Raw genomic sequence first — 57,671 nt, forward strand, 5'->3', positions numbered from 1 at the left:
CGGAGCACTCCGGGCGGGCAGTCGGCAACGAAGCAGAAACCCCTACAGCGCGAGCCGTAGGAATCCCCCTCCTTCAGGAGGGGGAGGAAGTCAAGTCTTGCTCCCCTCACTCCAGCGTCATCCGCCGGCGCCTGGCCGTGCACGGGCCGACCGGCCCCTTGCGCGGACCGGTCGGCCCTGGCAGCACCCGGGGATCTGCTCGTGCTCGTCCTGGTGCAGCTTGGGCAGCCTCCACGCACGGGACGGGCCGGCCGCTCGGGGGCGTGGAACGACAGCTGAGTACGAGCGCCTCACCTCAGGCGAACAGTTCAACGCCGTAAAGGCTGCGGCCTGCGACCAGCTCGCGCCCGGTGATCAGTTCCGCCTCGATGCGGATGAGCACGTCGTCCGGTGACGGTGCCCAGGAACGAGGCCCGGTCCGCTCCAGCCGCGCACGTTCCTCAGGGTCGGTCACCAGCCGGGCCCGGCCGGTGACGACGACGCTCCAACCCGAGTGGACGGCGGCGTCCACCTCGTCCGTCTCGAAGGCGACCACCGCGCCGTCGACGGCCAAGGCGAGCTCGGATGCCGCCGAGGTACGGATCAGCACCGCCGCTCCCCGGGACTCCGTGGCCAAGGTGAAGTTCACCGGCAGGACCGCGGGCAGGGCCTGGCGCGTGTGGACGATCCGGCCGAGGGGGGCCGTGGCAAGCAGCCGCAGGCACTCCTGCCGGTCGAGTTCGCGAAAACCGTCGTTGGCGTACATGGAGCCGCTCCAGTTCTCGTCGCGTGCCAGGGTCTGGGCCTACGGTCCAGGCTCCGTGCCGCAGCGACCTCCCGGGAGGGCCTACCGGCCTGCACGGCGCAGAATGCGGCCCTCTCGTCGAGGACATCCGTCCCGCCCACCGGCCGTGTCCCGGTCCGCTGTGCATCACCGCGGGGGCGCCGTCGCCGGGTCGTCTTCCGCGCTCGTATCGTCCGCTGCGCTGGTCTGCCTCGACGCGTCGTCGGACGAGCCACCCTCGTGCGACGGCAGCGGCGTCGAACGTCGGGCCGGCGAAAGCGAGCGATGCACCCGAGCCGATGATCCCGCCCGCGTAACGGCCTGGGCAGCCGTCAGCGGCCGGGTAGGAGATCGCCGTGGATGCCGGTCCGGACCCACGGCACTTGATCCGCCACCGCCACAATGCCTGCCTGATGTGACTCTTCGTGCTGCATGCGCGCCGCAGGGCATCGGTCCGCACCTCCTCGTCGTGCCGCCGGCAAGGTGACACCCTGAGCGGGGGCCGGCAGAGGGCGCTCAGACGGCATCGTGAGGCCGAACAAACCCATTCACGTACGGCAGTGGGCCGTTCAGCCCTGCCCGCGAGAGCCGGTGACGACGTGTGGCCCGACCAGACCCCGGGGCAAGGACTGTCGGCCCCTCACGACTTTCCCGTCGGCCTCTGACACTCGGAGGACAGCAACAGACGCCGGTCTCGTGAGGAGGGCGCCATGCCCATCAGGCAGCTCGATGCCGCGACTGTGGAGAATTGCCTCGCCGCCGCCGTCGCCGCACCCTCGATCTTCAACACCCAGCCATGGCGCTACCGCCTGGACCCCGAAACGGTCGCACTGGAAGTGCGCGCCGCTCCGGAACGGGGCCTACGGCACACGGACCCGACGGGTCGAGCCCTGCACCTGTCCGTCGGGGCCGCGGTCTTCAACCTGCGTGTCGCCATGGCCCACTTCGGCTGGCTGCCGGTCACACGCCTGCTGCCCAATCCCGACAACCCCGGCCTGCTCGCCACGGTTCGCCCGACGAGTCCCACGACTCCTGGCCGCACGGGCCGTCGCGCCGACCTCTACGCGGCGATCTGGCGGCGGCACAGCAGCCGGTTCCCCTTCTCCGGCAAGCCGTTGCCCCCGCACGTACGCGCCGAACTCACCGAGGCCGTGCGTGTGGAGGGCGCCGCGCTCACCCTCCCCGGACCCGCCGGGACGGCACGGCTGCTGTGCCTGACCACGGAGGCCGAGCAGCGCAACAGGAACGATCCCGACCGCGGAGCGGAGAGCCGCCGCTGGGTCCACCGGGATCCGGACGAGCCCACCGACCTCGGCCTCCCGCAGACGGCACTCGGTCCTCAGGACGCTCACGAACAACTCCCCATGCGCGATTTCACCGCTCAGCGGCACCCCGAGCGGCTCCGCTCCCAGCTGTTCGAGACCACCCCTGTCGTCGCTCTGCTGACGACGGATCACGATCGGCGTGCGGACTGGCTGCGCGCCGGCCAGGCGCTGGAACACGCTCTGCTCGTGGCCACGGTCCACGGGGTGCGGGCCTCCCTCCTGCACCAGCCGATGGAATGGCCCGACCTGCGCCGTTCTCTGGATTCCGTTCTCGAACACGCTGGTCACGCCCAGATGCTGATCCGCCTCGGTTACGGCCCGGAGGGCCCTGCCACTCCGCGCCGTCCGCCGCACGATCTGCTGGACGGCGGGGTCAGCGGGCCGTAGCCGACATGGCTGATGCCCGGGCGGCGTAGGGTCGCGGCACGTCTTCCTTGACCGCCGGAGTCTGCCTTCCGCTCGTCGCGGTCGCCGGCACCGCCATGTGGATCGCGGAGTGGCCGCCGGCCAAGGACCTCTCCGACGGCTCGGCGAGCATGACCACCAACCCGTTCGCCGACTACCACCTCATGTACGCCGTCGCCCTCTGCGCCGCCGGCGTCGGCGCGACCTGGGATCTGGGCACGGCGTGGGCTCGGCTGCCGTTGGTCAGCCGCCACCGCTGGCTGCTCCGACCGGCTCCCGTGCCCCGGATCGTCGGTTCTGCCAGGGGCCTGGGATGTGCCGGTCGGCCATTCGTAGTGGCCACTCGGCCCAAAGCCAGCGGAGCGTGGCCCAGGTGAGCATGGAAGTGAGAGTCAACGGATCGTGAATGAGGGAGGCGTGATGGGTGGTCTGGTGGTCGTGGGCGTGGACGGCTCGGCGTCGAGCCTTGCCGCGGTGGAGGTCGCCGCTCGCGAGGCGCGGTTGCGCGGGGCGGGGCTGCGGGTGGTGCATGCGTTTGTCTGGCCCGCCATGCATGTGCCCTTGGGGCCGTCGTCGCTGGGGCCTTTGGAAGGCGGGCTGCAGAACATGGTCGATCGCCTGGTGGCCGAAGCGGTCGAGCGGGCGGGGAAGGCGGCGCCAGAGGTCGATGTCAGTCATGTCGTATTGACCGGCGAGCCGTTGACGGTTCTGGAGGCGCAATCGCGTGCCGCGGAGCTGGTGGTCGTCGGATCCCGGGGCATGGGTGGGTTCGTGGGGCTGCTGGTGGGATCCACCGCGGTGCATCTGGCGGCACACGGCCGGTGTCCCGTTCTGGTGGTGCACGAACGGCGGCACGCAGACGGTCCGGTCGTGCTGGGGGTCGACGGCTCGGCCGCGGGGGAGAAGGCCGTGGATTTCGCCTTCGCCGAAGCTGCCCTGCGGGACGCCCCGTTGGTGGCGCTGCACGCCTGGACCACCTGGAACGCGCCGATGCCCGCCCCGCAGGACCCGTCACAGCCGTTCGTGAACCCGCCCGGAGCGCTGGCCGAGGAGGAGGAGCGGCTGTTGTCCGAGGCGCTCGCCGGACGCAAGGAGCGCTACCCCGGCGTGGTGGTCGAACACAGGGTGGTGCATGGCAGCACCCGTGAGGCGTTGATCCAGGCGAGCCGCTCCGCTCAGCTGCTGGTGGTCGGTGCGCGGGGTCGCGGTGGTTTCACCGGGCTGCTCCTGGGGTCGGTCAGCCAGGCTCTTCTGCACCACGCGCACTGCCCGGTCGCGGTGGTGCGGGGAGCGGACCAGCGTCACTAGGGGAGCTGCCGGTCGCCGGGCCCGGTGACCGAGGCAGGCCGTGGGGCGGCAGGGCGGGTGGGGACGAAGCGGGTGAGGAGTGGCCCGCAGACAGCGAGGAGCATCACGTAGGTGGTGACCAGGGCGCCGAGGCGGTCCTGGGCTGGGCCGGCCAGGCCGATGATCACGACGGAGAACTCGCCGCGGGCGATGAGCACGGTCCCGGCCCGCAGCCGTCCGCGGGGGCCCGCGCCGTCGCGGCCGGCGGCGTACCAGCCGGCGGCCAGCTTCGTGGCCACGCCGACCACGGCCAGCGCCGCCGCGGCGGGCAGCATCGGCACCAGGTCCCCGGGGTCGACGGACAGGCCGAGAGCCAGGAAGAAGACCGCGGCGAACAGATCGCGCAGCGGGCTGAGCACGGCCCGGGCCCGGTCGGCGGCGGTGCCGGTCAGCGCGAGCCCGATCAGGAAGGCCCCGACCGCGGCGGAGACGTGGATGGCCTCCGCCAGCGCGGCGACGATGAGGGTGATACCCAGGACCCGGAGCAGCACCTGCTCCTTGTCGGGATGAGACAGAATCCGGCCGACGTGATGCGCCCAGCGGCCGGACGCGGCGATCGCCATGACGACCGCGCCCGTGGCGACCAGGACGGCGAGCAGCGCCTGCCACCAGGTGCCGCCGGAGGTGACGACGGCGAGCAGGGGCAGGTAGGCGGCCATGGCGAAGTCCTCCACCACCAGTACGGACAGCACCGCCGGGGTCTCTCGGTTGCCCAGTCGGCGCAGGTCCGCCAGTAGGCGGGCGACGATGCCGGAAGAGGAGACGTAGGTCGCGCCGGCGAGGGCGAGAATCCCTGAGGCGTTCAGGCCGAGCAGCCATCCCGCCACGGCGCCGGGGGCGGCGTTGAGACCGAGGTCGACGGCGGCTGACGACCGGTGGCGGTGGAGGCTGGCGGTGAACTCCCGGACGGTGAAGTCCAGGCCGAGGACCAGCAACAGCAGGATCACACCGATCGAGGCGCCGGTGTTGACGAACTCCCGGGCCGCCGGAACCGGGGCGAGGCCGCCGTCGCCCAGTGCCAGTCCGGCCACCAGGTACAGCGGCACGGGTGAGAGACCGAAGCGCCGTGCGGCGGCGCCGAGCACGCTCAGCGCGGTCAGGATGACCCCGAGCTCCAGCAGCAGGGCGACGGGGGTGTGCATGGCTGTCAGCCCTGGACGATGCGCTGGACTCCGGCGATGCCCTCGCGGGTGCCGATGACCACCAGTACGTCTCCCGCCCGCAGGTCCTGGTCCGGCCCCGGTGAGGCGATCACGTCCTCGCCGCGGACGACGGCCACGATCGAGGCGCCGGTGCGCGTGCGGGCCCGGGTGTCTCCCAGCGCACGGCCGGCGTACGGGCTGCCCCGGCGCACCTCGATCTGCTCGGCGCCAAGTCCCGGGACCTCGCGGGTCAGGTCGGCGAACCGCTCGGCGATGCGCGGCGCGCCGAGGATCTCGGCGAGGGTGTCGGCCTCCTCGCTGGTGAGCCGGAGCACCGGGCGGGCTTCGTCGGGGTCGTCACCGGGATACAGCACCAGCTCGAAGTCGCCCGACCGCTGGGCGACGACCCCGACCCTGTCGCCTTCGTGGTTGACGAACTCGTACCGCATCCCCACCCCGGGCAGCAGCACCTCTTCGACGTCCATTGGGATCACTCCGTCAGCCATGAATCCGATACCGGTACGGCCCGCACACGCGGCGCCGTTGTGCAGAGATATTCGGCAGGCGCCGCCAGGCACTGGAGCAACGGCGCGCCGCCGCTGCCCGTCCTGCTCCATACGGCCTCACGGCCAGTGTCCCGATCTCCGGGGCGCCACCGGCAGGGCCGAGCGGCCCCTCGGGCGGCGCGAGCGCCGTCCGGCGGTGACCTCGCGGCAGGGCCCAAGTGGCCCTGGTGAAGGAGCCGCTCGGCCTCTTCGTCCGTCCCCCATCCGGGTCAGGTAGAAGGCGACCGGCTGTTCGCCGCACACGAGGGGTTTGGGCTTCCTGGACGACGAGTCCCACCCGGAACCGGTCGCCCCCCGACCATGACCCCGATGACAACGGTCGTGCGGGACGACCGGCACACGCCTGTCCGCGACGTCGCGTGGGCACTCCTCATTCCCTGCCGCGGTCGTATCCCTTGCACGGCCATCCCGGAGCACGTGCGGAGCGAGGGCCGGGCGGCGCGCTGTCGTGGACCGTCCGGCCCTGTGTGGAGGGCCTCGGGGTCGGGACAGTGGGGGCTGAAGCAGGGAGTCGGGGGCCGACAGTCATGGCACCGTCGCCCGCTGAAGTGCGGCTGCCTGCGGAACCGCGTCGGGTGGCACCACGAACGGCCCACCGAATCGGGTCACGGGGAGTGAGCATGGACGCACAGGCGACAGCTGACACCGCACCGGCAGGTCCCGCTTCCGAGCCCTCCGCTGGCGTACCGGAGGCCTTTCGACTGCATGCCACACAGGTGACGGCCCGACTCGGGGTCGCGCCAGGTGTCGGCCTGAGCACCGAGGAGGCCGTGGCGCGGGCGTCCGCCTGGGGGCCGAACCAGCTCGCCGAACCGGCCCGGCGCCCGGAATGGCTGAAGTTCCTGGATCAGTTCCGCAACTGGCTCATCGGCATCCTGCTCGTCGCGGCCGTGGTGGCCGGCGCCATCGGTGACATGAAGGACGCGGTGGTGATCACGGTCGTTCTGCAGATCAATGCCGTCCTGGGCTACCTGCAGGAGCGACGCGCCGAGCGCAGCCTGGAGGCGCTGCGCCGACTGCTGGTGCCCACTGCCAGGGTCCGACGCGGCGGGCAGGAACAGATGGTGGAGGCGCACACCCTGGTTCCCGGGGACGTGGTCTTGCTGGAGGCGGGAGACCGCGTACCGGCAGACGGGCGCCTGACCGTCGCGGAATCGCTCGAGGTGGCCGAGGCGGCTCTGACCGGCGAGTCCCAGCCCGTCGCCAAGGACGTGGCACCGGTTGACCCCGCTGGAACGGCCGAGATGCCGCTCGCCGAGCGCAGCAGCATGCTGTTCATGAACACCGCCGTGACCAGGGGGCGTGCCGAGATGGTCGTCACGGCCACCGGGATGCGCACCGAACTCGGGGCGATCGCCGAGGCGTTGCGCACCGGCACGGAGCCGCCCAGTCCTCTCCAGGTGCAGTTGGACAGTCTCGGCCGCCGGCTCGCGCTGCTGAGCGGTGTCGCGGTCGCCGCCTACGCCCTGACTGCGCTGCTTCGCGGCGAGGGGCTGACGGACATAGCGTTGCGGGCCGTGGCCCTGGCCGTCGCCGCGATCCCCGAAGGACTGCCCGCCGTGCTGGCACTGACCCTGGCGCTCGGGGTGTATCGGATGGCTCGGCGCGGCGCCATCGTCAAACGTCTCGCCTCGGTGGAGTCACTCGGCTCGGCGACGGTCGTGTGCAGCGACAAGACCGGCACCCTGACACTCAATGAGATGACCGCGCGAGCACTGTGGACCCGCGGGAGGTTCTACGACGTCACGGGCGAGGGGTACGGGACGGCGGGCGCCGTGTGCCGGGCCGGGACAACGGAGGCCGCCGACGGCCTGCTGGAGGCGGTGCTGCCGTTCGCCCTGTGCAACGACGCGCGCCTGACCGACGAGGGCTTCGTCGGTGATCCGACGGAGGCCGCTCTGGTGGTCCTCGCAGCGAAGGTCGGCATGGACGCCGACGGGCTGCGCGCTGAGCTCCCGCGCGTGGGCGAGCTGCCCTTCGACGCGGCCACCAAGTACATGGCCACCTTCCACACCGAACCCGGCGGCCACACCCGCATCCACGTCAAGGGCGCTGTCGACGTCCTGCTGGACCTGTGCGCCGATGTCCGCGCCGAGGACGGGGTACAGACCTTCGACGACGAGCTTCGCGCTGACATCCTCGCCGTGACCTCGAAACTGGCCGGCGCCGGACTGCGGGTCCTGGGCGCGGCCACCGCGGTCGTGGACGGAGCGCCAGCCGGACAGGCTCGGCCCGTCCTGCCCGGCCTGACGCTGGTATCGATCGCGGGGATCGCCGATCCACCCCGACCGCAGGCACGGGATGCTGTGGCGCTGTGCCGTACGGCGGGAGTCGCCGTCAAGATGATCACAGGTGACCACGCCGACACCGCGGCGGCCATCGCGCGGGAGCTGGACATCTCCGGGGACGTCGTGACCGGCGCCGAGCTGGACCGGATGACCGAGGACGAACTCGGCGCGCGCGTCGACGAGGTCGGCGTGTTCGCCCGTGTCGCCCCCGAGCACAAGGTCGCGATCGTACGGGCCCTGTCGAGCCGGGGTCACATCGTCGCCATGACCGGTGACGGCGTCAACGACGCCGCAGCGCTGCGGGCCGCTCACATCGGCGTAGCCATGGGCAACACAGGTACGGATGTGGCCAAGGAAGCCGCCGACATGGTCCTGACCGACGACGACTTCTCCACGATCGTGCGAGCCGTGCGCGAAGGGCGGGCCATCTACGACAATCTCGTCAAGTTCGTCCGGTTCCAGGTGGCAACCAACATCGGCGCCATCCTGACCTTGCTGGGCGCATCCCTGGCCGGACTGCCCTCCCCGCTCACGGCGGCCCAACTCCTGTGGATCAACATCATCATGGATGGGCCGCCCGCGATGGCCCTGGCCGTCGACCCCGCCCGCGACGACGTGATGCGCCATCCGCCGCGCGACCCGGGGGAGCGGATCCTGGACGCGCGCCGCATGGTCGGGATCGGCAGGGCCGGCGCGGTCATGGCCCTGGGCACCGTGATCCTCTTCGCCCTCGCCCGCTCGTATGTCGACCCGGACACCGCCCTGACGATGGCGTTCACCACGTTCGTCCTGTTCCAGCTGTTCAACGCCCTGAGCGCACGCGCGGACGATGGCCCTTTGCTGGGCCGCCACCAGTTCCGCAACCGCACCTTGTGGCTGTGCCTGGGCGGTGTCCTCGTCGTGCAGGCTCTTGCTGTTCAACTGCCGTGGGCGCGCACGGTCTTCGGCACCGTGCCGCTGACCGCGGCGCAGTGGGCCGCGTGCCTGGGTACCGCATCCACGGTCCTCCTCACCGAACTGGCACTGCGTGCCGGCCGCTCGGCTCTCCGCAAGGTGGACGCGCGGGGCTGACCGCCTGAGCATGGCGCGGAGAAGCCAGAGATATGCGGACCGGTGTGGACTTGAAAGCGCAGAGAGGGTCCGCCTGGACGGGGCTGGATCAGCGGGTCGTTTGCCCCCACTGCGGGCTCACCAGGTCCCATCCCTGCCCCACTGTTCGATCCGCCCCGTCGGTGCACTCGCAGCCACCATCGTGCGCTGCGGCCGACGGCGAAGACGGCGCTGCCGGGGCGAGGGCGAGGGCGGCTGCGGCTCCGAGGACGCCGGCCTCGACGGCTGCCTCGGTGGGACTGGATGGTTTCGTGCTGGGGTGCCCGTGGTCGGTCCAGACCGTGCTCTTCGTGCCCGCCTGCTGCCGGCGTCCACGAGTGTTCTGTCGGTGCGGGTGGCGCAGGTGCGCTGTCCAGCGCGCCTGCGCCAGAGCCTTGCCGCTGCCTCCGCCCGAGTCCGTGGAAGCGGTGCGCGGGACATCGCGACGAGTACAGCCCGGACGACGGCCAGCTCGGCCCGCTGATGGACGAAGTCCTCCTCGGCGGCACGGGCGCTCATCCCCCCGGCGAGCGTTCCACCCACCAGGATCAGCGCCCACACTGGCGGCAGGAGCCACGACGTCGCAGGGCCCACCGATGGCCGGAACCAAGAATTCGGGTGGTTCGTTCGGTCCTGGCTCAGTGGTCGCGGCACCACTTCCCGTACGCGGCCACGGCGGTGGGCAGCGTGGGAAAGATCAGGTCGCGGCCGACCGACTCCACAAGACCGTAGGCCTCCAACTCGTCCCTCAGATCCTGCTTCACGCGGGCGAGGGCGAAGACGATGTCCCGTCGGTTCAGTTCGCGACGGAGTTCGTCGACGGCGTCCAGGGCCGTGATGTCGACCTCCACGTTGGCCTCGGTGTTGAGGACGAACCACCGCACCGGGTCGGCCTGTTCGTCGACGGCGGCCAGGGCCCTGCGCCGGAAGTCCTCGGCATTGGCGAAGAACAGCGGGGAGTCGTAGCGGTAGACCAGCAGACCGGGGATCGTACGGGCGTGAGGGTAGTCGTCGACGTCGTGCATGCCCGCCACCCCGGGGACCAAGCCCTCGACGGCATCGTGCGGGCGGGCCACCCGGGTCAGCAACTCCGCCACGGACAGACCGACGGCCACCAGCACGCCGTACAGGATGTCAAGGGCCAGTACCCCGGCCAGGCAGGCGAAGGCCAGGAACAGCTCCCTGCGGCGGAACGACGCCAGTCGGCGGAAGCCCGCCAGGTCGATCATGCGGACCGCGGCGTACACGACGAGCGCGCCCAGCACCGCGGACGGGGTGCTGCTCAGCAGCGAGCTGAGAAAGAGCAGAACGGCAAGGACCCCGGCACCCGCGACCAGGGTGTACGCGGGACTGCGGGCGCCGGCCGAGGAGGCAAGCGCGGTGCGGCTCGCGCTGCTGCTGACAGGGAAGCCGTGCAGTACGCCCGAACCCAGGTTGGCGGCGCCCAGGGCCAGGAACTCCTGGTTCGCATCGAGCCCGGGTCCGGCGGCGGCGCGGTCGTCGAAGGCCCGCGCCGTGAGGATGAAGTCGGTGTAACCGACGAGGAGGACGCCCACGGCGGGCAGCAGCAGGTGCGAAACCTCGGTCAGGTCCGGCACGGCGAGGTCCGGCAGCCCGGCCGGTACGTCGCCGATCGTCCGGATGCCGTGCCGGTTGTCGAGGTCGAACACGGCCACGGCTGCCGTACCGAGGGCGACGGCGAGCAGCGGGCCCGGGAAGGTGCGGGAGATCCGGGGCATCGCGAAGAGGAACGCGATCGTGGCGGCGGAGAACATGATGGTGGCCAGGTGACCGTCTTCCAGGTTCCGTACGAACGACCACAGCTGGGCGAAGAACGACGAACCGGTGGTGTCCACCCCGGTGAGTTTCGGCAGCTGATCCACCATCATGATCAGCGCCACCCCCGCCAGATAACCGATCAGTACCGGACGGGACAACAGGTCTGCGACGAAGCCCAGCCGGACCGCCCACGCCACTACGCACAGCAACCCGACCGTGATCGCGAGCGCGGCTGCCAGCGTGGCGTAGCGCGCCGGGTTTCCGGCTGCGAGAGGGGCGACCACTGTCGCCGTCATCAGTGCGGTTGTCGACTCCGGGCCGACCGAGAGCAGGCGCGATGAGCCGAGCAGGGGGTAGAGGACGAGCGCGGGCAGGATCGCCCACAGCCCGGCGACCGGTGGCAACCCGGCCACGCCCGCATACGCCATGACCTGCGGAACCAGGTATGCCGTCACCGTCACCCCGGCCAGCAGGTCGCCCTTCAGCCACGCGCGCCGGTAACCGAGGAGCACAGCCAGCCCGGGCGTCAGGCGGCGCCACGCTGGAGCAGCCCCGCCCGAGTTCTGGATCACGGGTCTCCTTCCTGTCCGGAACGATGATCCATCACGGCACGGATGCCCGCGATGGGCCAAACGGGCCACGGAGTCCACCCACTGCCCCAGCCGCCGCGCCTTGACGTGCCCTCGATGTGGCCCGGCGTCTCGTCCGAGCGCGGGAGCAGGCCTGCTCGTGCCTGATCGACCACAGGAGGGCACGGTATCGCCCGGCCGGGCTCGCCCCACTGGGGCGCACGCCTGTCGGGCAAGGCAGATCCTGGCTTCCGAGTCGCCCCGAACTCTCAGCGAATTCAGTGCGATGCGTGGAGACGCGACGTTGATCGCGCACGGGGACGGCGACCGGTTCGCTGCACTGGGAGTCGTGCAACTACCTATTACGGCCTGGGGCTGAGGTCCCTCAGCCGTGCGGGGCCGCAGGCCGGTGTGACTGCGGCCCCGCACGTGCGTTGGGGTCAGGACGGGTCGCCGTACTGGAGGCCGCGTCCGTTGGTGCCGACGTAGACGCGTCCGTAGGTGTCGGGGTCGCCGGTGATGACGCCGACGCCGCCGATGGCTCCCCACTGGTGGGCCTTGTCGTTGACGCGGGTCCAGGTGGCGCCCTTGTCGGTGGAGCGGAAGACTCCGGTGACGTCCTTGACCGTGCCGATCAGGTACAGGGCCTGGTAGGAGGCGCCCGGCTTGGCCTTGCCGTAGCCGAGGGCGGAGGCGGACTGCACCGTCTTGAGCGTGGTGCAGGTGCGGCCGCCGTCGGTGGAGTGCAGCAGCCCCTTGCCGCTTCCGGCGATCCACACGTCCCCGGCGATGCCGGGGACGGCTGTGAGCCTGCCGTCGGGCAGGTTGCGGGCGCGGGCGGTGAAGGTCGCGCCGCCGTCGGTGCTGGCGTACAGCGTGCCGCCGGACAGTGAGTAGAAGGTGGTGGCCGAGGAGCGGTCGGCGACGACCACCGCGTCGGCGCCGAGTCCGGCGACCTTCGACCAGCTCGCCCCCTTGTCGGTCGAGCGGTACGGGGCCTGGCCGGCCTGGGTCCAGACGATGGCGGAGCCGTCCGCCGCGAGCGCGACACGGCCGTCCCGGGCGTCGGCCACCGGCTCCGTCTTGAAGCCGGTCCAACTGCTGCCGCCGTCGGTGGAGTAGGCGCCGTCCTGTTCGCCGCCACGGCCGACCCGGACCATCATCGAGGGCTTGGCCTGGGCGAAGTCGATGTCAGTGCTGTTGGTCATCATGGGGTTCCTCAGTCGCCCCGAGGGCACCTTGGTCAGGGAGCCGTGGCGGAAGCCGCCCTGGTCGCCCATGGCGGTGATGACGGTGGCGCCCCCGGGCGGGGCGATCGCGTCCATCAGCGCGGTCTCCTCAAGACCTCGGGCCCCCGCCGCGCTCCAGTGGCTGGTGCCGCCGCTGTCGGTGGCAGCCGCGTCCTTGCTGCGCCAGATGCCGTTGCCGGTGCCGTACAGCACGTGTGCGGAATTGAAGGGGTCGATGGCCAGGGCGGTCATCCAGTGCCCGGTGTGGGTGCCGACGTAAGGTGCGGCGGAGGCGCTGCGCACCGTCTTGTCAGCCAGGGCCTTCCACGTCGACCCACCGTCGGTGCTCCGGTAGATCTCATCCTCGGGCCACCAGCGGCCGAGGGTGGTGACCATCACTGTGGAGGGCCTGCGGGGGTCGACGGCCAGGCCCGAGAACCCGTAGTTGCCCTGGGACGGGGAGACGTCCTTCCACGCCCCACTGGCCGGCGTGTACTTCCACACCGAACCTCCCGTCACGCCGTTGGGCCCGAGGGCGTTGGTGTACGACAGGTACAGCGAGCCGTCACCGGAGAGCACGCCGTGCTGCGGCAACTGGCCGGTGGGCTGGCCGGAGACGGCCTGCCAGGAGTCACCCCCGTCGGTGGAGCGGTACAGCGGAGTGGACTTGTCAGCGACTCCGACGTAGATCGTCTTGCTACCGGCCGGGCCGTACGTCACGAAGGAGATGCCCGCACCGCTGCCCGCGCCGTCCTTGACCGGGAACGAGGAGACCTGACGCCATGTCACTGCGTGGTCGGTGCTGCGCCACAGGCCGTTCTTGCGGGTGCCCAGGAGCAGGGTGGTGTTGTCCGCGGGATTGATCGCCAGTCGTTCGCCCGCCCCGCGGCCGTCCTCGTTGGCGCCCAGCTTGAAGGGCAGTTCGGTGCGCTTGAAGGTGCGGCCCCGGTCGGTGGAGCGCAGCAGCGCGCCGTTGCCGGCCCACTCGTTGGTGTAGGTGCCCGCCGCGAGGTACAGCCGCTCGGGGTCGACGGGGTCGGTGGCCACCGCGTCGATGCCCAGCAGGTTCCAGTCCTTCTCGCCGAGCCAGTCGGTCAGCGGGATCCACCGCTCGGCGGCGGTGTCCCACCGGTAGGCGCCACCCATGTCGGTGCGCGCGTACAGCAGACCCTTCTCCCGCGGGTTGAACACCAGGCCGGTGACGTAACCGCCGCCCACCACCTGGGCGTTCTTCCACACATACGACCCGGCCGCCGCTGCTTTCACCAGCTTCCACTGCTGGTTGGTGCCGGCCCGGCCCGGTTGCTGGACGACCGCCGCGCCCTTTGCGGCGGAGTTCGCGGAGACGGTCAGGGACTGGCCGCTCCTGCGGGAGGTGAAGGTGACGGCGTCGGAGCCGCTCACCTCGTCGATCCGCCATTCCTGGGAGGTGGCGGAACTGTTGGTCTGCTGCTCGGCGGCGGCCCCCTGAGCGGTCGAGTTGCCCGCGATGCCCAGCACTTTGCCGCTGTTGCGGCTCACCAGTTCGTAGTAGCCGTCTTCGGTGGGTCGCAGCCTCCACTGCTGGTTGGCCGTGTTCTGGTCGGTCCACTGCTGGATCCGGGTGCCGTCGGCGGTGGAATGGCCGTTGACGTCCAGCACCTTGCCGCTGCGCACGGACACCAGCCGGTAGTAGGTGTCGCCGTCGACCGTCGCGGCCTGCGAGTCCTCCTGCGCGTACAGGAGATACGGCACGAGGACGGCGGGTACGCCGAGCAGCAGACCGGTAGCGGTCCAGCGGCGGCGGTGACGCCCGCGGCGCCCGCCGTTCGTGGGGTTGTTCATGGGGGTTGTTCTCCTTGCGCTGCTTCCTCAGACGAACGCGGATCCGGCCACCGGGACTGGCCGGATCCGCTTCCTTGTCGTCACAGGCGCCTCACAAGGTTGCCGCGAGACGGGCGAGATTTTTCGGACCCTGGATCAGTAGCCGTAGATCATCTTGTAGGCGACCTCAGGGAGGAACTGCCCGGCAGAGGAGCCGGTTCCCACGCCGCAGTTGCCGTCGGACTCGCCCGGGACCTTGATCCACAAGAGCATCTCTGCGCCACCGCCCAACTGGGTGGGGGTGCCGATACGGCGGCCCGAAGGGTTGCACCACTGGCCGTTGGAGCCGTTGCCGTTGCGGCTGGTGTCCACGACGAATGGCTTGGTGTAGCCGTAGCGGGCCCTGAGTTCGTTGTTGACGGCATTGCCGTAGGCGGTGTTCTCCGCGGTGGTGACGTAGTTGGAGACGTTGAGCGAGAAGCCGTGAGCCTGTCGGAGGCCGGCCTCATGGAGACGCCGGGCCATGGTCGCGGCGTCGGCCCAGCGCGGGTTGCCGGCGTCCATGTACACCCAGGTGTTCGGGGCCTGGCGGGTGAACTCGGTGAGCGCGCCGGTGAGCATGGCCTCACGTTCGTCGATCTGCGCCTGGGTCATGCAGCCGTAGTCCCCGAGGGAATCCGGTTCGAGGACGACGACGGCCGGGCGGTTTGCGATCCCGCCCGCGAACTGGGCGATCCAGTCCCGGTAGGCGGACGGCGAGGAGGCTCCGCCGGCGGAGTGCCCGCCGCAGTAGTCGCGCTTGTAGATGTTGTACGCGACGAGGATGGGCAGCTTGTCCCGGGCGTCCGCGGCGCCCACGTACGCGCCGGTGGCGGTGCCGATGGTGCCGCTCCAGGACCCGAACCAGCGGGCCGTCGGGGTGTTGGCGATGGCGCCGTTGATCGCGGGCGCCCGGCCGTCACCGGGGTTGGCGGCGACCCACCGCTTCGCGCTGGAGTCGGGGTCCACGTAGAACCCGCTGGTCATGGTCGTCGGGTCGGCCGCGTGGGCGGACGGCGCGGCGGCAAGGGCCAGCGGGAGCGAGCAGAGCGCTGCTGTCAGGGCGAGCAGTCGGCGGCGCATGGCGGGTACCTCGGCTTTCTGGCAGGGGTGCGTCCGAAGGTCGGCGGTGGGGCTGCCTTACTTCGCTCAAGGGGTGGACAGCTCGAACCGCGCGACACGGACCGCTCCGCCGAGCGCCTGCGTGGCGTGGTTGAAGAGGGCGAATCGGTAACCCATGAAGAACCGCCAGTCGTTGCCCATGGAGAAGGCGGGCCCGAGGCGGGTGAAGGTGGTGCCGTCCGTGCTGTAGGAGAAGGTTCCCGGGCGGGCCGAGCCGGGGCGGATGTCCGCGTTCGCGCGCAGCCAGACGCGGCCGCCGGAGACGCGCGCGCTCGCGACCTCGGTGCCAATGCCGGTGGTGTTCCAGTTGGTGTCCATGGCCAGCCCGTTGACCATCACCACCCGGGTCACTCCGCTGTCGCGCTTGACGCCGATCCAGGCCGAGGAGTCACGCAGCAGTGCGAGTCCGGCCCGGTCGCCGTCCCGCATCCCCGAGTAGTCGAGTTGGGCGGTGGCGGTGGAGGTGGGGCCCTGGATGCGGTGGGTGAGGGTGTTGCGGGCCCAGTAGAGGTCGTTGGTGACGGTCGCGGTCCGCAGGGTCAGGCCGTTGTTGACCGACCATCTGGTGTTGTCCGGGTTGTGGTTCCACTCCCACCGCGGTTTGAGGGTCGTGCCGTCGAAGGTGTCGACGCCGGTCAGGGGAGTGACCTGGCGGGGTGGAGTGGGCACGGCCGGGCTGGGATACGAGGTGCCCCACGCGCCGTCGACGAGTTGCACGACGGGCCAGCCGTCCGGGGTCCAGGTGACCGGTGCCAGGGCGGGCATCCGGCCGCCGGGGTAGGCGTCGACGAAGGCCAGGTAGTACCAGGCTCCGCCCTGCGTCCGCACGAGCCCGCCCTGGTGCGGGACGCCGCCGCCGGGGATGGGGCCGCGCAGGTCGAGGAGGACCTGTCGCATGGTGTACGGGCCGAAGGGGCTCGAGGACTTCAGGATGTACTGGCCGTTGGCGGGGCGGGTCAGGAAGATGTAGTAGTGCCCGCTGATCTTGTAGAAGCGGGCGCCCTCCAGGGTGCCCACACTCGACGGTGTCCGGAACACCTCCTGGGTGCGGACCTGGCTGCGGCCGTCGGGGGAGAGCTGGGCCACGCTGATCGTGGTGTTGCCGTACGCCACGTACAGGGTGTCGTCGGTGTCGACGAGCAGTCCCGCGTCGTAGTACGGCGTGCTGATCGTCGTCAGCCTGTTCCACGGCCCCTCGGCGGCGGGGGCGGTGTAGACGTACGTCCGGGCGAAGTCGATCTGTCCCACCCAGTAGAACGTCCGGTTGCTCGGACGGTACGCCAGTGACGACGCCCAGATCCCTCTGACATAGCCACGCGAGCCGTTCAGGTCGTACTTGGCGCCGAAGTCGAGGACGGGCACCGAGTGACCGGCGATCTCCCAGTTGACCAGGTCGTACGAGCGCAGGACCGGGGCGCCCGGCGAGTAGTGCATCGTCGAGGCCGAGGCGTAGTACGTGTCGCCGACGCGGATGACGTCGATGTCCGCGAAGTCCTGCCAGATCACCGGGTTCGTGTACTGCGCGGCGGCCGCTCGGGAGGCGCCGGCCGACGGCAGGATCGCGGCGGCGGCCAGGCCGGTGGCGGCGGCCAGGGCGCGACGACGGGTGAGATCGTGATGAGGGCATGACAGATCCATGGGCGGCGTGCTCCTTCGGCGATGCGGCTCAATGCGTTCGGGTTGTCGAACATGGATCGATGTACCGGGCAGACTGGATGATTGGAGAGGCGAAGAGGCTCGTCAATAGCCGACGCAGGATTCGTTGTTGGCGTCGAAAGTTTCGGGACTCGCCCCTGTATAGCCGCAGGTGAAAGGCTGGTCGAGTTGACGGGGTTGACATGTTCAATTGCACCTCTACTATCCCTGGCACCTTGAGTTTCCGAATGCCATTCGAAATGTCGAACCTGACTTTCGTGTGGCGCCCCCCGAAAAGGAGCCCTTGGTGCCCCGACGATCAGGCGGACTGCTCCGCCTTCTCGCAGCCGCCGTACTGACCGTCACCGCGTCCGTGACGGCCAACTCCTCCACCGCCTCGGCCGCGCCGGGCAGTCCCGCGCTCACCCCACCGCTCGGGTGGAACAGCTGGAACAGCTTCGGGTGCGGGATCACCGAGGCACAGGTGCGCCAGGCCGCCGACGCGATGGTGTCCTCGGGCATGCGGGACGCCGGCTACCGCTACGTAGTGGTCGACGACTGCTGGTTCGACCCGCAGCGCGACGCGGCGGGCAACCTGCGGGCCAACCCGACCAAGTTCCCGAGCGGGATGAAGGCGCTCGGGGACTACATCCACAGCAAGGGCCTGAAGTTCGGCATCTACCAGGCGCCCAACGAGCGCACATGCGCGCAGGGAGTGGGCACCTACCCCGGCTCCACCGGCAGCAAGGGCCACGAGGCCCAGGACGCCGCCACGTTCGCCTCGTGGGGCGTCGACTACCTGAAGTACGACTGGTGTTCGTCCAGCGGCACACGCGACGAGCAGATCGCGCGGTTCACGCTCATGCGCGACGCCCTGCGCGCCACCGGTCGGCCGATCGTCTACAGCATCAACCCCAACAGCTTCCACGCCCCCACCGGCGACAAGTACAACTGGGGCGAGGTCGCCGACCTGTGGCGGACGACCGAGGACCTGCTCGACATCTGGCAGAACGGCAACACCAACAGCTACCCCATGGGTGTCGGCAACGTCCTGGACATCACCGCGCCGCTGGCGGCGCAGGCGGGCCCGGGCCACTGGAACGACCCCGACATGCTGGTCGTCGGCCGGCCCGGTCTGTCGCTGACCGAGTCCCGCTCCCACTTCGCGCTGTGGGCGCTGATGAGCGCGCCGCTCATGGCCGGCAACGACATCCGCACCATGTCCGCCGACGTGAGCGCCATCCTGCGCAACCCGCGTCTGCTGGCCGTGAACCAGGACGCGCTGGGCGCGGGCGGGCGCAGGGTGCGCGACGACGGCGCCACCGAGGTGTTCGCCAAGCCGCTGGCGGACGGTTCGGTCGCGGTGGGCCTGTTCAACCGCGGCGGCAGCACCGCGACGGTCGCCACGACGGCCGCGCAAGTCGGCCTGTCCGGCGGCCAGTTCACCCTCACCGACCTGTGGACCGGTGCTACGTCCAGCACGTCCGGGCAGATCTCGGCGAGCGTGCCCGCGCACGGCGTCGCCGTGTTCCGGGTGAGCGGGGGCAGCCCGGTGGCCGCCACCACCTCGCGTCTGCGGGGCAACGCGTCCGGCCGCTGCGTGGACGTGGACAACGCCTCCACCGCCGCCGGGGCCACGGTGCTGCTCTGGGACTGCCACACGGCCGCCAACCAGCTCTGGACCACATGGGCGGGCGGCGAGATCCGCGTCTTCGGCGACAAGTGCCTGGACGCCACCAACCAGGGCACCACCAACGGCACCCGGGTCATCACCTGGCCCTGCAACGGACAGAACAACCAGAGGTGGACCATCGGTTCCGACGGCTCCATCCGCAACGTTCACGCCGGGCTGTGCCTCGACGCCAACGGCTCCGGCACCGCCAACGGAACCGCGCTGATCCTGTGGACCTGCAACGGCCAGGCCAACCAGAAATGGACTCGCGTGTGAGGGACCGCGCTTCCCCGCGGCTGAGCGCGGTGCCCGCCCGGGAGGTTCCCGGGCGGGCACCGCCTTCCTGGCGCAGGCGAGGAGTACGAGTCGCAGCCGAGGAAGCCCATCGTCACAGCATCAGGCGGCTGATCTCCTGCGGGTCGAGGCCGGTGAGCCGGGCGATGCGCGGCGCCGGGATGCCCGCGTCCAGCGCCCGGTGGACGAGGCCCTCCCAGTCCTGCGTGGTCTCGGCGAACTGAAGGAGTTCGTTCTCCATCTCGGTGACCGATCGCGGCGCGCACTCCTGCGCCACCCGCACCGCCTCGTCCTCGCTCAGGGGAATCGGCAGCCGTTCGGAGTCCTCGGGGATGAACGCCTCGGCGTCGAAGGGGAGGATCCGTACCTCCTCCGAGGACGCCGAGACACCGTGGGCCTGCAGCCAGCCGTGGACCGCGGGGGTCTCGGAGCACTGCAGGTCGCCGACCGCGGCCAGCGCCGTGCCGATCCGAGGGTGCCGTTCGGGCAGGAGGAACAGGTACGCGTCATCGGCCATCGCGTGATATCGCCTTCTCACTAGTGCGTTCGCGGGCCCTGATGCGGGTGCCCGCTCTCCTCGCAGGGTGTACCCCTACCCCGTCAGGCGCCGAGGAAGCTCGGCGCTCGCCCGCACAGCCGCTCGCTCCGAGCGGCCGCTCGGGCGCACTCGCTGAGCGCTTCCCCGCCGCGCGGTCAGCGATGACCATCAGCCGTCGCACCGGGACGAACATCCCTCCAAGCGGGCATACCGGATATCCTTCGCGAAGTCCCTCTGGCCGACCACACCCGACAGTCGATGGGCGGGCAGCGTACGGCCGCTCGGTCGACTGCGAGGTGGTGTCCTCATGGCTGTCGTGACCCTGCGGGCTTCCGGTCCGGCCCTCGCCGGGGACGTCTGGTCCCGGTATGTCGTTCCCGCCTGCTGGCCGACGTGGTCGCCGCAGATCAGAGCGGTGCGTGTCGAGGGTGAGCGGCTCAGGAGCGGCACACGGGGCGAGGTCGTCTCGCTCTTCGGCGTCACGGCTGATTTCGTCGTGGAGTCCCTCGACGAGCGACGTCGGCAGTGGGTGTGGCGGGTCGCGCTCGGCCCCGTACGTCTGCGGCTGCACCACAAGGTCGTCGCCCGGGCGACCGGGTCGGTCGCGATCCTGCGCGTCGAGGGACCGGCCATCGCGGTCGCGGCGTACGCCGGTCCGGCACGATGGGCTCTGGGACGCCTGGTCCGGGGCCGGGGAGCCGTCCCGGCGTGACGCGGCCGGGCTCCCGTACCGAAGGAGACGGCGGGAGGCGGCCGGTCCCTGCCGCGTCGCTTCATTCCTCATGTGGCCGGCCTCCCCGGCGGCGGACCAGGAAGACCTCGTCGGCGAAGCACCACGCCCAGTCCTCGTCCGGAGCCAGCGAGAGGACCACCGGGTGCCCGCTCCGCGTGTAGTGCTCGTGCGCGTGCATCCCCCGGGAACTGTCGCAGCATCCGACCTTCCCGCACGTCACACACCAGCGCAGTCGCACCCAGGGCCAGCCGCGGGACAAGCAGTCCGCGCAGGCACCATCCGGCGTCACCTCAGGCGTGCGCAGGAGTCCGACGTGTGCGCAGGTGGCGCCGTCCGGCCGTCCGCCGTCCGGCGCGACCTCCCAACCCCGGTCATCCGTCACCGCACACCCCTCACCCGCGTCAGGCGCCTCTGCCTCCGACGCGGAGGCCGCCGCTCTCGACCTTTTCGGTTCTGGGCGCGCCGACGGATGCGCCCCACACACCACGCACGCCTTCGTGACAGCCGCGTGCGGACCGTCATTCGACGCGCGATCCACGCCCCTGGCCTCACCGGCCGCTCGGGAGGACGGTGATGGACGGCGATTTCGTAGCGGCAGATCGTGCCGCCCTCTCGCCCGAAGGAGCAGCCGTGACCCAGTCGCTCGTCCCCCTCCGGTATGCCTCCATGATCGTGGCGTAGAGGGCTTGGTCTACGCGGCGCCGTCGCTCCAGCGGGCTGGGGAAGAAGCTGCCGGTGCGGACCTCGGGAATCTCCCGGTCCGGATCGCCGGGCGGCGTGGTCAACCGCGCCAACGGCCCGGTCGTGGTCGACCGGTGGAAGTACGACAGGGCCGGCAGTAAGCAGACCACAGCGCCCGCACGCCACCTGGGCGCGACGGGTGCCCTGCCGGTGGACACTGTCACACGCGCCGTCAGGCCCGTACCGGTTCCGACCGTCCCGCCCCAGCGGCCGCCTCGTCCCGACGGGGCTGCTCCGCGAGGCCCTGGCGCAGCTCCGGTCCGAGCCGAATCTGCACGCCGCGCTCACCGTCATGGCCGTATGGCAACCCGTCAGGCGACCGCATGAACACGCGGGTTTGCGAGCGCCCATATGCCGTAACGCACATGGCGGTCCGCCCGAGTCCGGGCATTCAGGTGATCTTTGTCCGGTACGCCCGCTTACGTCGCCTAGTATCCCGTGACGTGATCAAGGGGCAGAAGTGGGGGGCGGCCGATGTGGTCGTTCTCGGTGCCGGACCGGCCGGGCTCGTGCTCGGCAATCTCCTACAGGACAGCGGGGTTGACTGCGTCATTCTCGAACGGGCCGGGCAGGCACAGGTGCAGACCCGGGCGCGTGCCGGGTTCCTCGCTGCCCACACCGTGCGGATCCTTCAACGGCACGGCCTGGACGAGGGGTTGCGGCTCCGGGGGCGAGAGCACGGCGCGTGCGAGTTCCGCACCCAGGAGGGCCCGTTCCGGCTGGACTACGGCGGGCTCGGGCAGGGTGAGCTGCACACGGTGTACCCCCAGCAAAACCTGGTCACCGATCTGTTGACGCGCTTCCTCGACCGCGGGGGACAGGTGCGGTTCGGTACTGAGGCGGAGTCCGTGCTGGACGCCGACACAGCGCGTCCCTCGGTGTCGGTGCGCGAGGCGGACGGGCGGCCCGGACTGTTCCGGGCGCGGTACGTGGCCGGGTGCGACGGGCGGCACGGCGCGGCGCGGCGCTCGCTGCCGGCCGGCTCGGTGCGGCGGCACGCCTACGACCACGGCGTGACCTGGCTGGGCCTGCTCGCCGAGGCACCGCCCAGCCTGGACGCCGTCGGATACGCGGTCCACGAGCGCGGGTTCGCCGGCCACATGGCCCGCAGCAGCGACATCACCCGCTACTACCTCCAGTGCGAACGCGGCACCCCGGCCGAGGCATGGTCCGAGGAGCGGATCTGGGACGAGCTGGACCTGCGGATGGGGGCGAAGGAGCACAGCGCACTGACCCGGGGCCGGTTCGTGCAGCGCGGGATCGTCGACCTGACCTCCGACGTGCTCGAACCGCTGCGCCACGGATCGCTGTTCCTGGTGGGTGACGCCGCCGCTCTCATCAGCCCCTCCGCGGCGAAGGGCGCCAACCTCGCCGTACTGGAGGCGGAGTTGCTCGCCCGCGCGCTGATCGACCGCCTCCTGCACGGCGAACCCGAAGGGCTCGACGCCTACTCCGCGCGCTGTCTGACCCGCATCTGGCGGGCTCAGGAGTTCTCGCACTGGATGATCGGGCTCCTGCACGGCCCGTCCGGCCCGGACGGCGCCTCGTCGTTCCATCACGCCCTGTGGCGTTCCCGCCTCCACTCGCTGCGCACCTCGCGCAGTCGGCAGGACTGGTTCGCCGAGCACTACGTCGGCGTGTGAGGAATCGGTTCGTTCCCCGGTTCCCTTCTTCGTTCCTCCCTCGGTCCCACCATCCCCGAACACCAAAATGAGGATCTCCGCAATGATCACGACGTTGTCGGGCGAGACGTCCCGCCTGCGTACGACGGTCGAATTCGTCCGGGAGCAGGACACCGCGACGCTGCTGCCGCTCCTGTTGCCCGGGCTCGACGGGCCGGAGCTGCAGGCGCTCGTGGAGCGGTGCCGTTTCTCCCACGCCGCCCTGCTCGTCTTCCCTTCCGAAGAGTCGGAGCTGGCCGCCATGCTCGGCGACTGCGGGCTCGTCGCCACCGCGCCGCCGCAGCCGAGTGTCGTCGTACGCGACCGGCTGGCGCTGCGGCACCATCGGCGGGTCGCGGACCTGGACGTCGGCATCCTGCGCCCCGCGGTGACCGGCGCGGACGGCGCGCGGCGGACGGTCGAGGTGTTCGCGCTGACCGTTCCACCGCGGTCGGACCTGGAGGACATCGCCGCGTACGAGCGGGAGGAGCAGCACGAGGCGCATGTCGCCTTCGACGTCACCGCGCCCGACCCGCTCGTGCTCCGCGGACTGTGCGCGACCCTCGCGCGCTACGGGGCCACGCCCGACGGCGGCGGCTACAACCCGCATGAGAACGGCACGGTCTTCTACTTCGGCCTGCCCGTGGAGGCCAAGGTCGGCTACCGGCGGGTGGAGCTGTACGTCCCGGGCGACCACCGCGACGTGCTGGCCGCCCATCTCGACGCGCACCGCACCGGACAGCCGGCGGAAACGCTCCTGCGCCTGATGACCGGGGCGTGGACGACGCAGGCGCTCGCCGTGTTCGCCGAACTCGGGGTGCCCGACGCGATGGACACCGGACGGGGGGTTCCCGTCGGGCACCTGGCGCGGGAGGTCGGCGCGCGGCCGGAGAACCTGGCGAAGCTGCTGCGCTACCTCGCCATGCTGGGCGCGGTGGCGGAGGGGCGCGACGGGTTCCGGCTCACCGAGCGCGGAGCCCTGCTGCGCGCGGACGTCCCCGGGTCGATGCGGGCCCTGGCGCTGATGTACGGCGGCCCGTTCTACCGGTCGTTCGGCGCGCTCGGCCACACCGTGCGCACGGGGGAGGTCGCCTTCGAGCACCTCTTCGGGGAGAACCACTTCGACCACTTCGCCCGCGACCCCCACCTCGCGGAACTCTTCGACCGGTCCATGGCCGCCGGTGCCGCCATGTTCGACCCGGTCCCCACGCACCCGGCCCTCACCGCGGCGGCCGAGGCGCCCGGCGGAGCCACCGTGGTCGACATCGCGGGCGGCAACGGTGAACTGCTCGGCCGCGTCCTCGCCGCGCACCCACGCCTGAGGGGGGTGCTGCTGGAGCGCCCGCACGCAGTGGAGGCCGCCCGGCACCGGCTCGCCGAGGCCGGTCTCGGCGTCCGCTGCGACTTCCTGGCCGGGGACTTCGCCGATATGCCCGCGGGCGGCGACGTCTATGTGCTCTCCCGGGTCCTGCACGACTGGGACGACGAGCGCTGCCGGGAGATCCTGCGCCACTGCGCCCGCGCGATGCCCGACCATGCCGTGCTGCTCATCGTCGAACGGCTGCTGCCCGCCGACGGCTCGGCGTCGCTGGCCACCGCCTGGGATCTGCACATGATGTGCAACGTCGGCGGTCGGGAGCGGACCGCCACCCACTACGAGCGGCTGTTCGCCGACGCCGGTCTCGCCCTGGTGGACCGGTCCCCGCTCCCCCTGGACGCCCATGTGCTGCAGGTCGGGAGGATGGGGACGCCCGCGGTGTGAGGGACCCCAGGGGGGTGCCTGTCGTGTCGGCACGGAGCGCGGTGCCGGTGTGGCCACCGGCCCGTCTCTCTGTGCCGCTCGCCGAAGTCGGCGTGGCGCGACTTGATGCAGAACCCCAAGAAGCCGAACCCGTCCGACATTTGTCCCACCTGCGTCTTCGCCTGGCATGGTCCAGCGGAACGGCGGCGTGCAGGTCGCTGGGAGTGGGTTGTGGTGCTCCCTTCAGGTCGCCGATGGGGGAGTTCTGCGTGGCAGGTGGGCCGGGCCGGCCGCGGGCGTTGGCCGGCATGTCTGTGGTGTCGGTGGGAGCCCGTAGGGTGCGTCACACATTTCGAGGGAGGCAATGCCGTGGGGTTCTCGGGTCACCTGGTTTTCGCTCGCAGTAGCGGGCCGTTGTTGGAAGCTCCTGTGTTTGACGGTCTCGATGAAGAGGGGAAGGCCGCCGTAGGTGTTGGGGAGTCACGGCCGGGCGGCTGGCAGACACTTCAGTTCGACTTCGGGACGTGGGATGACGGGGACCTGCTCGCTCTTGTGGAGTGGAGCGGGGCGCCGGCCTGTGTCGCTGAGGTCTCCGACAGTGACCTCGCTCTGGTGACCGGGCTGGACGCCGCCGGCCGGCGGTGGCAGGCATGGCTCAATGTGGATGCCGCCGCCAGGCTTCTGGCCGAGGAGCCTGACGATCTCGAGGATCAGCTTCTGTGGCTGGACACACCAGAATTCCATGAGGCAGTCAGAGACAAGCACGCGGAGCTCGACGCGGAGATTCCCGCCGACGCCGAGGGCGCCGTCTCATGGGCCGCAGCCGCCGGCCTTCCCGTAACGTCAGATACTGTCAGGATCGAAGAGCTGCTTCGCTCACATGAGACCTTCGTGGAGGACTTGTTCAGCACACTGCTCGACGAGCTGGGCTTCCCTCAGGTAGGTGAGCCCTCACCTGCACGGTAGGAAACGACGTTTCGTCGCAGTGTGTAGTGCCGGGGCCTGCCGGACCGTATCGGCCGTGACGGCTCACTCCGTTCCGCCGTCGAACTGCTCGGCCGCGAGGTGCCGGAGCAACGTCCCGGCGCGGAGGCCGCGCTGCCCGCCTAAGGGTCGCCTAAGGGCTCCTAACGGAATGCGGTTGGGCCGCGATCTCCTGCTGGGTGGCTCGGTCGGTTGGGTGTGAGGAAGCGTGACCCCCACCCGTGGGCTGTTGACGACGAGTTGTGGGCGAGGATCGCGCCGCAGCTGCCTGTCCGGCAGCGTCGGCATCGGCATCCGGGCCGCAAGGCACTGGAGACCGCGAAGTTCTTTGCCCCAGCGCGGCGAGAGCGGCGCTCTCCTCAGTGATGGCCTGCGCGAGCGCATCCGGCCTGCTGTAGTCGGGTCCGCACGCCTGGCTGATCACGCCGTCGCACTGCGCGGCGCCGGACCGAGGACGTCGAGGTCCGCCAGGTACGCGACAGGGCCGTTTGACCGGCCAGGTGACGGAGCTGTTCGGCAGCCGCGTCACCGTTTCGCGGGCGCGGGATCACCGGCGGCTGCAGTGTTCCTGTGCCAGGTATCCCCGCATGAGCAGTTGGTTGGCCATCACGCCGCCCACAGTGTGCTCGGTGAACGCCCAGTGGCGGATGTCGAACGCGCTCTCCGCCCAGGGCCACTGCTCCCATGCCGGGTGGATGCGGGGAGCCAGCGCCGCCTTGGCGTGTTGCGCGCCCCAGGTCGACTGGTGCAGCGGTCCTGCGGCAGAGAGTCCGCTCGGGATGCGCTGTCCGGTGAAGTAGGCCTGGAGATGGAACGACACCACCTGGCGTGATCCCAGACCGCCGGTGAAGCTGGCGTTGTGCGGATTGCGGCCGAGGCCGAACTGCGCCATCTGCGCCAAGGCGCGAACGTACTTGTCATCTCCCGTCACCCGGTGGGCCAGCACCAGGGGATACGGCTCGCCCAGGCGATCCTCCCAGTCCCTGGGCGTGGGGATGAGCATGAACGGCGAGCTGTCGAGGGTTGCCGCCGCTTGGTCACCGTGAGCCGCGATCGTCTCGATCGCCCGGGCCTGGAGGTCCTCGTCGACCATGGAGGCCGGCAGGGTCGCGTAGACGCCTAGGCCCCATGGTCCGGAGTACGAGAAGCGGTCCAGCCGCAGGTCGCCGTCCGGATGGATGCGCGCCAGGGACTCCTTGAACAGATCATGCCAACGCGAATCGCCGGTCAGGCGATACATCCACGCGGCGGCCAGGTTCTGCGTCTCGCCCTGCGGGAAGTGGCTGGTGTGGAAGATGTTGGGGACCTGCGCGTTGGCGAGGGCCCACTCCATTGCCCGTGTCGCGCTGGCCTGGTATTCCTCGCTCAGCCGCGGATCGTACCGGCGCAGAACCAGGGAGAGCTGTGCGGCGGCAGCCGCGTAGGCGTACGAGACCTGCGGCGTCGAAGGTGTCACCGCGGTCGGCATTCCGTGGGCGAAGCCCGGCTCGTCCGGGTGCTCGATCGACTCGACACTGCTCGGAATGGCGCCGTCGGCGTACTGGATGCGACGGAACAACTCCATGCACCACAAGGCTTCGTTGACGAGGTCCGGGAGGTGGTTGCCGGACTCGGGAATGTTGAGCCGCAGGCGCTCGAAGTAGCGGGGGTTGCTCTCGTACAGGTCCAGCATCGCGTGCACACCCCGGGTGTGGTTCTGCCCTCCGATGTTGCGGTCGTAGTCGCCCGCGTCGTGCCAGCCGCCCCAGGCGTCGGGGTTGTGGGTGTCCAGCAGGATGGACGCCTGGATCCGCTTGAACGGATTGCCCTCGCCCGACTTGGCCGGGAACCGGACCGGGTCGAAGAAGATCGCCGGGTCGGTGGAGTGCACCTTGAAGCCGTCGTCCGGGTGCAGCGCGCGGGCGATGCTGAACTCGGTGTGAGGGGGGCCCAGCTCGATGCCCGAGCGTTGGTTCAGGTAGCCGTGCGCCGAGACCTTGGCCGCTTCTTCCCAGACTCGGCGGTCGATGCGGAAGGGGAAGGAACAGCCGAGGCCGGGCACCCAGACGCGGTACGTACCACGCCTGTTGAACGAGGAGAAGTCCAGCGCGTACGTGGTCATCGGCATCGCGGCGCCGTCGGGGTCCTTGGCGGGATAGATCGGTGTGATCTTGCCCGGCACCGCCTCCTGCCGCAGCCGCACCCTGCCGGTGAACACCTTGGCGCCGCTGCGCGCCTCCACCAGATGGAACCGCGACAGCGACGACAGCGCGGCGTCACCGCCGGTGCCCAGCCACATGGCCATCGTAGCGATCTTGTCCTTCTCCTCCGGGTGGTATCCCACCTGGTTCGCATGGAGGGCCTCGGTGCGCAGGCGCCGGTCGTCGAAGATGAACCGAAGCTCGGGCCCGAGGGGCGAGCCCTCCGCCAGCCGAACGCGGTACCGGGCGCCCGGCTTCAGAACCTGCGGCAGCTTCAGGTAGATCTCGTGACGCGCCGTGCTCACGTTCTCGACGACCCCGTTGTCCGTCATGGCCCATTCGGCCATCTGCGGCCTGCTCTTGCGGAACACCTCCAAGGGCTCGGTGGGGCTGCCGTAGCCCGCGTCGTCCATGGACTCCAGCGCGTAGCTCGCCTTGGCATCGGCCCACGCGAGGTCCAACTCCTCGCCCATCAGGCGGCGGTGGGGCCACAGGTACAGGTCGTTGTCCGGGCCCGCCAGGTTGCCCAGGCTTTCGCCGTCGCGGAACAGCTCCCGCCCCCGCGCCCAGCTGTGCTCGCTGTTCGGGCCGTACGGCACCAGCCGGCTGCGCTCCACCCTGTCGCCGGGCTGAGCCACGTACTTCTCGACGGGGAACGCCGCGATGAACTGGGCGTCCACCACGATGGCCAGCGTGTCGGGCGTCGCCGCGTAGATGTGCCGGAGCTTCGGCTCGGCCGTCGCCGGCCCGCCGTCGGCCTGGCTTACCAGGCCACGCTGAATGCCCTGGTAGGGCTCGAAATTGAGCGGCAGATCGGTCCGCGGCCGGTGCCCGGGTGCGGCCGCGGCTGCCTGGGACGCAGTCCCCGCGGCCCCGTTCGCCCGAGGGGAGGACACACCCACCGCGGCGGTGGCGACCCCCAGTGCCGTCAGAAACGTACGGCGCGATGCGCTGCCGCGTGCAGGCGTCGGCTTGTTCATGGTCAGTCTCCTGTCTTCGCTGACATCAGAGTCGACGTGTGGTCCCGCCATGTCCCGTGGCCAGGACACCGAGTCGGCGGCCGACCCCGCCGGATCGCTGTGGATCACTCCCGGGCGACCGCGCTCGGCCCGCCGGACGGACATCCGGAGCGGCTGCCGCCCAGTCAGGCGCGAGGCGACCGCAACCATCAGCTCCTGACCTGCCTGTCGCGTCACCTCAGAACGCCCGCTCGGCGCAGGGGTGTTGGGCCTGGCTGCCGGACTCGAGGCCCCATAGTCACGGCGATTGAACGCAAAATCAAGGGTCTCGACACACATCGGTTCCGGCTCCGGAGCCGGAACTTCCGTAAGGTCTGCCTCTCGGGCCGCGCTCCTGGGCGCGCTGCCCCGCGGCCGGTAGCAGGGGGTTTTCGTCGGGGCGCCGACCCTCCAGCGGTGTGGGCGTCCTGGGCGGGCTGAAGGGGTTGCGCCAGGTCACAGCGGGGACACGGGGGCTGGACGGAGAATGCGGTGCGGTAGATTCTGTACCCATGGTTACTCTCCGCACGGTGGCCGAGCATGCGGGCGTCTCGGCGGCTGTGGTGTCAGCCGCGATCTCGGGCAGCAGCACCGTTCGCATGAGCGAAGCCACTCGGCAGCGGGTTCTCGAGGCGATCCGTGAGCTCGGCTACGTGCCCAATCACGCCGCCAGGTCGCTGAAGACCTCCCGCACCGGCATCGTGGCCACGATCACGCCGAAGATCTCGAACCCGGTCTTCGACGAGGCGCTGCGCGGGGTGCAGGACGCTGCGGATGCCCATGAAGGCGTCGTGCTCATATCGGACTCCGATCGCATTTCCCCCGGAAGCAATCTGATGAGCCGCCTCGTCGGCACGGGTATGGCGGACGGTTTCCTCGTCCGGTTCATGGCGGTCGACAACGAGAACATCGCGGCGTTCACCACGCGAGGAGTGCCTTGCGTGATTCTGAACGGCCCGACCGACGGCACCCACGTCTGTGTATGGGTCGACGACCGTCAAGGGATCTTTCTCGCGACGGATCACCTCCTGGAACTGGGGCACCGGAGCATCGGGCTCATCGGCGGCCCACCGGTGCCCTTCACGACGGACGCCCGAGGGAACGGCTTTCGCGCGGCCTTCCGGAGCCGGGGGCTGACGCCTCCCGGCCGGGAGTGGATCCTGCCCGGGTACGAGCCTCACGACGTGAAGACCCGCCTGTCTTCCCTGATGCGCCGGGAAGACCCTCCCACGGCCGTCGTGATCGACAACATCGTGCTCGCGCGTGGGCTCATCGCAGCCGTCGCCGACCTCGGCCTGCGGGTGCCCGAAGACCTCTCCGTGATCGCCTATCACGACATCCCTCAGGCGGATTTCTACCGGCCGGCGCTGTCGACGGTGAAGATGCCGCTCTACGAAGCGGGCGTCCGCGGCTACGAGACGCTAAAACGGATGATCGACGGCGGACAGGGCCGCAGCGCCACCGTCCGCAAGCCCGCTCCCGAGATCATCGACCGGGGCTCCACCGCTCCCCTCCGTTAACGGGACGCCGGCCGGCGCCTGGCAGCGGCGCACCGCCGCGCATCATCGGCCGCGAGCCGGAATGTCCGGAGCGTCCTGTCCCCGGCTGCGGCGGTACGCGGTCGGCGTCGAGCCTGTTCCCGAGCGGAACGCGCGATAGAAGCTGGAGCGGGTCTGGAAGCCGCTGGCATGCGCGATCCGGTCGATCCCCCAGGACGTGCCGGCCAGAAGGCTCCGGGCATGGGCGATGCGCAGTTGAGTGACGTAGTGCCAGACGGACATGCCGAAGGTGTCCTTGAAGACCTGCGCCGCGTACGTCGGGTGGGTGTCCGCCCGTTCGGCGATCTCCGCCACGCAGAGCCGCTCTGTGTAGCACCGGGCGATGACCGTCAGCATCCGCTCCGCGGCGGGGGAGTGGACCGTTCGCGGGCGCACATCCAAGCCTCCGGTGGCGGCGAGGCGGGCGAGGCGGGCGACCATTTCGAGTAGGCAGACCTGGTGACGAGAACGCGCGCCGTCACTCAGCTCACCGACCCAGCGGGACATCAGCAGTCCGTCGTGCGCGGCTTCTCGCGATGACCCGTGGAGTACGCCCCCGGCCAGGAGCGAACTCACCGCGGACTGTGTCACCGGCTGACCGGTCAGCGCGCCCAGCGGCGCGGTGGCCCAGATAAGTTCCACCGGCCCCTCGGTGTGCATCAGGTGGGGATAGCCGCCCCAGAAGGCGGTGAGCCGACCGGTGCGCAGTTCGATCGTGCGCGCGCCGACCTCGTACCAGGCGGTGCCGGCCAGGAGGAGGTTGAACTCGACCTCAAGGTGCAGATGGCCCCGGGACATGGCAACAGTCGTCAGACGGGACGCGTCCAGCCCGATGGTGTGGACATCGGTCACATCTCCAGCCATCGGCTGCGTCCTCTGACATCGGCTGCGTCCTTCGCCACTGGCTACGTCCTTCGCCATCGGACCCTCCCCGGCAGCACCTTGAGGTTATGCGACAGCCTGGCCGGTTGAGGAAGATGCTCCGCGTCCACCCGTCCCGGCACAGTGGGGCCGCACCCAACTACCGACCCCATCTCTTCCGGGAGACAACATGGCCGTGCGCGAGCCCAGTTCCCTCGATGACTTCCTGTTCGACCTCAACGGATACCTGGTCCTTGAAAACGCCGTGGACGAGGTGCTGCTGAGCAGGCTCAACGCCGAATTCGACGCGTTTCCGCAGCACATCGACCGAGGTGAGTGGTACCGCGGCGGGCAGCGTCGCGACTACACCCCGGAGACCGGTTTCGAACTGCACCAGGCCGTCACCGCGGGTCGGCCGTTCGAGGAACTGATCGACCACCCCAGCTGGTTCGGGCTCGTCAGCCACTATGCCGGTGAGGAGGACAGCTACGTGGCAGGGGTCTGCATCGACGAGTCGATCGCCTCCATTCGTAGCACCGGAGGACACCACCCCGTCCACTCCGGCGGCCACCGGGGCGCGATCCGTGGCCAGTACCACCACGCCCATGGCGTCTTCCGCTGCGGACAGGTCAACATCATCCTCGCGCTGACTGATATCGGGCCGGGCGACGGGGCGACCATGGTCGTGCCCGGTTCGCACAAGTCGAACCTGCCGCACCCGCTGGCCGGCGGCCACGACGGCGACCGGATCGACATGCTGCCCGGCGCGGTGGAGGTCCATCTGCGACGCGGCGACGCGCTGTTGTTCGTCGACGGGCTCATGCACGGTGGCTCCTCCCGCGTCAATCCGGGTGAGCGCCGGGTGCTCATCTACCGGTACGGGCCGATCTGGGTCGCCAGCCGCTTCGGATACGCCTACGACCAGGCATGGCTGGACACGCTGACGCCGCTGCGGAGAAGTGTGCTGCAGCCGGTGCCGCCGGTCCGTACGGGTGACCCGATCAGGAGCGAGACGAGCGCTCCCCAGCGGGAGCTCCTGGGGAGCGGGGCGGAACAGGCCTCGTGAGTCCACCGACGCGGACCTGCCCGCCCCGCCACCAGGCGTCCTCGTCCCTACAGCGCGCCGAGGGTTTTCATGCCGAGGCGGCCGGCCTTCGCCGGAGTACGGGTGCAGGGAGAGCCCGACCCGACCTGATAGTCGTCCGGGTTCTGGCTGTCGGCGTCCCTGAAGCGGGGGTCGCCGACGGTGGCCCGGGCGTCGACCTGCTGGGGCGGACGGTTCGACCAGCAGTTGGTGTCGAAGCGGAGGCCGGAGCCGCTCCCGATCTGCAGCAGGCCGTACGACGGGGCCGCGAACACATTGTTGACGAGGCTGAGGTTGTCGACCGTGCGCTCGTCGGGCGTTCCGCCGACGACGACGAGCGCCTCGGAGACCTTCGCGAGGCGTGGCGGCCGGGCGAAGGTGTTGTGCGCGACCGTGACATCGCGCATGCCGCACGCCTCGACGGCGTTCCTGCGGGTGTCGCACTCATAGGGGTAGTAGCTCAGGGCGGCGGCGGAGCCGCTCACCACGTTGCGTGTGATCGACAGATTCCGCAGGGGTATGAAGCCCCGATAGTTCTCCTGGGCGAGCTGGATACCCGCGGCGGGCCGGGTGTTGCGCTCGAAGGTCTTCTTGCCGGTGCTGGTGATGAAGTTGCGGTCGATGCTGACCTGCGACGCATTGTCGACGTAGACGTTCACGCTCCAGTTGTCGCGGACGGTGTTGCGCGAGACGGTGCAGTCGGTCGACAGCAGGCAGTCGATGCCCTCGCCGAAGTTCTCGTAGACCTCGTTGCCGGTGATGGTCACGCCATCGGTGTTGTGGGCCACGACCGCGGGACTCCAGTCGGCGCCCTGGGGCCGGTGCGCGGGGCTGTGCCGGGTGCTGGTTCCGGTGACCTCGTTGCCGTCGAGCAGGATCTGCTGGTTGCGTCGCTTCGCGGTGCCCAGCGAGTTGATTCCCGCGTTCTTGACGTTGGAGACCTTGGTGTTGCTGATCCGCACATGGGTGGACGCGTAGACGGTGATGCCCGCACCACTGGGGTTGTTCCGGCACGTGAGGTTGCGGACCACGACGTACTCGGCGTGGTTGACCGCGAGGCAGTTCGGGCCCTGGAAGCTCTTGAGCGGCACGGTGGGCGCCTTGCTCATGTCGATGCCGGAAGCGGGTCCAGCGCCTTCGATGATCAGCGGGCGTCCCGGCGTTCCCGACAGGTTGACCGCGGATTCCTTCGTGGGCGTGTGCATACCGTGCAGCCGGATGAGACGACCGGCGGGCCCGCGCTTGCGGGCGGCCTCCAGCGCCGCGTCGAGGGTGGCGAATTCGTTGTCGCCCTGGGCGCCGGCCCGTACGACCAGTACCTCGACCGGCGCGGCGTTGCCTTCCCACGCGGGGGCCGGTACGCGCGCGGAGGCCGCCCCGATCTCGTCGGCGGCCTTCTGTTGAGGAACTCCTTTTGTGGCTGAGGAGTTGGGCGCGCTGCTGCCGGGCGCTGGCGATGTCGGACTCCTCTCGGCCTCCGTCCCGCCGCCGGCGCCGGGTGCTTCCCGTGCGTCCGTGCCACTGCTGCCGGATGCTTCCTGCGTGGGGGCCGACTCTTGCGTCCCGTCCCTGTCGCCGGTGGCGCAGCCGGCCAGAAGCGTCACCACGCTCAAGGACACGGCGGTCCTGGCCAGGAGACGGGCGCGGGCCGGCTGATGAGTGGGGCGTCTGAGGGGCGGCTTCGTCGTGACAAACACGTGCTCTCCTGCTCGAGGCAAGGTCGTTGGGGGAATGACGCGGTCTCGGGCGATCCAGGCCGGTCGAGGGTGAGACGCCCCGGCGCCCGGCCCGCGTCCAGGTGTGTCCGAGGAGGACGGAAGGCTGCCCTGCGGCGACGCTGTGAGCGTCGACGTGCAGGTGCCGCGAGATGTGCCGTCGCCTGTCCGGGACCACAACGCAGGTGTGATCCGGGCGAGTTGGCGCGACGACCGTAACAGATGGCGAAGCCGCGACTCCACGTCGCGCGTAATGGCCGAGGTGCCCGGAGGCTCAACGGGTGCGGCTCCTCGGGTGCTTCTGCCGCCGTCCTCGAACTCAGGCTGAACGAGGCGTTGATTTTTCGATTAATCACTGCCAGCCTTGGGCCGCGGTCGGTTTGAAGCCGAGTCCTGTACCTCGATGATGGAGTCGCATGATGCGCCCTGTTGACGGCGTCCGAGATCGTTCCCCCCGCATCCTGTTGGTTTCTTCCTGGCAGACGATCAACATCGGGGACGTTGCTCACAGTCCCGGCGCCCTGAGAGCCTTCCAGCGTTTCTGCGAGGGTGCGGAGGTGACCCTGTGGGCGTGGTCATCCGGCGAACGAGAACGGAAGATGTTCGCCCAGTACTTTCCCGAGGTCACCCTCTTCGAGGAGCGGCTCGTCGAGGGGGAGGCCCCCAGCCAGAGGATTCTCCGGCTCTTCGAGGAGTCGGACGTCCTCGTGCACGGTTCCGGCCCGTCCATCCTCGCCCGCGCGGAACTGGAGGCCTGGCGTGCTCACACCGACAAGCCCTACGGCTTCTTCGGCGTGACACTCGACCCTCTGGCGCAGGTCGCCGGGCCGGGTTTCTTCGGCACCCTCGACGAGGTGACGGCGATGGTCGAGGCCATCTCACAACCCATCCTCAGTGAGGCGGACCGCGGCCTGCTGGAGGGAGCGGCCTTCCTCTACTGCCGGGACTCGCTGTCGGTGAAGTACCTCTGGAGCCAGGGCCTGATGTCCGCCTCGTTCATGCCCGACGCCGCGGTCTGCTTCGATCTGCAGGACGCGGAAGAGGGGAGTGCGCTGCTCACCCGGCTCGGCTGCGGCGAGGACTTCGTCTGTGTGGTTCCCCGGCTCCGGTTCACCCCTTATCACCGGATCTTCGACCGGGAACCCGAGCGCCGACATGTGCTGCAGGACGCGGTGAACGCCGCCTTCGAGCAGTCCGACATGGACGCCCTCCGGGAGATCGTGGAGCATCACGTCCGCCGGACGGGACAACACATCCTGATCTGCCCGGAGATGGAGCACGAAGTGCCGCTGGCCCAGGCGCACTTCGGCCCGGGCGATCTCCCCGCCGAGGTCGCGCCGTATGTCCACGTCGTTCCGACTTTCTGGTCCCTGACGGAGGCCGCCGCGGTCTACCGCCGAGCGGCCGCGGTGATCAGCATGGAGTGCCACAGCCCGCTGATCGCACTGGCGGCCGGTGTGCCCGGGATCTACCTTCGCCAGCCCACGGACACCATCAAGGGCCACATGTACCGGGACCTCGGTGTCGGCGGGCGGCTCGTCGAGGCGGGGCCGACAGCGGGCCGCGACGCCCGCACGGTGCTGGACGAGATCATCTCCGACCAGGAGGGAGCCCGCCGGACGACGCTGGACGTGCGTGCCGCCGCGGAGTCCGTGATCAGCGAGGCCGTCGAGACGATCCGAGGGACGGTCGCCGGGGCCGTCACCAAGAGCCGGTGACGGCTCTCCCGTACGGCCTCCCGCCCCGTCCCAGCTGAGGTGTTCCGGCCTCACCCGGTGCTCGCGCACCCCGGCGCGACACCACGCTGGCTGCTCCGACCGAGCCGCCGCTGACGCCAGTCACATCGTGTAAAGGTTCGCCGGGCCGCATCGTCGTACCGGCCGTACGCCCACATACCTTCGTGGGACCACATCGCGCACATCAGCAGGTCGCCCTCACGAGCCGAACCGGGCAGACCGCTTGCTCAGGTGAAGAAAGCAGGATCCGGCGTTGTCGAACGATGTCTCGAACCCCGTCCCCAGCGAAGACGGCCCCGGCCATCCGCCGCGGATCGCCGACCGCGAGCTGTGCGACCGCTACGGCGAAGTGCCCACGGCAGCCATCAACGACGTACTCCGGGCGCACGGCCTGCTGCATCAGGTACTCCCGTCGGCTGTCGCACCGCTGAATCCGACGTCACGCACCGCCGGTATCGCCTTCACGATCAAGGGCTCGAAGAGTCTGGTTCTCGACAACGAGATGGCGGAACGCGCCGCGATGCTCGAAGCGATCACGAGCGACTCGGTGTGCGTCTGGGACACGTCGGCGGACGACGAGTCCGCTCAGTGGGGCGAGGTGATGACCCTGGCGGCGATGCGCCAGGGTGCCCGTGGAGCGGTCGTCGACGGTGGCGTGCGGGACACCGAGAAGCTGCTCGAGCTGGGGTTCCCCGTCTTCTGCCGGTACCGCACGTCCAACGGCATGCTCGGCAGGTTCCGGATGTCCGCCTGGCAGACACCGGTTCGCATCGGCTCGGTGACCGTCGAGCCCGGTGACGTGATCGTCGGCGACCTGGACGGCGTCATCGTGGTGCCCAGGAACCGGGCTGCCGAGGTCCTGCTCGCCGCTGAGGCCGTCAAAGAGCAGGAGAACGACATCAAGTCGCTGATCCACGACGGGCTGACCCCCCGAGAGGTGGTGGAGCGCGGTGGGTATTTCTGAGCGGACCCCGCAGGGGCTCATATCGCCTGCCGCCGAGCCGGCCTCACTCGCCGTGGACCTGTACGACCACTACGAGCGGCTCGGCGAGGTGAAGGCCTACTACGGACTCCTGGCCGTCTACGCACTGGCGCGCGTGGGTCAAGTCACCGGGAACTCCGAGGTGCTGGACCGTGTCGAGCGAGTACTGCGCCGGTTCCCCGAGGAGATCGAGCATCCCCCGTACAACTTCCCCAGCTATCGGATCGGCGGGATGGCGCAGAGCTTTCTCGTCGCCCAGGGACGGATGCCGGAGCGTCGGGAGTGGGTGCGTGAGTACGCCGAGGAGATGATGACGGCGCCCCGCGACGGCAAGGGCATCCTCAAGCTCCCACACACCTCCGGCGAGCTCATCTGGATCGACGCGGCGATGGCGGCGACCCCCTTCCTCCTCCAGGCCGGGCAGGCACTTCGGGAGCGCCGGTACATCGACGAGGCCGTCGACCAGGCGGTGCTCCTCTACGACGAGCTGCTGGATCCCGCTAACGGTCTGCTGCACCAGTGCCGCGGATTCATCGCCCCGGGAGTCTTCTCCCAGGACCACTGGGGACGCGGGAATGGCTGGGGGTACTTCGCCCTGGCCGAGCTGGTGCGCGGCCTGGCCCCCGACGACCCCCGCAGGGGCGAGGTGGTCAGCCGGTTCCGGGCCCTGTCCCAGGCGCTGCTGCCGCATCAGAGCTCCCGGGGCCTGTGGCGGCAGGAGATACCGCTGCCGACGGCCTGGGAGGAGTCCTCCGGCACCGGCCTGATCCTCTACGGCATCGGGGTGGGGATCGAGCGCGGCGTCCTCGAAGGGCCCGTGTGGCGCGACGCGCTGCGCCGTGGCCTGACCGGTCTCACCGGCAGCTGCGTCAACCAGGACTTCTCGATCGAGAACAGCTGTCTGGGCACGCTGTGCCCGGGAACCGGCGACGCCAGGGGCACCGTCGAGGCGTACCTGACCGCCCAGGCCCCGTTCCGCGACGAGCCGCACGGCTGCGGGCCGCTGATCCTGGCGCTGAGCGTCGCGCCCGTCGTGGGCGTGGATGGCGTGGTCCTGCGCGCCGAACCGCAGCAGACCACGTTCCTGGAACCATGGAAGGGGCGCCACGCTCATGGCTGATCACATACGGGGCGGCCGCACCGCGTCGGACGAGGGCAGGGCCGTCACGGTGAGGCAGGCCCGCCTGCCTCAGGTCCCGGGCGCCGCGAACGGCTCCGGCACGGCAGGCCCGAACGACGACAAGCGCCAAGGGGCCCGGGCCGGGCGCCGCGACCGGCGCAGGCCGGCCAGGACCTCGCGACGCCAGCGACTCGTCCGCGACCGGGCACTGCTCCTGATGGTCCTGCCGGGCCTGCTGTTGTTCATCGTCTTCCACTATCTGCCGTTGCTCGGCAACGTCATCGCGTTCCAGGACTACGTGCCGTTCATCGGCATCCCGGACTCCCCGTTCGTGGGTCTGCGGAACTTCGAGACACTGTTCGCGGACCCGGCGTTCTGGAACGCCGTCCGCAACACCCTCGTCATCACGCTCCTCAACCTGGTGCTGTTCTTTCCCGTCCCGATCGCGATCGCGCTGCTCCTCGACAGCCTGTTCCACGAGCGGATCAAGGGCCTCATCCGCAGCGCGATGTTCCTGCCCCACTTCATCTCCTGGGTCGTCATCGTCGCGCTGTTCCAGCAGATCCTCGGCGATGCCGGCGTCATCAACCAGTTCATGCTGGACCGGGGCTGGGACACCATCGACGTCATCGGCAACGAGTCGCTGTTCAAGCTGCTCCTCGTCGCCGAGGTGACGTGGAAGGACGCGGGCTGGGCGTCCATCATCCTGACCGCGGCGCTCGCCTCGATCGACTCCAGCCAGTACGAGTCGGCCGCTGTGGACGGGGCCGGGTACTGGCGGCGGCTGTGGCACGTCTCCCTGCCGGGCCTGCGGCCGGTGATCATCCTGCTGCTGATCCTCCGGCTCGGGGACGCCCTGACGGTGGGCTTCGAGCAGGTCCTCCTGCAGCGCTCTAGCGTCGGCCCCGAGGCCGCCGAAGTACTCGATACCTACATCTACTTCTTCGGGGTGGAGAACGGAAACTGGTCGGTCGCCGCAGCGGCCGGTCTGTTCAAGGGGATTGTGGCGCTGTTCCTGGTGCTCGGCGCGAACAAGCTTGCCCACAGGTTCGGCCAGGACGGGGTGTACACGAAGAAATGAGCCGATACGCAGCCAACCGCCCGGCGTGGATGGAGAAGCCTTCCCTGCTCGCCCGCATCGTCAAGTTCACCGTGCTGGCCGCCCTTCTGGTCGCGGTCGTCTTCCCCTTCCTGGTCGTCCTCTCGACCAGTGTGTCGAGTCAGGAGGCGATCTCCCGCGCGGGAGGCATGGTGGTCCTCCCGACGGACCTCTCGTTCGCCGCGTACACCGAGATCCTGGGCGGCGGCGTGGTCAGCCGGGCCGTCGCCATCAGCCTCCTGATCACCGTCGTCGGCACCCTCCTCAGCGTGTCGTGCACGGTGCTGGCGGCCTACGGGCTGAGCCGGCGCGACTCGTTCGCCCACGGCCCCCTGCTGACGATCGTGTTGCTGACCCTCCTCTTCACCCCGGGCATCATCCCGAGCTACCTGGTGGTGAAGCAGCTGGGGCTGCTGGACAGCTACTGGGCGCTGATCCTTCCGACCGCGATCAACGCCTTCAACCTCGTGATCCTCAGGAACTTCTTCCTCGAGATCCCCTCGGAACTGCGGGAAGCCGCGCGCATCGACGGGGCGGGAGAGCTCACGATCCTGCGACGCGTCGTCCTCCCGCTGTCCAAGGCGATCGTCGCCGTCATCGCGATGTTCTACGGAGTCGCGTACTGGAACTCCTTCTTCAGCGCGATGCTCTACATGACGACGGAGTCGAAGTGGCCGCTCCAACTGGTCCTGCGGGTCTTCGTGCTCGAAGGCCAGGACATGGCCGTCTCCGGCGAAGCGCCGCCTCCGCAGCAGGCCCTGCAGATGGCGATCGTGGTCGTCGCCATCATTCCAGTCCTGATCGCCTTCCCGTTCGTGCAGCGGCACTTCACCAAGGGAGTCATCACCGGCGCCATCAAGGGCTGACCCGGTGAGGACCTCGCGATCCTCCTGTCTGCACCCCCAGCCGTCCCCGCATCACCCCCGGGCCGTTCCTCGGTCCGCCAATCCTTCCCGCGCTCCCTCGCAGCGCCTCGGCTGAACAGCCGACGACCGTCACGTCCGTCCATCTCCGAAGGGTCAGTGAAGCCATGAGCCGCTCCAGCAACCTCCCGAACCCACCGCTCGACAGACGGCGGTTCCTGTCCCTGGCCGCGCTGGCCGGCGCCTCGGTCGGCACCGGTCTGCTGACCGGCTGCAGTTCCAGCGGATCCGGGGGCAGCGGCGCCGGGGGCGGCGCCGCCGTCGACCTGCCGACGTTTGTCGCGCCGAAAGGGCTGAAGCCGGACCTCCCGGGCACGTCGGCCGGTGTCGCACCCGGCTACTTCAATTATCCGGACCAGCTGATCCGGACGGTCGACAAGGCGCCCGGCAGCGGCACCGAACTCAAGTCGATGGTCATGACCTTCTCGCCGGCTCCCGCCCGCTCGAAGTACTTCGAGGCCGTCAACAAGGCCCTGAACGCTCCCGTCGACCTCGTGATGGTGCCCGCGGCCGACTACGCGCAGCGCTTCAACACCGTCGTCGCCGGCGGCGATCTTCCCCACACCATGGAGATCGTGTGGTACCTCGGTCTCCCGCGGCTGACCGAGTTCCTGCGGGCCAAGTGCGTCGACCTGTCGGACCACCTGTCCGGCGACGCCGTGAAGAAGTACCCGAACCTCGCGGCGATCCCCACGCCGAGCTGGAGCGGTGTCCGGATCAACGGCCGCATCTGGGGCATCCCCATCCCGCGCAACCCCTTCCAGCCCGCGCCGTTCTACCGCCGGGACATCGTCGAGGCACGGGGCGTCGCCCTTCCCGCGAACGCCGATGAATTCATCTCGTTCTGCAAGGAGTTCACGAACCGCAGGCGCGGCGAGTACGCCATAGCCGGCACGAACCCCGCCAACCCCTTCGGCATCGACTACTACCGGGGCATGTTCGGCGTGCCCAACGGCTGGACCGAGGACGGCGGGAAGCTGACCTACTTCATCGAGACCGACGCGTTCCGGGAATCGGTCGCCTTCAGCAAGAAGCTGTGGGATGCGGGCGTCTACCACCCCGACAGCCCCTCGATGGACCAGAACAAGGGCGCGAACCTCTTCACCACGCGCAAGGCACTGATCACCTTCCGCGGAAACCAGGGGTGGGGAACGATCCAGCGGGACGGGCAGAGCGTCGACCCCGACCTTCTGGTGGGCGCGCTCCCGCAGATCGGTGCCGACGGCGGCCCCGGGCAGAACAACCTCGGCGCGGGCTCGTTCGGCATGACGGTGATCACGAAGGCTGCGGAGGACCGGGTCGAGGAGATCCTCGCGATCGCCAACTACCTCGCCGCGCCCTTCGGCACCCAGGAGTACGACCTCGTCAACTTCGGCCAGCGCAAGGTGCACAGCACCGACTCCAAGACGGGCCCCGCCCTCACGAAGCTGGGGCAGAAGGAGATCATCCTCTCCTACCAGTACGTGGGCGCCGCCGAACAAGTCCTGTTCGACGCGCAGTACGTCGACGAGTACGTCAAGCCGGCCCACGCATGGCAGAGCGATCTGTCGAAGAACGGCGTGCGAAACGCTGTGCACGGCCTGACGTCCCCGACGGAGTCGAGGGTCGCCTCGTCGCTGCAGACCCTGATCGACGACACCGTCACCTCGGTCACGGTGGGACGCAAGCCGATGTCCGCGCTCGACGACCTGGTGAGCCAATGGAAGGCACAGGGCGGCAAGCAGATCAGGACCGAGTACGAGAAGACGCTCGCCAAGCAGTGAGGCGCCGTGCGCCCGGCGACTCCTGTCCGAACCGGGTGCGCCGCACGCGTCCGTGCACGCACCCCCTTGATCCCCGGAGGGGCGCCGCTCACCCCTGACGCCCCGCGCGGCGTCCCTCCGGCCCTCCCGCACGAAAGGAAGGAACACCGTCCGATGCCCCTTCATGTCGCGGACGACCGCAGGGCGTGGTTCCTGTGCACACCCCGCACGCTGTACGCCGTCGCCCTGTCCGAGAACGGGCTGCCCGTGCAACGCCACTGGGGCGCCGCACTGCCGCGAATCGACTGGGAGACGGTACGCCGAGGTGAGCAGCCACGGTGGCAGACGGACAGTGCTCGTCCCGCCCAGCTCGAGCAGGAGATCATCCCGGACGGCGGTCTCGGCTGGGCGCTGCCGGGGCTGCAGGTCGAGTTCCCCGGGAACGTCCGGGCTCTGGAACTCGAGTACGACGGATACGAGATCACCGAGGGCTCGCACCAGCAGGACCTGCATCTGCGGCTGCGGGACCGGTTGTTCCCCCTGACCGTGACGCTGCATTACGCGGTGCGGGACGACACCGACGTCATCCGCCGGTGGCTGACGCTCGACTGGGCCGAGACCGCCACGGGAGACCTGACCGTGCTGCGAGCGGACTCCGCCTCCTGGCGCGTCGAGGAGGAGGACGACCCGTGGTTCAGCACGGTTCACGGCCACTGGGGGGCGGAGAGCCGCCTGCGCCGCTCCCCGGTCCCCGACGGTGAACTCACGCTGACGGCCCGCACGGGAACGACGAGCCACCACCACAACCCCTGGGTCATGCTGCATGCCCCCGGAGTGTCGGAGGACCAGGGGCAGGTGCGCGGCGTGGCCCTCGCCTGGAGCGGGAGCTGGCACCTCACCGTGCAGCGGCGGGCCGAGGGAGATGTCGCCGTCGGCGCGGGCTTCGGGCACGAGGGAGTTCACCTCCGGCTCGCGCCCGGCGACTCCTACGAAGGCCCCGCCTCGCTCGGCCTGTACACGGTCGGCGGGTTCGGTGCGGCGTCCCGCGCGTGGCACGACTACCTGAACGCGCACGTCAAGCCCTCGCCCGACGAGGTGCGACCGGTGCTCTACAACGCTTGGGAGGCCACCGAGTTCGACGTCCGCGAGGCGGACCAGATCGCTCTTGCCGAGCGTGCGGCTCGGCTGGGAGCGGAGCTGTTCGTGCTGGACGACGGCTGGTTCGGTAGCCGCGTCGACAGCAGCCACGGCCTGGGCGACTGGCACCCGAACCCCGAGCGCTTCCCGAAGGGTCTGCACCCGCTCGCCGGTCATGTGCGGAGCCTCGGCATGGGCTTCGGGCTCTGGGTGGAACCCGAGATGGTCAACCCGCACAGCGACCTCTACCGAGCCCATCCCGACTGGGTGCTGCACTTCCCCGACCGGGTCCGGCACGAGGCGCGCAACCAGCTCGTCCTCAACTTCGCCCGCCCCGACGTCCAGGAGTGGGCACTGCGCTGGCTGGACGACCTGGTCGGGGAGTACCGGCTGGACTTCCTGAAGTGGGACATGAACCGCCCGTTCTCCCAGGTGGGCTGGCCCGAGCGTCCTGCCGACCAGGGGTGGGTCTGGTACCGCCACACCGAGGCCGTCTACCGCGTCATGGACGTGCTGCGGTCGCGTCATCCGTATCTGCGGATCGAGTCCTGCTCCGGCGGCGGCGGCCGGGTGGACGCCGGCATCCTGCAGCGGGTCGACCAGTTCTGGACCTCCGACAACACCGACGCGCTGGACCGGCAGACCATCCAGCACGGCTTCTCGCAGCTGTACCCCGCCTCCGTCATGTGCAACTGGGTGACCGACTCGCCGAACCCCATGTCGGGACGGGCCGTGCCGCTGGAGTACCGCTTCCACGTCGCGATGGCCGGGGTGCTCGGCGTGGGGGGAGACCTCAACCGGTGGAGCGAGGCCGAACTGGCCGAGGCGGCCGGCCTTGTCGCGCAGTACAAGCAGATCCGCGCGACCGTCCAGTACGGACGCCAGCACCGGGTGGGCGGACGACCGGGGCACGAGCCGAACGGCGTGCTGTACGTCGGAGCCGACGAAGCGGTGCTGCTCGCCTACGAGCCTCGCCGCTCGTTGTATGCCGGACCTCGCCGGCTCCGACTGACCGGACTGGCCCCGGATATCCGCTACCGGATCGAGCACATGAGTGGCAGGGGCGAAGCGAGCGAGGTCAGCGGCGCGTTCCTCATGGAGCGCGGCCTGGTCGTGCACCCTGATCGTCTGACGCACCCGACCAACGGCACCCAGCGGTTCTCCGCGGAGGACTTCGTGAGTTCCTGCACGCGCCTGACCGCACTTCCCGGGCGCCAAGACGCCGGTGACCCGGCCGGAGAGTGAACCACCGACATGCCTGACTCCCTTCGCACCCTGATCGCGGCGAGCCGCGCAGCGTACGAGCAGCAGTTCGACGAGACGCACCTGGCGAGGCTGCGGCAGGTGGCCGAGCTGTGCGATCCCCCGTTCGTCGCCGACCTGCACCACCCGCGCCACGACCGCCTCCTGCGCGAGGTCCAGGTCCTTCTCACCTCCTGGGGGACACCGGCGCTCGACCGCGAGACCCTGGACCGGATGCCCCGGCTGCGGGCGGTGCTCCACTGCGCCGGGACGGTCAAGCAGCTGGTCGGGGACGCGTTCTGGGAGCGGGAGATCCTGCTCACCAACACGGCCGACGTCAACGCCGTACCGGTCGCCGAGTTCACCTTCGCGTCGATCCTGCTCGCCGGGAAGAAGGCACAGTTCCTCGCCCGCGCCCACATCGCGCGGAGCGTGGTGTGGAATGACGCACTTCACGCACCCTTCGGTCCACTGACCAACTACCGCCCCGAGATCGGGATCGTCGGCTTCTCCCGCATCGGGCGGCTTGTCGTCGAGCGGGTCAGCCGCGGCATGGTCGGGGCGACCTGCTGGGTCGTGGACCCCTATGCCGACACCTCGGCCGTCACCGCTGCCGGCGGTCGGCTCACCACGCTGGAACACATGCTCCCCAGGGTGTCGGTCCTGTCGCTGCACGCCCCGGCGCTGCCGGAGACCCGGCACCTGATCAGCGCCGAGCAGCTGGCCCTCCTCCCCGACCACGCCACCGTCATCAACACCGCCCGCGGGAGCCTCATCGACTCCGCCGCACTCGAGGCCGAGTGCGTGTCCGGTCGGCTGAACGCCGTCCTCGACGTCACCGACCCCGAGCCGCTGCCGACGACGAATGTCTTGCACACGCTGCAGAACGTGTCCCTGACCCCTCATATCGCCGGGTCGTTGAACACCGAGACACACCGCCTCACGGACCGCGCGATCGACGAGCTCGAACGACTCGCCCGCGGGCTGCCTCCCCTCAGCCCCGTCCGGCGGACAGATCTGGAGAGATCGGCATGAGCACAGCCCGAACAACGACCGTCCGGCAGAAGGTGTACGAGGTCCCTGAGGACCGGCGCCTCGCGCCCCACACGGGATGGACGCGCCAGCACCTCGCCGTCCTCGCGGACGAACTGCTGCTGGCGGTGCGGCCGTACGCCACCGCGGACCGTTCCCACATCCTGATCCCCGCGGGCGACGGCCGCGACGTGCGGCCGATCGACGGCCTCGAGGGATTCGCGAGAACCTTCCTGCTCGCGGCGTTCCGCCTGGCCGGAGAACGGGGTGAGGACCCGCTCGGCCTCGCCGAGTGGTACGCGTCGGGCCTGGCCGCCGGCGTCGACCCCGCGAACCCCGGCCGCTGGCCGCGCCCCGACGAGCACGCCCAGGCGAAGGTCGAGGCCGCGGCCCTGGCCATCGGCCTGTACTTCACCCGCGCTTGGGTGTGGACCCGCCTCACCGAAGAACAACGGGGCAACGTTGTCGCGTACTTGGCCAGTGTGCTCGGTACCGAGGGACCCAATACCAACTGGATCTGGTTCCGCCTGGTCGTCGAGCAGTTCCTCGACACGGTCGGCGGACCGAGCGACCCCGGCGACGTGCACGCCGATCTCCAGGCGCACGAGTCCTTCGTCCGGCCGAACGGCTGGTACGCGGACGGCGTCACGCGGGCGTTCGATCACTACAACGGGTGGGCCCTGCAGCTGTATCCCTTCCTGTGGCGGGGGATGGGGGGAGGGACGCAGGCCGCGGAGGCGGCCTACCGGGCGCGGTTCGACCGGTTCCTCGCCGACGCGGCGCGGCTCGTGGGAGCCGACGGCGCCCCGCTGGTGCAGGGGCGGAGCCTGATCTACCGCTTCGCCGCCGCCGCACCCTTCTGGACGGCGGCGCTCATCGGCAGCGACGTGCTCTCGCTCGGACAGCTCCGGCGCGCGGCGATGGGCGTGGTCCGGCACTTCGTCGACCACGGCGTGCCCGACGAGCGCGGCATCCTGTCGCTGGGATGGTTTCGCGCCTGGCCGGACCTCGCCCAGGCGTACTCGGGCACCGGCTCGCCGTACTGGGCGGCAAAGGGCCTGATCGGGCTGGCGCTGCCGGCCGACCACCCCCTGTGGAACGCCGTCGAGGAGCCGCTGCCGAGTGAGCGGTCGTCCATGGTGTCCGTGATCCAGGCTCCCGGGTGGCTGGTCAGCTCGACGGCCGCCGACGGCGTCGTCCGCGTCTACAACCACGGCACCGACCACGCCCTGCCCGGCGACGAGGTGAGTGACGAGCCGACCTACGCGCGCCTGGCGTACTCGACGGCGACGTTCCCGTTGCTGCGAGCGGAGGCAGGCCATCTTCCCGATTCCGCGGTCGTGGTCCGGGACGTGCGGGGCCGTACCAGCCATCGTGCGGGGTTCCAACGGCTGGCCACCGGATGTGACGCCGACGGGACGGCGTTCGGGTTCTCCCGGTGGACGAGCCGATGGATGGACCTGTACGAGGGCCAACCGGACTTCGCCCACGGCAGGCATGGCTCGAACCGGTACGGGCCCGTCCTCATGGTCGGGTCCGTCGTACGCGACGAATGGGAAGTGCGCCTGTTCAGGCTCGACGCACACCCCGGGGAGACCGCCCGCGCCACGTCCCTCGCCGTCACCGGATGGCCGGTCACCGGCGGCCGCTTGCTGGCCCTCGGTGGCGCCGCCGTCATCACCGACGGACTGCGCTCCAGCGTCCGACCGGTCCGCGGGAATCCCCGTAGCGGCGTCCAGACCGATCCCGACGCCACGCCGCTGCCCGGTGGGTCCGCCACACCCTGGCTCGTCTTCGACGAACCGGAGCGCGGACGGTGGCAGGCGGCGATTGTCGAACTGAGCGGGGCGGACCCGGCGCCGCCGCCGCGCGTCGCACTCGAGACCGACCTGTGCACCGTCACCTGGGGTGACGGCTCCACACATCGCGTACGTCTTCCCGACGTTATGGAGCCCGCCGCATGAAGACCCAGCCGCGAAGCCGCGCAGCGGGAGCACGGTGCACACCGCGCTTCGGAGTGAACTACGTGCCCTCGTCCGGGTGGTGGTACTCCTGGGTGGACTGGGACGAGACGGCAATCGCCGGCGATCTGGAAGCCATCGCCGCCCTGGGAGCCGACCACATTCGGATCCACTGCACGTGGCCGCTGTTCCAGCCCAACTCTCGTCTCGTCAGCCCGAGAATGCTGGACCATCTGGCGAGGCTTCTCGACCGTGCCGACGAGGCGGGACTGGACGTCGTCGCCGCCGTGTTCGACGGCTGGCTCAGCGGCTTCGAGTTCCGGCCGTCCTGGGTACCGAACCGGTCCGCCACGTTCAGCGACGAGTGCGTGATCGCCGCGCAGCTCTCGCTGCTGGACGCGATGGCGGCCCGATGCGGCGGCCATCGGCGCTTCCTCGGGTTCGACATCGCCAACGAGCCCAACGTGCTCACCGGTAGTCCCGGCGACTCGATCACGTTCCAGCAGGGCGACAGCTGGGTCACCCGCCTCTTGGAGCACTGCGAGCGCGTCGCGCCCGGCGGTCTGCACAACGTCGGCATGGACCACGATTGCTGGCTGACCTCGCGGCAGCCCTTCAGCCGGCAGGTGCTGGCCCGGACGGGTGCGGTCACTCCCGTTCACTCCTGGATCTACTTCACCGGGGCACTCGAACGTTACGGGGAGAACGGTGCGGGCAGCGTTCACCTGGCCGCGTACATGCTCGAACTCGCCAAGGCGTTCCACGAGGACCCGCACCGGCCCGTGTGGCTGCAGGAGTACGGCGCGTCCACGCGGTGGATCGACCCCGCGGCCTTCCTCATGGCCGCGACGCGCGCTGCGCTCGACGTGACCGGGCTCTGGGGTGTGACCTGGTGGGCTTCGCACGACATCTCCCGCGATCTCGGCGGATTCGACGAACTGGAGTACGACCTCGGGCTGCTCACGGTCGACAACGAGGTCAAGCCCGCTGGCGCCGCGTTCCGCCGTATCGCACAGGCGGCCCGTGGCGCCGCGTCCCCCGCACCACGCGCGCTCGAGCTGGTCCTCGACGACGACCGCACCCCGGATCTGGACTTCGCCGACGCCTTCTTCGCGCTCGTCGAGCAGGGGCTCCGGCCCGCGATCGTCCTGACGTCACAGACCACCGCCGATGCTCTCGCGCGGCGTGGCATCACAGCCCTTCACGACCCCTCATGAACCCGTCCCGCCGCGGAGCTGACGCGGCGGGACCCGATCCGAAGGCTGCACCATGAGTGAACTGATGGAGAGGCAGGTGGCGTTGAGCGCCCCGCGCATCTTCCCGACCGATTTCGCGTGGGGTACCGCGACCGCCGCCTACCAGATCGAGGGCGCCGCCCGCGAGGGAGGCCGCGGCCCCTCGATCTGGGACACGTTCTCGCACACCCCGGGTCGCACACAGAACGGCGACACAGGCGACGTCGCCTGTGACCACTACCACCGCTGGGCCGAGGACATCGAGCACCTCGTACGTCTCGGCGTTGGCGCCTACCGGCTGTCGATCTCCTGGCCGCGGGTCCAGCCCGGCGGCCGCGGCCCCCTGAACACCGAGGGCGTCGACTTCTACCGGCGGCTCCTCGACTCCCTACGGGAGCGCGACATCCGTCCCTACGTGACGCTGTACCACTGGGACCTGCCGCAGGAACTGGAGGACGCCGGCGGCTGGGCCAACCGTGACACCGCGCTGGCGTTCGCCGACTACGCCCGGCACATGGCCCGCGAGCTGGGTGACCGGGTCGAGGTGTGGACCACACTGAACGAGCCGTTCTGCAGCTCCTACCTCGGCTACGCCTCCATGATCCACGCCCCCGGCCGCACCGAACCGGAGGCGGCGCTTGCAGCCGTGCACCATCTCAACCTGGCGCACGGCCTCGCCATCCGGGCGATCCGCGAGGAGATTCCCGGCGCTCAGACATCGGTCACCCTCAACCTGCACCTGATCCGGCCCGCGGATCCGTCTTCTCCTGCCGACGCGGACGCCGTTCGGCATATCGATGCGCTGGCCAACCGGGCGTTCACCGGACCCATGCTCGACGGCGCCTATCCGCAGGACCTCCTCGCCGACACCGCCCACGTGAGCGACTGGTCCTTCGTGCACGAGGGCGACCTGGAGGCCATCCGCCAGCCGCTGAGCGTACTGGGTGTCAACTACTACTTCACGACACTCGTGCGCAAGCTCGTCGACGGGGGCACTCCCGAGCGGGCCGACGGGCACAGGAGCGGGGACATGTCTCCCTGGGTCGGGGCGGACGACGTCGAGTTCCCGGCCCAGCCGGGCCCGCTGACCGAGATGGGCTGGAACATCGAGCCCTCGGGCATGACCGAACTGCTGCTCGACCTGCACCGCCGCTACCCCGCGCTGCCGCTCGCCGTGACCGAGAACGGAGCCGCGTTCGCGGACGAGGTCACCGTGGACCCCGCCGGCCGGCGCCGTGTACACGACGACCGGCGGGTGCGCTACCTGCGGGATCACATAGAGGCCGTCGGGGCTGCCATCGACTCCGGGGCGGACGTGCGCGCGTACTTCGCCTGGTCCCTCCTGGACAACTTCGAGTGGTCCTACGGCTACACCAAGCGCTTCGGCCTCATCCGCGTCGACTACGCGACGGGGGAGCGCATCTGGAAGGACTCCGCACACTGGTATGCCCGGCTGGCGTCGACGGGCATGCTGCCCGACGCCACCGACGTCGAGCCACTCGACGTCTGACCGTCCGTCTCGTGGCCCGACGCCCGGATGCGGGGCGTCGGGTCCGCCTCAAGGCCGGGACCACGCAAGCACCGGCCAGGGCCCAGCCTTTGGACCTCTCTCGACGCGGTAAGGATCCGATGTCGCCTCGTCCGTCGGAGCCGCACGGTGCGCGCACCTCGTACGACCTGCTCGTCACCAAGATCGAGTACGTGATCGAACGAAAGCCCAACCCGAACTGGCGCATCCGCGACTTCGCCAACCCCAGCTCCACGATCCTCGCCTACTGCGTAGCGGGCCGCGCCCACTACCTCATAGACGGCACGGCCTACGAGATCACCGCCGGCGATGTGCTGTTCATGCCCGAAGCCGCCGCGCACACCGCGTCGAGCGACCCCGATGATCCGTGGCGCTTCGTCTCCACCGCGTTCACCCTCACCGACGAGGCACTTGAACCGCCGGAACCGGGCGCGGTCCCCGTCCTGACGAAGGGGATGCGGGCGGACGTGGCCCCCTATTTCCAGGAGATGTACACGGCCTGGGCGAGGAAGGATCTGGGCCACCTGCTCCGCATCCGTGGGGCGATCGCGCTCACGCTCAACAAGATCGTCTCAACCGGTGACGCACCGGAGCGCGTACCGCCGTACCAGAGAAGGATCAGCAAGGTGACACAGCTGCTCGCCGACAACTTCGACCGGAGCTACGCCGTCGAGGAACTCGCCGAGCTGTGCAACCTCAGCCCTTCGCACTTCCGGACGCTGTTCAAGCGCGCCACCGGGATGACCGCGACCCAGTACCAGCAGCACCTCAAGATCAACAAGGCGACCGAGTTCCTCGCCAGCGGTGAGTACAACGTCACCGAGGCGGCCCGTGCGAGCGGATTCCGTGACGTGTACTACTTCAGCTACCTGTACAAGAAGCTCACCGGGGTCAACCCGTCAGCGGTCGTGCGATCCTGACGCCTCATCAGCGTTAAGGGCTCAGCGGGCCAGCCACCCGCCGTCCACAGGCAGCGTGATGCCGTTGACGTAGGCGGCGGCGTCGGAGGCCAGGAAGACGGCTGCGCCGGCCAGGTCCTCCGCCCGCCCCCATCGGCCGGCCGGGATCCGGTCCAGGATCGCCCCGCTGCGGGCGGGGTCGCCGCGCAGGGCCTCGGTGTTGTCGGTGGCGACGTAGCCCGGAGCGATGGCGTTGACGTTGACTCCGTGCGGCGCCCACTCGTTGGCCAAGGCCTTGGTCAGACCGGTGATGCCGTGCTTCGCGGCGGCGTAGCCGGGAACGGTGACGCCGCCCTGGAAGCTGAGCAGCGACGCGGTAAAGATGATCTTCCCCTGCCCGCGTGCCGCCATGGCCGCCCCCACCGCACGGGTGAGCGTGAACTGCGCGTGCAGGTCGACCTGGAGCACGTACTCCCAATCGGCGTCGCTGTGGACGGCGGCCGGGGCGCGCCGGATGGCGCCCGCGTTGTTGATGAGGATGTCGACCGGTCTCGGTCGCTGGGTCAGCCGCGCGCCCAACCGCCGTACGGCGGCCGGATCGAAGAAGTCGGTGCGGATCGCCTCGAAAGCGCGTCCCGCGCCGGTGACGTCCTTCTCCACGGCGCTGCCCGACGGCTCCAGGTTCGCGCTGACGCCGATGACGTCCGCGCCGGCCTCGGCGAGCGCACGGGCTATCGCCCGCCCGATGCCGCGCCGCGCACCGGTCACCACGGCGAGCCGTCCGGTGAGATCGAAGGCGCTCACGAGGCGGCTCCCTGAACGGCGTCTTCGCAGCGCACGAGAACCTTCATCACGTCGCCGCCGCTCTCCAGCGCCTCGAAGGCCTCGGGCGCCTGGCGCAGCGTCACGACCTGACTGATCAGCCGGTCGACGGGTACCGCACCGTCCGCGACGAGCCCGACCGCCCGCTCGAAGTCGGAGCGGTCGTACAACCGGGCGCCGACCAGGGTGAGTTCCCGCCAGAAGAACCGGTGCAGGTCCAGCTCGCGAGGGTGCGGATGGATGGCAACCATGCACAGCCGGCCGCGCACCCCCAGCACGTCGACCGCCGTAGCCACACCGCCCGCGGCCCCGGACACCTCGAAGGCCACGTCCGCGCCCGCGTCCGCAGTCCACCGCCGCACCCGTTCCGGCACGTCGTCAGCGGCGTCCCAGGAGGGCAGCCCGAGACCGTCGGCGATGCGCCGCCGGTGAGGGCTCAACTCCACGATCCGGACATCGGCGCCCGCGGCCCGGGCCACCAGCGCGATGAGGACACCGACGGGGCCGCCGCCGACCACCACGACCTTCTCTCCCGCACTCACGGCGGCCCTGCTCACGTCATGTACGGCGACGGCCGTCGGCTCGATCAGCGCGGCCCGGTCCAGGGCGAGAGACGCGGGGAGCCGGACGAGCGTCGAGGCGGGCACGATCCAGTGCTGTTGCATCGCCCCGGGAGAGTCGATGCCGAGGAAGTCGAGGCCCCGGCAGATGTGGCGATGGCCGGCCCGGCACGCGGAACACGTGCCGTCCCAGCGCAGCGGCATCACGGTCACCGCGTCGCCGGGCTCCCAGCGCTCCACCTCCGGGCCGGTGCGCACGACACGGCCGGACATCTCGTGCCCGAGAACGGCGGGCCGGCTGACCCGCTGGTCCATGTCACCGTGGTAGATGTGCAGGTCTGTACCGCAGATCCCCACGTAGGCGGGGGAGAGTTCCACTTCCCCCGGGCCGGGCGCAACGGTCTCGGCAGGTGCCAAGTCCAGCGTGCGCGGGGCGGTATAGCGGACGGCAAGGGTCATGATGGGCGAAGATCCCTTCGACGGGGCACCGATGGTCGGTGTCGGACGAGAACAGGGCGGGAGCGGTCCCGCGACTCCTGGCCAGGCCGCTGACGGGGTCCGCTCGACTCGTGCCACCGTCGAGGCGACGCCTACGGCGGCCCGGTTCAGGCGTCACGCGCGTACGCGACCCGTGGACTCGAACTGGATGTCGTGGACGATGATGTGAGCCGGCCGCGACAGGACGAACATGATGGTGTCGACGACGTCGTCGCTCGACATGAGGGCGGTGCGGTCCACCGCCCGGTCCCCCCAGAACGGAGTGTCCGTGCCTCCCGGCGTGAGGTTGGTGACGCGCAGGCGCCTGTCCTTGACCTGCGTCGCGAACGCGCGGGTGAACATGGCGACGGCGGCCTTCGCCGTGCAGTACAGCGGCGCCGCCGGATTGGGGCGGAGACCGGCGAGCGAGCCGACGTTGATGATCAGAGCGTCCTGGTCGCGAAGGTGCGGCAGCGCCTGCGTGCAGGACAGGAACGTGCTGCGCACGTTGACCGCCATCACCTGGTCGAACGTCTCCGTGCTCGCGTTCCGGACATCGCCGGGAACCGAGGCCCCGGCGAGGTTGACGACGGCGTCGAGCCGGCCCAGTGCTCCGGTGGCCTCGGCGTAGAAGGCCTCCACGTCGCCCTCGTTGGTGAAGTCTGCGGCGCAGACGAACACCGCTGGATACGTGGCGCTCAGCTCCTTCAGCCGCTCGCGGGAGGTTCCCGCCGCCGCCACCCGGGCCCCCTGTCCCACCAGACGGTGAACGAGAGCCCTGCCGATCCCGCCGGTGGCACCCACGACGGCGATACGCCGCCCGGCCACCACCCCGTCGCCCTGCCGGGGAACTTCAGGGGTACGGGAAGCCGGACCCTGCGCGCAGCCGGCCTCAGGTGTGTCATTCGCATGTGCCATGGTGCCAGCATGGTGAGGCCGAGCAGTGCGGACCATCGGTGAGACGCCGGATGTTTGCTTGATCCGACCGCCGAGGCCGGGACCGTAGCCCCGGGGAACTCGTGCGCCCCGCGGCGACCGTCGGTTCGTGTAAATACACCCCCAATGACACAAGGGTGTTCGAGGGCCGCTCCCGGAATCATGGGAATCTCACGGAGCCGCGATCACCGGGAGAGTTGCGTGTACGAGCTGTCGGCAGACCGAAAAGCGGGTGCGCGGTTGGACGTGGCTGCCGTCAGGCGACGCATGGCGCACGACCCACGTGTGACCGAGCTCGTACGGGTGATCGCCGAGCGGGCGGCGCGATGGGTGCGCAACCCGACCCTGACCGTTCCCGGCGAGCTGCCCGCGTGGTGGCACGTCGCCTGGGAGCGTCTCGGGGACGTGGCGTTCGTCCACGCGTTGCGGCCGAGTCCGGCGGCGGCAGGCTGGCTTCACGCGGAGACGCTGCGCCTGTGCGCCCTCCCGGTCGATGCGTGGGTGGGACCTTCCTTCCGGCCCAGGCTGGATCCGCCGGTCGGCATGCTCGAAACCGCCCACGTCGGCCTGGGCGTGGCCGAGGTGCTCGAACTCGCGCCGGAGATCTTCACACCCGACGAGCGGAGCGTCGTGACGGACGCCCTCGTCGACCACTGCCTCCTCCCGTGCGAGCGCGCCCTGCTCGGTATGGAGCGAGGGGCCGATCAGTACGCGGTGAGCGGCGGCGAGGAAGGCACACCGCTCAACAACTGGTACATGGTGCTCCTCAACGCCGTCGGCGCCGTGTCCCTGCTGATCGGCGACGAAGACCGGACCGCCACCCTCACCGAGCGCTACGCGCGCGCGGCCGCCCTGTACAACAGCGACAGCTACGGGGAGAGCCTCCAGTACTTCGGGTACGCCTCCTTGCACCACAGCAACCTGCGCGAACTGCTTCTGGCCTACGGACAGACCCCGCTGCCGGACCTCGCCGTCCCCTACGCGGCGATGATGCCGTGGATCGCCCACTCGGCGATGTTCCAGGGCCCGAACGCCGAACTCGGGCCCGGCACTTACACCACGATGGTCAACTTCGGCGACTCCGCCATGACGGCACGTCCTCCGGCCGACCTTCTGACCAGCATCGCCGGGCGGGACGGTGGAGCCGAGCCCGCGGACGCGGCACTGGCCCGCTGGCTGTTCGACCACACCTACAGCGATCTCCAGCTGGAGCCGTCGGGCCTGTCGACCTTCGGATTTTTCTCCCAGATCGGCTGGCGGTCGGCCGTCAACCTGTCCGACGCGGTGGCGGCACGTGCTCCGCACGAGCTCTCGCTCCCCTTGGCGCAGTCCTTCGAGACCGGGACGGTCGCCGTCCGCGACCGGTGGGAGGAGACCAGGACGGTCCTTGCCGCGCAGGCCGGGAACACAGCGCTGAACGTGGACGGTCATCGCCACGACGACCACGGCAGCTTCGTACTCAGCCACGGCGACGAGCTCTTCTTCACCGATCCCGGCCACTGCTCCTACCGGTTGCGCGCCCAGCAGGAGGCGAAGCAGGCCGCGCAGCACAGCACATGGGTGATCACGGATCCGGTCACCGGCGCGACGATCGAGCGAAGCCACGTCCACGGCGCTCCCGTGGGCGACCGGAGCGGCCCTGAACACCGGGCGGGCGTCACGGTGTTCGGCGTGGATCTCGCGGACCGCTACCCGGCCGCCATCACCCGCGCCCGGCGGACCTGGATCACCCTGCTCCCGCACATCGTGCTCGTCGTCGACGACATCGCCGCCAGGGAGCCGGTCACCGTCGACACCCGCTTCCTGCTCAACGACCGCGACCACGCGCTGCGGGTGAACCAAGCCACGGACCAGCGGCTCGTCCTGCGACGGGGGGCGGCCGCCGCGAAGTTCTTCCTCCTGCGGGCCGAGGACGACGGCGGGCAGGTGTCGCCCCCGTTCCAGCGGAGCTGGACCGCCGTGCACGACATCTACCAGCCTCAGCCCAATGCCCCCACGCAGGGACGTGAGGGCGGCGGCGTCGTGTACAGCCTGGTCACCCCGCAACCCACGACGCGTCACCGGGCGGTGTACTCCATCGTGCTGGACGCCGACCGCGAGATCCGCGGCTGGCACGTCTTCATCACCGAGTCCGGCATCGTCGACATCGAGCGTCCGGACGGAACACGCACGCGGATCGACACGAGCCGACTCACCGCACACGACCCTGCCGGAGAGTAGTTCTCGTCAGGTCGTCCGGCCGGGGCTCAGGGTGCTTGTGACGGGGGCCCTCCTTGCCGTGCGGGGCCGCGGAGGAGGTGGCAGGGCGGTGGCCGGTGGCCGGTGCGGGTTCGGCGGCCTCGTCCGCGTGGCTGGTGCCGTGCGGGGTGTCGCCGTTCTGGCTGCGGGTGGCGATCAGCGACCAGACGATGGAGACGGTGATCGTTACGACGATGACGCCCAGGGTCAGCGGGATGGGCAGCTTGCCGACCGGGGTCTCGGACAGGATGAGCTTGACACCGGCGAAGGCGAGGAGGACCGCGAGCCCGTAGTGCAGGTACGCAAAGCGGCGCAGCAGTCCGGCGAGACAGAAGTACAGGCTGCGCAGTCCCAGGACGGCGAAGGCGTTGGCGGTCCACACGATGAACGTGTTGGTGGTGATCGCGAGGACGGCGGCGACGGAGTCGACGGCGAAGATCAGGTCGGTGGCCTCGATCGCGACGAGAACCACGAACAGCAGCGTCGCGATCCGGCGTCCGTTGACGCGGATGAAGAACTTGTCGTCGTGGAACGTCGGGTCGGTCGGGATGAGCTTCCTGACCAGGCGGACGACCGGGTTGCGGTCGGGGTGGACTTCCTCGTCCTTGGAGACGGCCATCTTCCAGCCCGTCCAGATCAGGAACGCGCCGAAGAGGTAGGCGGTCCAGAAGAACACCTGGAGCAGTTCGGCGCCGATGAAGATGAACACCAGCCGGAAGGCCAGCGCCCCGATCACGCCCCAGAACAGCACCTTGTGCTGGTAGGCGTCGGGGACGGCGAAGAACGAGAAGACCAGCGCGAAGACGAACACGTTGTCGATCGACAGCGCCTTCTCGATCAGATAGCCCGCGTAGTAGGTGGAGGACGCGTCCCCGCCCTGCCACGCCAGGAGGATCAGGCCGAAGCCCAGGCCAATGGCGATCCACAACCCGCTCCACAGCGCGGCCTCGCGGAAGCCGATCACGTGGTTGTCGCGGTGGGCGATCAGGTCGAGGCCGAGCATGACGCCGATGCCGACGGTGACCGCGGCCCACACCCACAGCGGGACCGCGAACGACAGTTCATTCATGGTTGATCGGCTTCCTGGTGGGAGACGACGTGGAGGTCCAGGGCATGAGGAGCGGGTCGGTGGCCGGGCTTTGAGCGGCGTACGGAGGGTGGGCCGGGCCCGGGCCACTCGTGGGACGTCACACAGGCGGTCACCTCCTCACGCCGGGCTTCGCGCGGGGGCGCGGTGTTGCGGGCACGTCGGGAGGGCGACGCACACACAGCGACACATATCTCGTGCCCCTTCGGCCACCTGTCGGGCGGCGGGTGTGGGCAGGCCCCGCTGGGCGAGTGTCCACACGTTGCGCAGCCCGGCCGGGGAGAGGTCGCACGTCCCCAGGCCGGCGCCGTTGACGGGCGCGGTGAATCGGGTTGGGGCGACGGCGTGACCGAAGGGGCCGCCGTGTGCAGCGGATGCTTCGATCAGGCTGTGCGCGTCCAGCCCGGTCGGCCCCCGGCCGGAGGCGACCACCAGCGGCGAGTGATGCCGGGCGGCCAGGGCCGGCACCCCGCCCGCAGCCCGCAGCCGCGGCTGCCCGCCACCGTCGGCCGGGACGAGGTGGACGACAGGGGTGCAGCCGATGTCTTCGGGCCGGTTGGTCACCAGCGCGGTGACCGGACGAGGCAGCAGGGGCAGGACTGGCGGACCTGAGGCGGCGAGCCGGGTGAGGGTCGGAACGGGCATCGTGACCCCCTTTCAGCGGGGTCGAGGCCAGTGGCGGGGGTGTCTTCAGCGTCACTCGACCGCGTGATTCCCGTCAAGAGTTACGCGAAAACTTTTTCGTCAATACATTTTCGCGAAAAGGTCTTGTTCATACGAAGTGAGCTTCGTATGGTGGAGGTCATGACCCAGCCTTCTGCCGCGCGCGGCGACCAGTGGACGTTCCTGACCAACCACGCCCGCGTCCTGATCGCCCTCGCCCGCGACCCGGAAGCGCGCGGACGCGACGTCGCCGACCAGATCGGCATCACCGAACGAGCCGTACAACTGATCGTCGCCGACCTCGAAGCGGCCGGCTACCTCACCCGCACCCGCGTCGGGCGCCGCAACCGCTACACCATCGACCCCACCGTGGCCCTGCGTCACCCGTCCGAGGCCGACCACCCCGTCGGT

Annotated in this window: 41 protein-coding genes and 2 pseudogenes (1 of these 43 running past the window's edge); 25 read left to right on the forward strand and 18 right to left on the reverse strand. The window is 70.0% G+C overall.

Annotated features, from left to right (window positions below; genetic code table 11):
- Positions 1-295: 295 nt before the first annotated feature.
- Entirely contained in the window at positions 296-745 is a 450-nt protein-coding gene (locus tag ACWDRW_RS24545; RefSeq protein WP_451726182.1) for a pyridoxamine 5'-phosphate oxidase family protein, read from the reverse strand.
- Between the two features lie 728 nt (positions 746-1,473).
- On the opposite strand from ACWDRW_RS24545, the gene ACWDRW_RS24550 reads away from it, so the two are divergent.
- The 3 genes and pseudogenes from ACWDRW_RS24550 to ACWDRW_RS24560 all read left to right on the forward strand — a co-directional run bounded on the left by ACWDRW_RS24550 (position 1,474) and on the right by ACWDRW_RS24560 (position 3,801).
- The gene (locus tag ACWDRW_RS24550) at positions 1,474-2,475 is read left to right on the forward strand and encodes an Acg family FMN-binding oxidoreductase (RefSeq protein WP_451726183.1); all 1,002 of its coding nucleotides are present in this window, start codon (positions 1,474-1,476) and stop codon (positions 2,473-2,475) included.
- 44 nt (positions 2,476-2,519) lie between these two features.
- Positions 2,520-2,756, forward strand: a pseudogene (locus ACWDRW_RS24555) (hypothetical protein); the annotation flags it as partial.
- A 157-nt stretch (positions 2,757-2,913) separates the two neighbouring features.
- Positions 2,914-3,801 (forward strand): universal stress protein, encoded by an 888-nt coding sequence (locus ACWDRW_RS24560; protein WP_451726184.1) that lies wholly within the window; start codon positions 2,914-2,916, stop codon positions 3,799-3,801.
- Here the strand turns inward: ACWDRW_RS24560 and ACWDRW_RS24565 are convergent.
- Entirely contained in the window at positions 3,798-4,982 is a 1,185-nt protein-coding gene (locus tag ACWDRW_RS24565; protein WP_451726185.1) for a cation:proton antiporter, read from the reverse strand. The two genes, ACWDRW_RS24560 and ACWDRW_RS24565, sit on opposite strands and share 4 nt — an antisense overlap.
- Positions 4,983-4,987: 5 nt before the next feature.
- The gene (locus ACWDRW_RS24570; protein ID WP_451726186.1) at positions 4,988-5,467 is read right to left on the reverse strand and encodes a cation:proton antiporter regulatory subunit; all 480 of its coding nucleotides are present in this window, start codon (positions 5,465-5,467) and stop codon (positions 4,988-4,990) included.
- A 797-nt stretch (positions 5,468-6,264) separates the two neighbouring features.
- On the opposite strand from ACWDRW_RS24570, the gene ACWDRW_RS24575 reads away from it, so the two are divergent.
- Positions 6,265-8,907, forward strand: a complete 2,643-nt coding sequence (locus tag ACWDRW_RS24575) for a cation-translocating P-type ATPase (protein WP_451726187.1) — start codon at positions 6,265-6,267, stop codon at positions 8,905-8,907.
- A gap of 656 nt (positions 8,908-9,563) precedes the next feature.
- Here the strand turns inward: ACWDRW_RS24575 and ACWDRW_RS24580 are convergent.
- The 4 genes from ACWDRW_RS24580 to ACWDRW_RS24595 all read right to left on the reverse strand — a co-directional run bounded on the left by ACWDRW_RS24580 (position 9,564) and on the right by ACWDRW_RS24595 (position 17,104).
- On the reverse strand, positions 9,564-11,276 hold the full coding sequence (locus ACWDRW_RS24580) for a SulP family inorganic anion transporter (protein WP_451726188.1): 1,713 nt from the start codon (positions 11,274-11,276) through the stop codon (positions 9,564-9,566).
- A 437-nt stretch (positions 11,277-11,713) separates the two neighbouring features.
- The gene (locus ACWDRW_RS24585) at positions 11,714-14,326 is read right to left on the reverse strand and encodes an RICIN domain-containing protein (protein WP_451726189.1); all 2,613 of its coding nucleotides are present in this window, start codon (positions 14,324-14,326) and stop codon (positions 11,714-11,716) included.
- A 135-nt stretch (positions 14,327-14,461) separates the two neighbouring features.
- Complete coding sequence (locus tag ACWDRW_RS24590; RefSeq protein ID WP_451726190.1) at positions 14,462-15,427, reverse strand: glycoside hydrolase family 6 protein; 966 nt, start codon at positions 15,425-15,427, stop codon at positions 14,462-14,464.
- A 66-nt stretch (positions 15,428-15,493) separates the two neighbouring features.
- Positions 15,494-17,104, reverse strand: coding sequence for a glycoside hydrolase family 43 protein (locus tag ACWDRW_RS24595; RefSeq protein WP_451726191.1), 1,611 nt, complete (start codon positions 17,102-17,104; stop codon positions 15,494-15,496).
- A 304-nt stretch (positions 17,105-17,408) separates the two neighbouring features.
- On the opposite strand from ACWDRW_RS24595, the gene ACWDRW_RS24600 reads away from it, so the two are divergent.
- Positions 17,409-19,049 (forward strand): glycoside hydrolase family 27 protein, encoded by a 1,641-nt coding sequence (locus tag ACWDRW_RS24600; protein ID WP_451726192.1) that lies wholly within the window; start codon positions 17,409-17,411, stop codon positions 19,047-19,049.
- Between the two features lie 112 nt (positions 19,050-19,161).
- Here ACWDRW_RS24600 and ACWDRW_RS24605 read toward each other — a convergent pair whose 3' ends face one another.
- A complete protein-coding gene (locus ACWDRW_RS24605) occupies positions 19,162-19,584 on the reverse strand; it encodes a DUF6003 family protein (protein WP_451726193.1) in 423 nt (140 codons plus the stop codon).
- A 328-nt stretch (positions 19,585-19,912) separates the two neighbouring features.
- On the opposite strand from ACWDRW_RS24605, the gene ACWDRW_RS24610 reads away from it, so the two are divergent.
- Entirely contained in the window at positions 19,913-20,317 is a 405-nt protein-coding gene (locus tag ACWDRW_RS24610) for an SRPBCC family protein (RefSeq protein ID WP_451726194.1), read from the forward strand.
- A 61-nt stretch (positions 20,318-20,378) separates the two neighbouring features.
- On the opposite strand, the gene ACWDRW_RS24615 is transcribed toward ACWDRW_RS24610, so the two are convergent.
- A complete protein-coding gene (locus ACWDRW_RS24615; RefSeq protein ID WP_451726195.1) occupies positions 20,379-20,876 on the reverse strand; it encodes a UBP-type zinc finger domain-containing protein in 498 nt (165 codons plus the stop codon).
- Between the two features lie 103 nt (positions 20,877-20,979).
- A pseudogene (locus ACWDRW_RS24620) lies at positions 20,980-21,123 on the reverse strand (transposase); the annotation flags it as partial.
- A 432-nt stretch (positions 21,124-21,555) separates the two neighbouring features.
- On the opposite strand from ACWDRW_RS24620, the gene ACWDRW_RS24625 reads away from it, so the two are divergent.
- From ACWDRW_RS24625 to ACWDRW_RS24635, 3 genes are all read left to right on the forward strand, one after another.
- Positions 21,556-22,722: a 4-hydroxybenzoate 3-monooxygenase gene (locus ACWDRW_RS24625; protein WP_451726263.1), complete on the forward strand. Its 1,167-nt coding sequence runs from the start codon at positions 21,556-21,558 to the stop codon at positions 22,720-22,722.
- A gap of 82 nt (positions 22,723-22,804) precedes the next feature.
- Entirely contained in the window at positions 22,805-24,502 is a 1,698-nt protein-coding gene (locus ACWDRW_RS24630; protein ID WP_451726196.1) for a methyltransferase, read from the forward strand.
- Positions 24,503-24,850: 348 nt separating this feature from the next.
- A complete protein-coding gene (locus ACWDRW_RS24635; protein ID WP_451726197.1) occupies positions 24,851-25,447 on the forward strand; it encodes a hypothetical protein in 597 nt (198 codons plus the stop codon).
- Between the two features lie 565 nt (positions 25,448-26,012).
- On the opposite strand, the gene ACWDRW_RS24640 is transcribed toward ACWDRW_RS24635, so the two are convergent.
- Entirely contained in the window at positions 26,013-28,943 is a 2,931-nt protein-coding gene (locus ACWDRW_RS24640; RefSeq protein WP_451726198.1) for a glycoside hydrolase family 9 protein, read from the reverse strand.
- A 230-nt stretch (positions 28,944-29,173) separates the two neighbouring features.
- Between ACWDRW_RS24640 and ACWDRW_RS24645 the strand changes: the two genes are divergently transcribed.
- A complete protein-coding gene (locus tag ACWDRW_RS24645; RefSeq protein WP_451726199.1) occupies positions 29,174-30,163 on the forward strand; it encodes a LacI family DNA-binding transcriptional regulator in 990 nt (329 codons plus the stop codon).
- Positions 30,164-30,205: 42 nt separating this feature from the next.
- Here the strand turns inward: ACWDRW_RS24645 and ACWDRW_RS24650 are convergent, their stop codons facing one another.
- Positions 30,206-31,045: a helix-turn-helix domain-containing protein gene (locus tag ACWDRW_RS24650; RefSeq protein ID WP_451726200.1), complete on the reverse strand. Its 840-nt coding sequence runs from the start codon at positions 31,043-31,045 to the stop codon at positions 30,206-30,208.
- Between the two features lie 187 nt (positions 31,046-31,232).
- Here ACWDRW_RS24650 and ACWDRW_RS24655 point away from each other — a divergent pair, with 187 nt between their 5' ends.
- A complete protein-coding gene (locus tag ACWDRW_RS24655; RefSeq protein WP_451726201.1) occupies positions 31,233-32,108 on the forward strand; it encodes a phytanoyl-CoA dioxygenase family protein in 876 nt (291 codons plus the stop codon).
- 47 nt (positions 32,109-32,155) lie between these two features.
- Here ACWDRW_RS24655 and ACWDRW_RS24660 read toward each other — a convergent pair whose 3' ends face one another.
- Positions 32,156-33,730, reverse strand: a complete 1,575-nt coding sequence (locus ACWDRW_RS24660) for a right-handed parallel beta-helix repeat-containing protein (RefSeq protein ID WP_451726202.1) — start codon at positions 33,728-33,730, stop codon at positions 32,156-32,158.
- Positions 33,731-34,260: 530 nt separating this feature from the next.
- On the opposite strand from ACWDRW_RS24660, the gene ACWDRW_RS24665 reads away from it, so the two are divergent.
- The 12 genes from ACWDRW_RS24665 (at position 34,261) to ACWDRW_RS24720 (ending at position 50,498) form a co-directional block, all read left to right on the forward strand.
- Positions 34,261-35,559 (forward strand): polysaccharide pyruvyl transferase family protein, encoded by a 1,299-nt coding sequence (locus ACWDRW_RS24665; RefSeq protein ID WP_451726264.1) that lies wholly within the window; start codon positions 34,261-34,263, stop codon positions 35,557-35,559.
- Between the two features lie 271 nt (positions 35,560-35,830).
- A complete protein-coding gene (locus ACWDRW_RS24670) occupies positions 35,831-36,541 on the forward strand; it encodes an RraA family protein (RefSeq protein WP_451726203.1) in 711 nt (236 codons plus the stop codon).
- Positions 36,528-37,679, forward strand: coding sequence for a glycoside hydrolase family 88 protein (locus tag ACWDRW_RS24675; RefSeq protein WP_451726204.1), 1,152 nt, complete (start codon positions 36,528-36,530; stop codon positions 37,677-37,679). The genes ACWDRW_RS24670 and ACWDRW_RS24675 overlap by 14 nt, the downstream gene beginning before the upstream one ends.
- Positions 37,672-38,760 (forward strand): ABC transporter permease, encoded by a 1,089-nt coding sequence (locus ACWDRW_RS24680; protein ID WP_451726205.1) that lies wholly within the window; start codon positions 37,672-37,674, stop codon positions 38,758-38,760. Before ACWDRW_RS24675 ends, ACWDRW_RS24680 begins: the two co-directional genes overlap by 8 nt.
- Positions 38,757-39,644 (forward strand): carbohydrate ABC transporter permease, encoded by an 888-nt coding sequence (locus ACWDRW_RS24685; protein WP_451726206.1) that lies wholly within the window; start codon positions 38,757-38,759, stop codon positions 39,642-39,644. Before ACWDRW_RS24680 ends, ACWDRW_RS24685 begins: the two co-directional genes overlap by 4 nt.
- Positions 39,645-39,808: 164 nt before the next feature.
- Complete coding sequence (locus ACWDRW_RS24690) at positions 39,809-41,464, forward strand: extracellular solute-binding protein (protein WP_451726207.1); 1,656 nt, start codon at positions 39,809-39,811, stop codon at positions 41,462-41,464.
- A 153-nt stretch (positions 41,465-41,617) separates the two neighbouring features.
- A complete protein-coding gene (locus ACWDRW_RS24695; RefSeq protein WP_451726208.1) occupies positions 41,618-43,825 on the forward strand; it encodes an alpha-galactosidase in 2,208 nt (735 codons plus the stop codon).
- Positions 43,826-43,834: 9 nt separating this feature from the next.
- Positions 43,835-44,857 carry a hydroxyacid dehydrogenase gene (locus ACWDRW_RS24700; protein ID WP_451726209.1) on the forward strand — a complete coding sequence of 341 codons (1,023 nt, stop codon included), beginning with the start codon at positions 43,835-43,837 and terminating at the stop codon, positions 44,855-44,857.
- On the forward strand, positions 44,854-46,818 hold the full coding sequence (locus tag ACWDRW_RS24705; protein WP_451726210.1) for a DUF2264 domain-containing protein: 1,965 nt from the start codon (positions 44,854-44,856) through the stop codon (positions 46,816-46,818). The genes ACWDRW_RS24700 and ACWDRW_RS24705 overlap by 4 nt, the downstream gene beginning before the upstream one ends.
- Before the next feature lie 62 nt (positions 46,819-46,880).
- Entirely contained in the window at positions 46,881-48,032 is a 1,152-nt protein-coding gene (locus ACWDRW_RS24710) for a glycoside hydrolase 5 family protein (protein ID WP_451726211.1), read from the forward strand.
- 52 nt (positions 48,033-48,084) lie between these two features.
- Positions 48,085-49,560, forward strand: a complete 1,476-nt coding sequence (locus ACWDRW_RS24715; protein ID WP_451726212.1) for a GH1 family beta-glucosidase — start codon at positions 48,085-48,087, stop codon at positions 49,558-49,560.
- Between the two features lie 119 nt (positions 49,561-49,679).
- Positions 49,680-50,498 carry an AraC family transcriptional regulator gene (locus ACWDRW_RS24720; protein ID WP_451726213.1) on the forward strand — a complete coding sequence of 273 codons (819 nt, stop codon included), beginning with the start codon at positions 49,680-49,682 and terminating at the stop codon, positions 50,496-50,498.
- A 21-nt stretch (positions 50,499-50,519) separates the two neighbouring features.
- Here ACWDRW_RS24720 and ACWDRW_RS24725 read toward each other — a convergent pair whose 3' ends face one another.
- The 3 genes from ACWDRW_RS24725 to ACWDRW_RS24735 all read right to left on the reverse strand — a co-directional run bounded on the left by ACWDRW_RS24725 (position 50,520) and on the right by ACWDRW_RS24735 (position 53,254).
- Positions 50,520-51,281 (reverse strand): SDR family oxidoreductase, encoded by a 762-nt coding sequence (locus ACWDRW_RS24725; RefSeq protein WP_451726214.1) that lies wholly within the window; start codon positions 51,279-51,281, stop codon positions 50,520-50,522.
- On the reverse strand, positions 51,278-52,318 hold the full coding sequence (locus ACWDRW_RS24730; protein ID WP_451726215.1) for a zinc-dependent alcohol dehydrogenase: 1,041 nt from the start codon (positions 52,316-52,318) through the stop codon (positions 51,278-51,280). The genes ACWDRW_RS24725 and ACWDRW_RS24730 overlap by 4 nt, the downstream gene beginning before the upstream one ends.
- Before the next feature lie 153 nt (positions 52,319-52,471).
- The gene (locus ACWDRW_RS24735; RefSeq protein ID WP_451726216.1) at positions 52,472-53,254 is read right to left on the reverse strand and encodes an SDR family oxidoreductase; all 783 of its coding nucleotides are present in this window, start codon (positions 53,252-53,254) and stop codon (positions 52,472-52,474) included.
- 303 nt (positions 53,255-53,557) lie between these two features.
- On the opposite strand from ACWDRW_RS24735, the gene ACWDRW_RS24740 reads away from it, so the two are divergent.
- On the forward strand, positions 53,558-55,492 hold the full coding sequence (locus ACWDRW_RS24740; protein WP_451726217.1) for a heparinase II/III domain-containing protein: 1,935 nt from the start codon (positions 53,558-53,560) through the stop codon (positions 55,490-55,492).
- On the opposite strand, the gene ACWDRW_RS24745 is transcribed toward ACWDRW_RS24740, so the two are convergent.
- Together ACWDRW_RS24745 and ACWDRW_RS24750 are read right to left on the reverse strand one after the other, a co-directional pair.
- Complete coding sequence (locus tag ACWDRW_RS24745) at positions 55,464-56,579, reverse strand: TerC family protein (protein ID WP_451726218.1); 1,116 nt, start codon at positions 56,577-56,579, stop codon at positions 55,464-55,466. The two genes, ACWDRW_RS24740 and ACWDRW_RS24745, sit on opposite strands and share 29 nt — an antisense overlap.
- 138 nt (positions 56,580-56,717) lie before the next feature.
- A complete protein-coding gene (locus tag ACWDRW_RS24750) occupies positions 56,718-57,242 on the reverse strand; it encodes a hypothetical protein (RefSeq protein WP_451726219.1) in 525 nt (174 codons plus the stop codon).
- Positions 57,243-57,401: 159 nt separating this feature from the next.
- Here ACWDRW_RS24750 and ACWDRW_RS24755 point away from each other — a divergent pair, with 159 nt between their 5' ends.
- On the forward strand, positions 57,402-57,671 hold the 5' portion of the coding sequence (locus tag ACWDRW_RS24755; RefSeq protein ID WP_451726220.1) for a helix-turn-helix transcriptional regulator. Its footprint extends 78 nt past the window's final position; the window shows 270 of its 348 coding nt (coding positions 1-270); it begins with the start codon at positions 57,402-57,404; the stop codon falls past the right edge of the window.

Source organism: Streptomyces sp. NPDC003635 (genome assembly GCF_053587635.1).

Bases quoted from the DNA above. Each gene is read 5' to 3' on its own strand.
- ACWDRW_RS24680 (WP_451726205.1), top strand. From the start codon at position 37,672: ATGGCTGATCACATACGGGGCGGCCGCACCGCGTCGGACGAGGGCAGG.
- ACWDRW_RS24570 (WP_451726186.1), bottom strand. From the start codon at position 5,467: ATGGACGTCGAAGAGGTGCTGCTGCCCGGGGTGGGGATGCGGTACGAG.
- ACWDRW_RS24585 (WP_451726189.1), bottom strand. From the start codon at position 14,326: ATGAACAACCCCACGAACGGCGGGCGCCGCGGGCGTCACCGCCGCCGC.
- ACWDRW_RS24700 (WP_451726209.1), top strand. From the start codon at position 43,835: ATGCCTGACTCCCTTCGCACCCTGATCGCGGCGAGCCGCGCAGCGTAC.
- ACWDRW_RS24595 (WP_451726191.1), bottom strand. From the start codon at position 17,104: ATGGATCTGTCATGCCCTCATCACGATCTCACCCGTCGTCGCGCCCTG.
- ACWDRW_RS24665 (WP_451726264.1), top strand. From the start codon at position 34,261: ATGCGCCCTGTTGACGGCGTCCGAGATCGTTCCCCCCGCATCCTGTTG.
- ACWDRW_RS24690 (WP_451726207.1), top strand. From the start codon at position 39,809: ATGAGCCGCTCCAGCAACCTCCCGAACCCACCGCTCGACAGACGGCGG.
- ACWDRW_RS24695 (WP_451726208.1), top strand. From the start codon at position 41,618: ATGCCCCTTCATGTCGCGGACGACCGCAGGGCGTGGTTCCTGTGCACA.
- ACWDRW_RS24650 (WP_451726200.1), bottom strand. From the start codon at position 31,045: ATGGCTGGAGATGTGACCGATGTCCACACCATCGGGCTGGACGCGTCC.
- ACWDRW_RS24730 (WP_451726215.1), bottom strand. From the start codon at position 52,318: ATGACCCTTGCCGTCCGCTATACCGCCCCGCGCACGCTGGACTTGGCA.
- ACWDRW_RS24630 (WP_451726196.1), top strand. From the start codon at position 22,805: ATGATCACGACGTTGTCGGGCGAGACGTCCCGCCTGCGTACGACGGTC.
- ACWDRW_RS24610 (WP_451726194.1), top strand. From the start codon at position 19,913: ATGGCTGTCGTGACCCTGCGGGCTTCCGGTCCGGCCCTCGCCGGGGAC.
- ACWDRW_RS24655 (WP_451726201.1), top strand. From the start codon at position 31,233: ATGGCCGTGCGCGAGCCCAGTTCCCTCGATGACTTCCTGTTCGACCTC.
- ACWDRW_RS24605 (WP_451726193.1), bottom strand. From the start codon at position 19,584: ATGGCCGATGACGCGTACCTGTTCCTCCTGCCCGAACGGCACCCTCGG.
- ACWDRW_RS24720 (WP_451726213.1), top strand. From the start codon at position 49,680: ATGTCGCCTCGTCCGTCGGAGCCGCACGGTGCGCGCACCTCGTACGAC.
- ACWDRW_RS24565 (WP_451726185.1), bottom strand. From the start codon at position 4,982: ATGCACACCCCCGTCGCCCTGCTGCTGGAGCTCGGGGTCATCCTGACC.
- ACWDRW_RS24685 (WP_451726206.1), top strand. From the start codon at position 38,757: ATGAGCCGATACGCAGCCAACCGCCCGGCGTGGATGGAGAAGCCTTCC.
- ACWDRW_RS24590 (WP_451726190.1), bottom strand. From the start codon at position 15,427: ATGCGCCGCCGACTGCTCGCCCTGACAGCAGCGCTCTGCTCGCTCCCG.
- ACWDRW_RS24705 (WP_451726210.1), top strand. From the start codon at position 44,854: ATGAGCACAGCCCGAACAACGACCGTCCGGCAGAAGGTGTACGAGGTC.
- ACWDRW_RS24550 (WP_451726183.1), top strand. From the start codon at position 1,474: ATGCCCATCAGGCAGCTCGATGCCGCGACTGTGGAGAATTGCCTCGCC.
- ACWDRW_RS24745 (WP_451726218.1), bottom strand. From the start codon at position 56,579: ATGAATGAACTGTCGTTCGCGGTCCCGCTGTGGGTGTGGGCCGCGGTC.
- ACWDRW_RS24715 (WP_451726212.1), top strand. From the start codon at position 48,085: ATGAGTGAACTGATGGAGAGGCAGGTGGCGTTGAGCGCCCCGCGCATC.
- ACWDRW_RS24640 (WP_451726198.1), bottom strand. From the start codon at position 28,943: ATGTGTGTCGAGACCCTTGATTTTGCGTTCAATCGCCGTGACTATGGG.
- ACWDRW_RS24750 (WP_451726219.1), bottom strand. From the start codon at position 57,242: ATGCCCGTTCCGACCCTCACCCGGCTCGCCGCCTCAGGTCCGCCAGTC.
- ACWDRW_RS24560 (WP_451726184.1), top strand. From the start codon at position 2,914: ATGGGTGGTCTGGTGGTCGTGGGCGTGGACGGCTCGGCGTCGAGCCTT.
- ACWDRW_RS24545 (WP_451726182.1), bottom strand. From the start codon at position 745: ATGTACGCCAACGACGGTTTTCGCGAACTCGACCGGCAGGAGTGCCTG.
- ACWDRW_RS24735 (WP_451726216.1), bottom strand. From the start codon at position 53,254: ATGGCACATGCGAATGACACACCTGAGGCCGGCTGCGCGCAGGGTCCG.